Genomic DNA, 55,469 nt, shown 5'->3' on the forward strand with positions numbered 1-55,469 from the left:
CGCGCTCCTGGAGCCTGACGAAGGACTCGCGCCAGATGGGCAGCTCTGGGGAAAAATTTGCGCCAGTGATTGCGACAAGCCGCCCGCCCTCGGCGAGCCGGGCCAGCGCAGAGGCGACGTGACGATAGGCAGCGTCGGACACGCGGCCGCTGACGTTAGCAAGCACCGAGAACGGCGGGTTCATCAGCACGACGCTTGGTGCAATGCCGGGATCGAGATAATCATCGATCTGCGCTGCGTTGAAGCGAGTGACGGGGATGGCCGGAAAGAGCAATGAGAGAAGCCCGGCGCGGGCCTCGGCCAGTTCGTTGAGCAGCAACGTGCTGCCACTGATCTCGGCCAGAATAGCAAGTAACCCGGTGCCGGCGGAGGGCTCAAGCACGCGGTCGGCAGGGGTGATTGCCGCGGCAGTAACGGCCGCCAGACCGAGCGGAATGGGGGTGCTGAACTGCTGAAGCGCTTCGGTCTCTTCGGAGCGGCGCGTGTGAGTTGGGAACAGGCCGGCGATCTTGCCCAGCATCGGAAGTGCGGCGGCCGCAGAACCGGCTTTGCGGAAAAGCGACTTTCCGTATTTGCGCAGGAACAGCACCGTCGCGACTTCGCAAGCGTCATAGGCTGATTTCCAGTCCCATGCGCCGGACGCATCGGAGGCACCGAAGGCAGCTTCCATGGCCGAGCGAAGGCTCGAGACGTCGACGCGCTGACCGCGTTCGAGATGGGGCAGAAGAAACTGCGCCGCGCTGTGGATGGCGGCAGCTGGTTCGACAGCCGGGGATGAGACAAGCGGAAGCGGCACTGCCGGAGCGGCAGTCTTCGAAGAAACATCAAACATGGAGAAAACCTCGAGGAGAGCGGAACGGGAATGAACCGGGCGGCCCTCTCTCTCGACCAATCCGGCTCAAATCCGCCCTGGCCGGCCTCTCCCCTCTGGACTGCGGTCCTGCCGATAACGATCCTTCTTCGATCCAGGCGCTGCGCCGCTACCCGCCGTCAGCCCAACGACGACAGCGGCAACGCGGTTGGCAGCCCGGGGCGATATCTTGGCACGCAGTGGGGACGGCGGGGCAGCAGCCGCCGAGCGAGAAGGACGCGGCTGAAGCGGCCAATTAGCTTTGCCCGTGTCTGAGAAAGTGAGCGTCCGGCAGCGGTAGGAAAGGGCGCGGCGCGGGCCGCACCCGCTCCGCGCGAGGCGATCTATTCAGCGGCCATGTGCGGTTCGCTGTCTTCAATCTGCGCATCGTCGTCTGAGAGGAATTCGGGCAGCTCTTCCCCATAGCCGTCGGTGCCGGCGCCGTTATCAGCGCCAGCGCTGCCGTCGAGGTCGACCAGGCGCAGCGGCTCGGGCAGCCAGCCACTATCGGTCAGCAAGCGCTCGGCTTCCTTCGCCATATCTCCCTTTTTCAGATGCTCGATTAGCTGCGCGGCCTGTTCGCCCTTCGCCTCTCGCACCGCCTCGAGAATGCGGGACTTGGTGATGCGGCCGAGATAGTTTTCGACTGTCGGTGTCCAGCCGGCGTCAACCATATCGAGACCGACCGCGCGTGCCAGTCGATCAGCTTGCGCGATCCGCTGCCGAACGCCGTGTGCCGAGACAGCGCCGCCATAGCGGTCGCCTTTCTCGTGGAGCGCGTTCACGCCGTAGCTGACGCAATGGGCGAGCAACGCCGCGCGGCTGGTCTCATCAAGTGAGGCGATCCAGTCCCAAAGTGCATCGTCCTCGGTCGGCAGGTCCGATTTCCAGCCCTCATGGCGTTCGGCCACCGATTTCGCCGAGGGGCTGTCCTTCAGGTCACCTGCCTGCAGAGGGAAGAAGACGTGACGGATCGAGGCCTCCAGGCACCCGTTCGTGGTGCGGTGCTGGAACGTGTCAGTGACCAGCTTGTGCAAGAGCGCTGTCATGGCGACGTGAGGGTTGCCGGCAACCGCATCGCGCAACGCCAGTGTCCGGTGTGCGGTCAACTCTGTCATCAGTCGGTCCGGCAGGGGCTTGACCGCATCGTCCTCGTCTTCCTCGCACTCGACAGCCTGGCCGCCAATGGTGACAACGGCACGGTGCACCGACGAGCTGTCGGCAGCTCCGGACCTGCCGTCCCTTTTCGATTCATTCGCGCCGTCAAATGACATCAGCGGCACGTCCTCAGGCCGGAGAAAGCCGCGGTCGACCGAGAGTGAGCCGTCAGTGTCGATGCTGACGAACGCGCCGGCGACGGCGATGTCGGCCGGATCGAATTGCCTTGGGCGCTTGTCGAAATTGGCGAGCGCGGTCTCGATTTCACCGAGTCGCTGATCGACGTCTTCGGGCAGCTCGTCAGCACCCTCATATTCGGTTTCAAGCTTGGCATGCTCGGCGTTGAGGGCATCGATGGTAGCCTGCTCCTCGGCAGAGAGATCGAGCGGATCACTCTGCAGATGATACAGCCCACGCGTTGCGTCGTAGGGGAAGCTGATGGCGACCTCGACCCACTTCCAACCCTCGGCTGCAACTTCCTGGGCAACCGCCTTGAGCTTCTCTGTGACCAGGCGGTCCAGCAGCGCTGCATCCTGCAGCCAGCCGCCGTCATCCGACTGGAACAGGTCGTGCATGACGATACCACCCGCGGCCTCATAGGCGTCGGTCCCCACGAAGACGGCGCGCTTGTCGGAGGCGCGCACCGTCGTTTCGGTCAGCATGCGCCGGATTTGATAGGGCTCTTTCGACCAGGCATCCCTGATTGCCTCCCAGATCTGCTCCTGGCGAGCGCGGTCTTCAGAGACCGTGAAAGCCATGAGTTGCTCCAGCGTCATCCCGTCATCGGCATACACATCGAGCAGCACTGGGGAGACAGAAGCCAGCCTAAGCCGTTGCTTAACAACGTTGACCGGCACGAAGAAGGCTGCGGCAATCTCCTCCTCGCTCATGCCTTTTTGGCGCATGTCCTGGAAGGCGCGAAACTGATCGAGCGGGTGCAGCGGCGCTCGCTCAATGTTCTCGGCGAGCGACACCTCCTCGGCAACGATCGCGCTGTGACGGGCGCGCACGACACAGGGCACGAGGGCGGTCTTGGCGAGGCGCTTTTGCTTCACCAGCAGCTCAAGCGCGCGGAAGCGCCGGCCTCCGGCAGGCACCTCAAACATGCCAGTCTCGTTACCGTCGCTGTCGACGACGGGCAAGACGCTGAGGCTCTGGATCAAGCCGCGGCGGGCGATCGAGGCCGCAAGATCCTCGATCGAGATGCTGACCTTGACGCGCCGGACATTGGACTGGGAGAGCACCAGCTTGTTGAACGGAATGTCGCGCGAGGACGACAGGGTGATCTTCTGAACGGCAGTAGCCATCGGGATGTACTCCGCGACGGGCGGCCGAGAGCCTCTCTCTCGACCTCCAAACCCGTCATGAGAATTCCGTCACTCCTCGCCCTCTGATGTGCTCGGCAGCCACGCGACACTTGTCGCGGAGCAGCAGGTCGGTCCTGGCGCTCTGCAACGACTTCGCCGCAGCGGGGTCCGGCATCGAGGCAGACTTCGGTCATGAACGCATCCGCAGGAAGACGCCGAACTGGAAGCGGGCGGCCATTACGCTGCCTCCCGCCGATCGTCGTCAGCGGCCACTTTGTCCGGCAAAAAACCCAAGAGATAATCCGCAGCCCTGCTTGCCAGAGAGGCGGCGCGAACGATCGCACGGTTATCCTCGCGCAGCACCTCCAGCCACGAGCCGATATAGTCGGCGTGACGCACGGTCGGCGTGATGCCCAGCGAGGCGCAACAGAAAGCCGCACATATCTCGGCAACCAGCTCTTCGAAGGCATACTTCTTGGTGCCGAAGGAACCAGACAAATCCCGGTTGAGGCGTGAGGCATGACCGGTGGCGTGCCCGAGTTCATGCAGGGCGGTCCGGTGCCAATTGATCGGCTCGAAGTAGGCTTGGGGTGGCGGGACCCGCACATAATCGTGGGCCGGAGCGTAGAAGGCGCGGCTGCCACCAACCCGGAAATCGATCCCCGTCTGCTTGATCAGCCTCTCGACCTTCGGCTCGATCAGGCCGGGTAGGGGCGGGTGCGTGGCCATCGCAACATCGTCGGGCAGCCCGTCGCACTGCGCGGCGTTGAACACCGTGAAGCGTTTGAGGAATGGGATCGATCGGGCTTGCTCGCCGGTTTCGCGGGTACGCTTTTTCTCGTCGTCGGGCACGAACCGATGGGCGTAGACGACTGTCGTTCCATGCTCACCCTTGCGGACGCTACCGCCAAGCGCGAGCGCCTGGCGGAAGGTCAGCCAGCTCTGTCCTGAAAAGCCCTGCTCGATCACCGAACCCCAGAGGATCAGGACATTGATTCCAGAGTATTGCCGGTCGGTGGCGGCGTTCTTCGGCATGGCGAGCGGCGCCTTCGCAGCTGCCATTCCCCATGGCTGAACCCAGGGCAGCCGACCGGCCTCCAGCTCGCCGATGATCTTGCTGGTGATGTCCTCATATACGCTGGCCCGCGTCGGGGCAGCTTGGTGCCGATGCTTGGTCATTGCGAGTCTCCGCGCCGGGCGCCGGGAGCCTCTCTCCCAGCCTTCAACCCGTCAGTGCGCCAAGCGCGGCCCTCCAACTTTATGAACTCAAATGAAGATTTCGGTTGCCGACCAACTCCGAGGTGGAAGACACCATTCGAAACCGCAGCGTGAGGCGATCAGCAGAACCCACTAGCCGGGCGCACGGGAGTAGGCCCAAGCGACCCGGCAGTGAGTCCATGAAAACGGAAGCCGCACAGACAGCCGAAGCCAGTCAGGAGCGGTTCCACCGGCCACGGAAGTGGGGAGCCAGCCGAAAGGCTCGTGGAGTGCGCGTCAGCGCAACCGTTCCGATTAGCAGGTCAAAGGAGCATCTTTGCCGCAGGCGCTCCAGTCGGCGCTTTTCGCAGCCGTATATTCAGAGAAAAGATCGTGCGGCAGGGCATCCGGAATGGCGAGACAGAAAAGTGTGCTCAATGCGAACCGCGATCCGTCTGTTTCCGAGCGAAACTATCGGACCATAGAGATTGGCTGAGGGCTCCGTTTTGAAAATCCCCGACCAATTCGACGAGACCACGCCCCTGCGCGTCGCGATTGCAGCACGAATTGCCTTTCCCGATGGCTCGATGTGCGCAGCAGGCCTACGCAAGGAACGTGACGCCGGCCGACTTGAAACCGAGCTAATCGCAGGAAAGGAGTACGTCACCTTGCTGGCGATCACCAGAATGAGGGAACTATGCCGCGGGCGTCGAAAGGGCCACGCCTCGTCTGGCGCGGCGAAAGCTGGAAAAAGGACGGAACACTCCGAAACAAAGCTGGATGGTTTATCCGCGATCGAACAACGTTCATCAGCGCTGGCAGCGGCGAAAAGGGCCATCCAGGACCTGAAGCTGAAAAGGCGCTCGCGGTCTACATCGCCAGCAAGTACCACCGAGCGCGCGGTGCCGAAGATGTCTTGATAGCCGATGTCGTCAGCGTCTACCTGAGAGAGGTTGCACCGAAGCATGCCGCGCCGGAAGAGACGGCGGCTCGGCTAGACAACATCCTCGATTTCTTCGGTGAAAAGACCCTCGCCGCTATTAACGGCAAACTCTGCCGCGACTACGCCGCGTCCTGTCCCACAGAAGCCGTTGCGCGCCGCCAACTCGAGGATTTTCGTGCAGCCATCAACTACTATCGCAGGGAAGGTTACACGACTGCCGCACCGACGATTGTCCTGCCCGACAAGGCTGGTGCACGCGAGCGCTGGTTGACGCGCAGTGAAGCGGCCGCTCTCATCTGGGCAGCTTGGCGTATGAAGCAGAAATGGAAGGGCCAGGAGAGCGGCCGGCGTACCGGACGACACCTCGCCCGCTTCATGCTTGTCGCGCTTTATACAGGAACACGCTCTGCCGCAGTCTGCGGCGCCGCCGTCCGTCCAACCAAAGGGCGTGGTTATGTGGACCTTGACCGCGGCATCTTTTACCGCCGTGCCGATGGCGCAAAGAAGACCAAAAAACGCCAGCCGCCCGTGCGCCTGCCGGACCGGCTATTGGCTCACCTCCGCCGCTGGGCGTGCACGGATCTCGATATCAGAACCAAGGCGCGCGGCAAAAGCGCAAATATCGGCCGAAAAATATCGCAAGATTTTGTCGTGGAATGGAATGGAAAGCCGGTGGTGTCGGTAAAGAAGAGCTTCAGGAGAGCTCGCGAGGCAGCCGGCCTCGGTCCCGACGTCACTTCGCACACGCTTCGCCACACCGCTGCGACCTGGCTGATGCGGGCCGGCGCCGACATGTGGCAGGCGGCGGGCTTTCTGGGCATCACCGTGGATGTCCTGATCGATACTTATGGCCACCATCATCCCGACTTCCAGGCAGACGCCGCCGAGAAGATCGCCAAGAAGCAGGTCGCCGCCGAGGCGACGAAATCGGTCTCAGGACAGATGACAATGAAACATGAACTCGGCAGGGGGGGCCCTATGTTTCCCACCCAAAGCTCGAAAGGAAACGCGATCATTGCGAAGCAAGCGTGACGATCGGGCCCAAAAAGCTGCGGCTTTGCTGGTAGCGCACATCGTTCGGGACGATGGGGTCGCAGGTTCACGCTGCCACCCGCACCACTTTCTCTAATTTGGGTTGGGCGGTCACGCCGTTCGAATCCACTCCGACTCCCCGGACTGAACGAAACTGCGAACTACGAGCTGCCGATCCCCTCGAAACAAGAGGACCAGCTCTCCTCCTTCATGAATGATCGCTGCGACCGCGGCCGAATTGCTTCCACGAGGTCCGGTTCGAACCGCCGTGTTGTTGCGATTTTCGTCTAAGAGTTTGCGCCAGCGAGCAAGACGCTCAGGATCCAGCATACTAGCGGCCAAAGCTGCTTGTACCGCATAGCCGGGTTCATTCTGCTCCATTCCTCTGAAACGTGGCGAAGACAACCCGCTTGCTTTCGCGCACGCAGTCTTCAAGCGGCTTCGCCTTCGCCAGATGCGCCGCAATCGCGCTGGCCAGTATGCAACCTGTTCCGCGCATTGATGTGGCAAGGCGCGGTGTATCGACGTGGATGGGTTCATGATCGGAGCGTAATAAAATATCGGTCGATCGGAGTCCCGAGGCATGCCCACCCTTGATCAGCAGGGCCTGAGGGCCGGCGGCCAACAGTCTTTGTCCTTGTCGGAGCGCATCGTCCTCATCCACTGCCAGTTCGGAGCCAATAAGGTGCGCCAGTTCGGGAAGGTTGGGCGTGACAAGGCAGCAAAGCGGCATCAGATCGCGCTTCATGACAGCGATAGCGGCTGCCTGTAAGAGCGCCCGGCCTGAGGTGGAGGCCAGCACTGGATCGAGTACTGCCGGCACCTGTCGATTTTCGCGCAGTACGGCGGCAACCGCAGCGATGGTCTCGGCTGTTCCGAGCATGCCGATCTTGATTGCCGCCACTTCGTTGGCCTGCAGCGCGGCGCGCATCTGATCAGCCACCAGGCTTGGTGGCGAATGAAGGATTTCCAGTACGGCGTCGTGCGTTTGCACTGTGAGCGCGGTGACAGCGAGGCAGGTGCGCACGCCAATGGAAGAGATCGTCTCGATATCGCGTGCAATTCCAGCCCCACCGCTGGAGTCTGATCCGCCGACCACGAGCACATGCGGTTCTCGCCTCAGCGCCATGGCTTTGTCTTTTCGATCCATTCTCGCGTGCGCGCTTCGGGATCGGCATTCAAGGTGATGTCGGTGACCACCGCGGCGCTGTCCGCACCAGCCTCGAAGACACCGTCGAGCCGGTCGGGGTTGAGGCCGCCGATGGAGACCAATGGGATCGGCGCCACCCGATGCTTCCACTCGCTGATCCGCTCGAGCCCTTGCGGCGCCCATTTCATCTGCTTCAGGACGGTGGGATAGATGGGGCCGAGCGCGATATAGTCGGGCTCGGCAGCGATGGCCGTTTCCAGTTCGAGATGATCGTGCGTGCTGAGCCCAAGCTTCAATCCGGGGTACTTAATCGCCAGCAGGTCGGCCGCAGCCAAATCCTCTTGGCCGAGATGGACGAAGTCGCAGCCTTCCTCAATGGCGAGCCGCCAATGGTCGTTGACGATCAGTTGGCAACCATGGACCGCGCAGACGCCGTTCGCGCGGCGGATTTCCGTCCGCAACGTGGCCTCGTCCCTATCCTTGATGCGCAACTGAACCAGCTTGACGCCAAGCGGCACCAGCCGTTCGATCCAGGCGGCGCTGTCGACGATCAGGTAGAAGGGGTCGAGCTTCATGAAAAAACTGCCCTGCCAATTGTCGGCGTCGACGGCACGGCGACGTCCTGCGGTTCGAGCATTCCCGAGTTGAAAGCTTCACGACCGGCCTCGACCGCCTTGCCGAACGCACGCGCCATGCCGACCGGATCGGCCGCCTTGGCGACTGCGGTGTTCAGGAGTACGGCGTCAAAGCCGAGCTCCATGACGGTTGCCGCGTGCGACGGCCGTCCGAGCCCCGCATCCACGATCAGCGGAACGCCTGGGAAATGTGCGCGCATCGAGCGCAGCGCCGGAATGTTGATCGGCCCGAGGGCGGAACCGATCGGTGCACACCACGGCATCAGAACCTGGCAGCCCGCCTCCAGCAGTCGCTCGGCGACGACAAGATCGTCGGTGGTATAGGGGAATACATCAAAACCGTCCTCGCACAGGATGCGGGCGGCCTCGACCAGCCCGAACACGTCCGGCTGCAGCGTGTCGTGGTTGCCGATCACTTCGAGCTTGATCCAGTTGGTGCCGAAAACTTCGCGCGCCATCTTCGCGGTCGTGACCGCTTCCTTGACGGAGTGGCAGCCGGCAGTGTTGGGCAGGATTCTGACGCCGAGCGAGCGGATCAACGACCAGAATTGTTCGCCGGCCCTGCCGCCTGCCATCTCACGGCGTAACGAGACGGTTACCGCCGAAGCGCCCGACGCCTTGACGGCCTCGGCAAGGATGGCCGGCGATGGATATTGAGCGGTGCCGAGAAGCAGGCGGGAGGCAAGCGACGTTCCGAGAAGATCGAACATGGCCTAGCCTCCCTGCATCGGTGAGAGGATTTCGATCCGGTCGCCGTCGCTCAACCGGAATTCCGCCCGGTTGGCTTTGTGCACGAGTTCGCTGTTGACGGCCGTTGCCAGCCAATCGCCTTCATAGTCGAGCGCCGCAAGCAGCTCGGCCAGCGTGGTGGCTGCAACCTCATGCACTTTGCCGTTGACCGTCAGTTTCATGAGCAAGCTCCTTCGTTCCGTCTTGATGGAAGACCAGGTCGGCCGCCTGGCGCGCCATGGCAGGGGCGAGAAGAAAGCCATGGCGATAAAGCCCGTTGACTGCGACGGTGCTTCCATGTGCCTCGACACGCGGCAGATTGTCGGGAAAAGCAGGACGGACGCCGACACCGGTTTCAACGATCCCGGCCTCGCCGAATGCCGGATGGAGGGCATAGGCGGCACCCAGAAGCTCCATCATCGAACGCACCGTGGCCGGCTCGGCGGACCCGCTCTCGATCATGGTCGCACCGACCATGAAACACTGGCCGGTGCGCGGCACCACATAGAGCGGAAAGCGCGGATGAAGCAGCCGGACCGGGCGCGACAGCGAGATGTCGGGCGTGCGCAGGATCAGCATTTCGCCGCGAACGCCACGTAGCCGGTCATCGATGGCTGCCATTCCCGTGCAGTCGATCTGATGATCGAAACCAAAAACATGCCAGACCTCGGTGCCGAAGTGAAACTCGACACCCATGGCTGCGAGCTTGTCATGAAGCGCTGCCATCGCCTGACGCGGGTCGAGATGCGCCTCGTCGGAGAAGAGCAATCCGCGCCGGAAGCGGCCGGCGAGGTCGGGCTCCAGGAGCGCAATTTCGTCTTCATCGACACGCCGATGGCCCGAGGTGCGGCTGGCGAAGCGGTCGATCTCGCCCGTATCGCGCGGCGCGGCCACGACCAGCGTTCCGGCCCGCGTCACCTGGCCGGGGGTTGCGGCATCCCACCAGTCGGCGGCACCGCGCCCGAGATCCAGCACCGGCTGCTCGGCGCTTTCGCGCTCGCACCATGGCGCCAACATGCCGCCGGCGAACCACGACGCATTGCCCCCAAGGCCAGGCCTTGTCTCGGCAACGGAAACCGCCGCGCCGCGTGCGGCGAGCTCGAAGGCGGCGGTGAGGCCGGCAACGCCGGCCCCTTTGACCAGCACCTTCATGATGGCTCACGTGGCTGAGGTATGAGCGGTGCGCCGGTCTCGTCCGCCGGCAGGTAGAGATCGCCGCCCTCGCGGTATTTCGCCGCCATCGCCGCCATGCCCTCCTTCTGCGCTTCGGTGCGGATGTCGTGGGAAATTCGCATCGAGCAGAATTTCGGCCCGCACATCGAGCAGAAATGCGCCAGCTTGTGCGCCTCCTTGGGCAAGGTCTGATCGTGGAAGGACCGCGCGGTTTCGGGATCGAGCGACAGGTTGAACTGGTCCTCCCAGCGGAATTCGAAGCGCGCGCGGGAAAGGGCATCATCCCTGACTTTCGCCGCCGGATGACCTTTTGCCAGGTCGGCGGCATGGGCGGCTATCTTGTAGGTGATCACGCCGATCTTGACGTCGTTGCGATCGGGAAGGCCGAGATGCTCCTTGGGCGTGACGTAGCAGAGCATGGCGGTGCCGAACCAACCGATCATCGCCGCGCCGATGCCGGAGGTGATGTGGTCGTAGCCCGGCGCGATGTCGGTCGTCAGCGGCCCAAGCGTATAGAACGGCGCCTCGCCGCAGACGGCGAGCTGCTTGTCCATGTTCTCCTTGACCTTGTGCATCGGCACGTGGCCGGGGCCTTCGATCATTACCTGGCAATCCTTCGCCCAGGCGATCTGTGTCAGCTCGCCGAGCGTCTCCAGCTCGGCGAATTGTGCTGCGTCATTGGCGTCGGCGATCGAGCCAGGACGAAGGCCGTCGCCCAGCGAAAAGGACACGTCATAGGCGCGGCAAATGTCGCAGATCTCGGCGAAATGTTCGTAGAGGAAGCTTTCCCGGTGATGATGCAGGCACCATTTGGCCACGATCGAGCCACCGCGCGAGACGATGCCAGTGACCCGGTCAACGGTCAGCGGGATGTAGTGCAGCCGCACGCCCGCATGGATGGTGAAATAGTCGACGCCCTGTTCGGCCTGTTCGATCAGCATGTCGCGGTAGACCTCCCAGGTCAGGTCCTCGGCGATGCCGCCGACCTTTTCGAGCGCCTGATAGAGCGGCACCGTGCCGATCGGAACCGGCGCGTTGCGGACGATCCAGTCGCGGATGTTGTGGATGTTGCGGCCGGTCGACAGGTCCATCACCGTGTCTGCGCCCCAGCGGATCGCCCACACCATTTTTTCGACCTCTTCAGCCATCGACGATGTGACGGCGGAGTTGCCGATGTTGGCGTTGATCTTGACCAGGAAATTGCGACCGATGATCATCGGCTCGCTCTCGGGATGGTTGATGTTGGCGGGAATGATTGCGCGTCCGCGCGCCACCTCATCACGCACGAAATCCGGCGTGACGAAATCGGGCAGTGTCGCGCCGAAAGCCTCGCCGTCGCGCTCAAGCTTGCCGTGCAGGATCTCGCGACCAAGGTTCTCGCGGATGGCGGCGAACTCCATTTCGGGTGTGATGATGCCGGCGCGCGCATAGGCAAGCTGCGTCACCGCCTTGCCTGCTTTGGCTCTGAGCGGTTGATGGCGAATGGGAAATTCCGGCGTCAGGCGTTCGCCCGTCGCGAATCCGTTGTCCTCCGGCCGGACATGGCGGCCGTCATAGGCCTCGACATCGCCGCGCGCCGTAATCCATTCGTGGCGAAGCCGTGCAAGGCCATTTTCGATGCTGGTTTCGACAGTCGGGTCTGTATAGGGGCCGGACGGATCGTAGACGGTGACGGGCGGTTCGCCGGCCGTCGGATGGACGGAGATTTCGCGCATCGGCACCCTGATCTGCGGGTGGATGGCACCGGGCTTGTGGATTTTTCGTGAGGCGGGCAGCGGTCCCGTCGAGACGGCGGGGGTGAGGGCATTCATCTTGAGGCTCCTTTGCTCGTTGCATTGGAGACCCAGTTCTGTGCCGGGAGGATGAAAAGACGCTTCTGTCGACCTGCCGAAACAGGACCTCGGGCGTAAACTCCCGCAAGCGCTTGCACCGTCCCTACGCCAGTATGAACTGGATCAGGTTCAACGGGTCACTGCGCCGCGAATGCCAGCAGTATCTCAGCCCCTTGCCGGGACTCCCCTGGTGAATGCGTGAGGTTGGACGGGACGGCTCCGGTTTGTCAAGCGCGTTCTGGCCGCGGCTGATCGGCGGCCGGTCAGACCGTGCGGAAAAAATCGTGCATGTCTCGGCGACAAGTCAAGCCTCGGAGATGAAGGCAGGGACAAGGGAATTACAAACCGTCGGACTAAAAATCGATCCTGATGATCACACCTTCAATGGGCACCAAAGGTTTGCGCGTAGATCGCCTCGATTCTTCCTGCCTCGTCACTGGTCAGCGTGGCGAATTCCTTTTCGCGCGCGCGGTTCGATAGATGTCCATCATTCTGGTGAAGAAAACGGAAGAGCAGATCGGTCAACCGCTCGGGCATGTCAATAAAGGCGTCCACCTGCTGCCGGAACTGATCGTAGCGCTGCAGAAATGCGGTTTCCTCGGGAAGGTCCCGTTCGATCGTCCGCTGAACGCAGGCATAGAGGAATTCGGCGTGCGGGGTTGCATCGAAGAACCGGTAGAAATCACCGGTGTCATTCAGCACCCGGACGTTGAATTGCGGCGTCGGTTCCCATTCCACCAATGGCAGAAGGCGCTGCGAATAGCTCTCGAGCACGCCCCTGTACTCGTTGATCTGGTCCAGGATCGCGGCCGAGACGGGAAAGACCACTCCCGGCGGATTGAAGCCGCGCATGGCAAGGACGTGGTGGATTAGGTAGCGGTGAATGCGGCCGTTTCCGTCCTCGAACGGGTGAATGTAGACAAAGCCGAAGGCGAGGATTGCGGCGGCTACGACTGCATCAAGGTTTTGCGCGGGGCCCTGATCGAACGCCGCCATTCCATCGATTAGCCGCGGCAGGTCCTCGGGCCGAGCGCTGATGTGATCGGGCAAGGGCGTGCCGTTGTCTCGGTCATGCTCACCGACGAAACCTCCTTCTTTTCGGAAGCCAAGTCTTGCGAAACGGGCGTCGCCAAGTACAATTCTTTGCAGACGCAGCAGCTCATCGCGATCGATCGGCCAGCGGCCGGCTTCGCCGATGGCGCGGCCCCAGCGCTGGATGCGATCTTGCGGCGGGCGCTCGCCCTCGATCGCATAGCTTGATCGCGAGTCTTTGAGCAAAAGAAAGGCGGCGGTCCGAGCAAGAAGGTCGCGCGGCACGTCCGCTACGATTGCCTCCGCGCGCCGCGGTAGTTCAAGGCCGATGAATTTTTCGAGAATCTTGGTGCGGAACACCAGAGGGCAGAACTCACGCGTGCCGGGGAGATTGTCCCTTACGCGGTAGCGCGAAGCGGTCTTGTCGGGTCCGGGCCACTGCAGCTCGGGATCGACAACCGGAATGTATCGTCCGGCCGCCGCGTCCGGCAGATCGATACGGGCGCCCCTCAGCCATTCATATAAAAACCAGATGCGGCGGGCATAACTGCCGGTCGGGCTTTCACGGACCAGCGCCTCGATCGGCGTGGGACCGGTCACTTGGAACAGCCGCTTGAGGACGGCAAGGTCCAGTCCCTCGTACTTGAGCGCAAAGGTCAGGTGGCCTTCGAGGGTAGGATTTGGGGCGTGGCGGGGGGTCATGATCCGCCAGCCATCCCGTTCGGTAATGCGATGATGCTCGCCCGTGGCGAACAACCTACGGGGCAAGGGCACGGCGAGCCTGTAGGCTCCGACCAGGGCGCTGTACCCGGCCGGGGTCGCCGTTTCAGGAAGGCGGATTTCCTGAAAAACGGTAACAGGACCTGAAAATTGGTGCTCTTGCACCGGAGGCATGAAAAGCGAATCCTTTCATCGAATTTTGGTTCAGCTGGGCCAACACCTGTGAAAAATGATCCTATTCCATGAAAATTGATGCCACAAGACAAATTTTCCGAAAACCGATTCTAAACGGTGCTGGAGTCATCAAGCAAGAACTCCGCCACCGGCTCAAGGAAGCGACTTCATGACAAAAAGGTGAGTCCAGGAACCGCCATTCGCCCGTCTCTTAGTCACGAGGCCGGCACGGATGGCCCGCCTTACGTCGAGCCGGATTGCTCGAGGAGAACCGCGCCGTTCGGGGCTCACTCATAGAGCGCTCCGGCGCGCGATCCCGATTTGATAGCCGCGATCACGCTCGCGACTGATCTTGGTGACGTGGCGGCGTCGGAGTAGAAAACTGATGCAGGATCTCGGTGGCGTCGTGTGTGTGTGTGTGTGACCTGAAGTGAGTTCTCTGCGGTTATGGGGGACGGCACGCAGCGCGCGCGTCTTCTCGGCAAACAGATCGACGAAGCGGCACCGAAGGGAAGTTCCTGGCATTCATTCTCGCCATCGCTGCCCCAATTTGCCGACCGGACTGCCGATCGATCTCGCCCAATACTTTGCGCGCGCAAGGGCCGAAGTTGAACTGGGTGGCACCTGCTCATTCGGGAGCTAACTCATGCTTGGCGCGCTAGCCCGAGAGAGCTGTGCCTGATCGAATGCGTGAAATCGTAGCTCGGGTGGAGAGGCTGACACGGTCATCTGTCACCCGCCTTCGGGCTGTAACGGAAAGCGCGACATCGTCTCCAATGCTCGTTCCCCACGTCGAGGGCCCAGCGGCTTGGCTGCGGGGGGACTGTCAGCTAGTGGCCGCTGGGCCTTGACGACCAGCGAGCGTAAGAGGAGGCCCTGCGCTGGCTGACGAAAACTTGCGAGCAAAGCCACGGAAAAGCATCATTCGAACGAACTCTTTCGTCGAGACGAGGAGGGCAGTGAGGCGGTAGCCGCCGCTTTGAAGCTCTCCGGCAGCTGCTACGCTGGTCGTTCAGAGGGTCGCAGCTGCGCTTGCGCCGTCATATCAGATAAGTCTAATATAATCCGCGCCTAGCCATCGAACGCCGCGGCGCCCTCGGGTCGGCGCTATTCATCGGGTCGGCATGTCGGGTACGCAAGGGAGGACGAAATGAGACTGGTTCAGTCATTTGCATTTGCTGCTGTGCTGCTTCTTTCGTCTGCATTGTCTGCGGCCGCCCACTCGGCTCGTGAGGACATCGAAGCGGCGTTGGTAAAATTCATGGACGCCTTCAACAGCGGAAACGCAGCAGCGGTAGGTCAAATGTATACCGACGATGCCGCTCTGCTGCCACCCGACGGCAAACGCGTCGATGACCGCAAGGGCGTGGAAGAATTCTGGCAGGGCGCAATCAAGGCCGGGATGAAGAATCTCACCCTGAAGGCGCTGGAAGTGGAAGGGAGCGGGAATCTCGCCTACGAAGTTGGCGCATTTACGCTCAGTGTGCCGAGCAAAGGCGGTGCCCCTTCCACCGTTGCGGGCAAGTACATTGTCGTTTGGAAAAAAGGGGGCGACGGGACATGGCGCCTGCATCGGGACATCTGGAACTTAGGTGCGGCCCAATAGATTCCGCGATCCGTGAGGCCGGCGCGGCTTGCAACAGTTCCAACGAAAGTCCATGGCAATAGTTGATGTGACTGAATTGATTAACAAAATTGAACAGACTTGATGGGTCTGCTCATCGAGTCGGCTCTGGATCTATCGCGCTACCGATCAGGGAGGCGGTAAGATTCGAGCTCAGCAGAACGGCTGACCACCACTTGCCGGGACTAGAGTGTTCTCCGGCTCGGCGCGCCGCTGAGGACTCTTGTTCATTTGGTCATGCGCAATCCGTGGTTCTCCAAGAACCCGTCCATCTCGTCAAATGCCATCTGAGCCGAGACAACTAACTATCATTGGGCAAGTAGCGGCTCAACGGCTCCAGAAGAAAGCAGCCCCCCTATGCTCGTTCAACATTCGAGATCGCATCGGGCAAGTCTTTCCACGTGCGGGTACGCCATGCTGCTTCGACCGCCCCTTTTTTCTTGCGGATTTAGGAATTCGAGCTTTTCGGTTGTTCCGATCATCCATTTGGGAAACGACCGATGCCGGCAAGCAAGGTTTTATGGGGCCAGATACTCACCGCCTTTCTGATCGTCGTCGCGACAACATGGGGAGCAACACAGTGGACGGCAGGGCGGCTCGACTTTCAAAGCCAACTCGGTCCGCCGTGGTTCGAATTGGCTGGACACCCCGTTTATCCGCCGCCAGCCTTTTTCTGGTGGTGGTTTTTCTACGACGCCTACGCGCCGAACGTCTTCCTGGAGGGCGCGGCGATTGCGGCGAGCGGAAGCCTCATGGCTATCGTCGCAGCGATCGGGACGTCGCTGTGGCGGGCGCGCGAGGGAAAGGATACCACGACTTACGGCTCGGCGCGCTGGGCGACGCGAGACGAAATCAAGGCCGCTGGGATGATCGGTCAGGATGGGGTGATCCTGGGTATGTTGGGCCGACACTATCTACGCCACGACGGTCCGGAACACGTGCTATGTTTCGCACCGACCCGAAGCGGCAAAGGCGTCGGCCTGGTCGTGCCGTCACTACTGACCTGGCCGGGTTCGGCAATCGTCCACGACATCAAAGGCGAAAACTGGGAACTGACGGCCGGATGGCGGGCCCGTTTCGGCCAGGTGCTTCTGTTCGACCCGACCAATGCTGGATCCGCAGCCTACAATCCTCTGCTGGAGGTGCGACGGGGCGAGTGGGAAGTTCGAGATGTGCAGAACGTGGCGGATGTCCTGGTCGACCCAGAAGGCACATTGGAACGCCGCAACCACTGGGAGAAGACCAGCCATGCGTTGCTGGTCGGCGCAATACTGCACGTGCTCTATGCGGAGAAAGACAAGACCCTCGCAGGCGTGGCGAACTTCCTTTCTGATCCAGAGCGGCCAATCGAGGCAACGCTGCGCGCCATGATGCTGACGCGGCATTTGGGTGATGCAGGCCCGCATCCCGTCGTGGCGTCGGCTGCTCGGGAACTGCTTAACAAGTCCGAGAACGAGCGTTCCGGCGTGCTCTCGACGGCCATGAGTTTTCTGGGCCTCTACCGCGATCCAGTTGTGGCCAAGGTGACGTCATACTGTGACTGGCGGATCGCAGACCTTGTCGAGGAGGCACGGCCGACGACGCTCTATCTGGTCGTGCCGCCATCGGACATCAGTCGCACAAAGCCGCTGATGCGACTCGTGCTTAACCAGATCGGCCGCAGGCTCGCCGAAAATCTTCACGCGAAGGATCACCGGCAGCGTCTTTTGATGCTGCTGGACGAGTTTCCCGCGCTCGGCAGGCTCGATTTCTTCGAAAGCGCGCTGGCCTTCATGGCCGGGTATGGCATCAAGTCGTTCCTGATTGCACAATCGCTCAATCAGATCGAGAAGGCCTACGGACCGAACAATTCCATCCTCGACAATTGTCATGTGCGGGTGAGCTTCGCCACGAATGACGAGAGGACGGCCAAGCGCGTCTCAGACTCTCTGGGGACCGCGACCGAGTTGCGCGCCATGAAAAACTATGCGGGGCACAGATTGTCGCCCTGGCTCGGGCATCTGATGGTCTCGCGGCAGGAAACGGCGCGTGCACTGATGACGCCGGGCGAGATCATGCAGCTGCCCCCGACCGAGGCGATCATTATGATCTCGGGCCAGTTCCCAATCCGTGCGACGAAGGCACGCTACTTTGCCGACCCGCGTCTTGCCGAGCGTGTCTTGCCGCCGCCAAGGACCGGAGGGACAATGCAGAACGCTCGCTCTGAGGACTGGACCGACACGACACTTCTTGCTGAGCCGGAAGGCAAATCTCGCAAGCTGAGGCTTGCCAGGGATCAGCAGGACGAGGATCCGGCCAATGGCGGCATTCGCCGCCAGCCCGAGCTTCCCGAACACGAAGACATCGCGCCGGAACGAACGCCACGCTGCGACGATGAGTTCGACCTCGACAGGGACGAGCCCGATGATGACGCCGTTCGTCGCCGCAGTGTCGATCAAGCCATGAGACGCGCAGCTCGTCAGGCCGCCCTTGACCCCAATGATGGCATTGAGCTTTGAGCGCATGAAGAACGCCAAGAAAAGACGTCTGTCTGCCTATCTCGACCCTGACGTAATGAGGGCACTGGCAGATTACGCTGGGCGGCGCGAGGTCTCGCTGTCACTGGTCGCCGAGGCTGCGCTCGCGTCGTTCCTGTCGCCGGACGCCGAAGAACGAAAGCAAGCGGCGATCACTCGCCGCCTCGACCAGATCGATCGACGCGTGCAGCGGGTCGAGCGTGACGTCGGAATTGCTATTGAGACGCTAGCATTGTTCGTCCGGTTTTGGCTCAACTCGACTCCAGCCTTGCCGGAATCGGCGCAAGCGGAGGCGCGTGCCAAGGGCTTGCAGCGCTACGACAATTTCGTCGATGCGCTCGGTCGCCGGCTCAGCAAAGGACCAAGGCTCAGGCAGGAGATAGCCGACGATGTTCCGCCAGCGCCGCCGGCAACTGGATGAGCTGCCGGCAAGACAGGCGCTTCAAAAGCCCAACCCCGGTGCCCGATTGCGGAGCTATTTTGCGCAGCTGATACCCATCAGATCACCTTTCATCGGAGCGGCGGACCTCGGCATTCGTCTCCACAGTCGATCTCGGCTAGCAGTGTGCCTTGCCGGATTGGAGTTCTTTCGACCGCGCATGCTTGGTTGAATTCGAGCCTCGCCGCCCCGAGGAACAGGTTCTTGCCCGCGCCGTACCAAAGATTGATAATCACTTTGAAACTGCCCGGTGGCACGGTATCGCTGCCGAACCGGACATCAGGTCTTTCCTTGGCGCAATAACTTTGAAACAAATCCTGCTGGCAGGCGTTCCAGCATAGCGGGCGGGTTTCCGGAGGACCCAATGCCCGACGAATACAATGACATCGTCATCCCCCAAGACCACGACGCATTGCCACTTCGGGAGGAGGAGTATTTCGTCGTCTGCCCGGCGTGCGGCCAGGCATTCGACATCAGGTGTATGGCAGAGGCGCTTCATCACAACGAGCTGGGCCATCAGCCCTACGACCTCGACTCGTAGTCGCCGGCGTTGCCGTCGGGTCAGCTTACAACGAATCCCTGTCGCGAGGGCGTAGCTTTGCCGGCACGCTGTGTCGTGACAGACACCTTGCAGGCTTTCAGCGACGACTTGATTGCCGTTGCGGTTGTTGTCGATGTGGCCGTGGCTGTCACCGACCGGTTGTTAACCCAGGGGAGGGCGCTTACTCCACCGCAACCATGTCGTCCAGTTCCGTCGCGACGCACCGAAGCAGACTTTTTGCGGGCATCGGTGGCGGGACGAACATGTGATCTCCATAATGGATACGAGCCGGCGCCCATCGCGTCTGACCGGCGACCAAGCGCTCGCTGCAGAGAAAAGTTCCCGTCGAGCGGGATGCCGCGTTGCCTTCACACGGGATGTGCTGGTCGTCTCCTTCCACAGCGCACACGTGCCACGCGTCCTGGACGGGCGCGCCGCCTGTTGCCGAGAGCGACGATCGCGAATGCGAAGATCTGACTTGCTTCACCGGTAATCCGAAAGCGCCAGGAACGCGCTACGCTGGGCGCCTGCCCTAGCGTCGAGCTCCCATTTATCCGTTCGTCCGCTCCATATCCGACTGGACAGCGCGGCACCCTTGGGCTGTTCAAAGGCGCTTGCATCTTCCCCGCGCCGACACCGGCTGTTGTCTCGCCGGAGCGTTAACCCGTTGGAGCCCGGCGGGGCTTTCTCAGCCTAGTGATCGCCGACTTATCGACAGTAATCACCCCGCCGCAGTCAATGCGCACAGTGAGTTTGTTCCCTCCGCAATCGATGCGGGTGACGTCCCCAACAAGAACCACTCGGTCGCCGGCCCGGACTTTCGGTGGCGGATCAATCGTATAAGGATGGTCATACGAAGGAATGCTCACCCTGGCGCGCCCGCTGGGGAGAATCGCGATGACGATACCTGCTAGCGCAACCTCATCGCCGACCTCAAATTCACCAGGCATGTTAACGTGCAGCATGGTGTTCCTCCCGATGCTTTCCTAATTCACGCTTTGCTAAATTAATGCCCGGCCAACCAGGTTGGTTGCTTGCAATCGGCTTCGTACGGTTCCGCACAATTCCAAGCTGGGGTATGCACTCCCAGTTGGCCTCGGATCGGCCTTTGTGTGCGTCAAATTCTGCAGAAATGGTTTAACATTTCAGCGATGACCTTGGCGCGCTTGCCCAACCACGGTTAGCGGAGCGACGGACTTCCTCTCGGTCCGGCGATGGCCATAAAGGGTGCGTGGAGCGGAGGAACGCCGACGCCGGAAACAGGTATCGCGTGCTGTTCCCAAAGTGACGGCTCCCTCGGAGCGGAAGTTGAACACAGGCCCACCGTTAGGTCCGGCTTCCAAACGTCATAGAAGCCGCTTGACGGCTTTACCTGCCACGCTGGTTATTGGAGCCGAATAGTCAATGCGGGTGTCGTGCGCCTAAGCGCAAGTCAAATTCGTTTTCAGGCTCGGGATATTCAAGGCCAGCGGCGCTATCATCCGGTAATATTCAGCCAGGCCATATGTTGTTCGCTATCGTTGCACATGGGAGGCTCCGATCGGGGGACATTTCAATCACAATGGCAACCGGACAGACGCTGGAAGCGCCGGGCCTGAAAGGCTAGAACGATGACACAAGCTTTGCCCTTCTTCGCGCCAAGCTTCGAGCTTTTTGGCGAGCGATCCTGAGCTCGGGCAGCGTTGGCTGCCACCAGCCTCGTTGCCGTTCCGCTAACTCGGCAGCACGCCGAGCGGGCCATGTTCTAATCAATTCAGCCAACGTCGCCGGACGCCATCTGCCCCAGACATGGTCGACGTCCGCCTCGATCAAATGCGGATAGAACGCTGCTAATTCCGAGGCGTCTACGAGTTCACCCGAAATGTCTGTGAAGACGACGATGCCGTATTGCTCCGTCGCCACGGTAAGGCCAAGCCGGGGTAAATCGTCAGCAGGCAATGGATAGCGACGTCGCCTGCGTTCGGCATACCGCAATCTAGCGGCTTTATCTTCCTCGGAGTCTTTGGACGCTTCCCGTCGCCGTTTCCTCTCGTCCGGTTCTGCGCGGCCTGCGGCCCTTTCGATGCTTGGCCAATGGCGCCTCAACTCCTCGTATGAGCGGAAAGGCACCCTCCAGGCCCGCAGTTCGTCGTCCCAGCTCGCCCATGGAACGGCTCGCAGTTCCTCGAGGACCGTCCGCGAATATGGCGTGCGGATGCGCAGGTCGTCCGCGATTTCCAGATACCGGCTCGACAGGGGATCGAAGGCGAAGGCATCCCGTCCCTTGCTGTCATCATATGCTACTCGTAGATCCGCCTCTTGCGCCATCCAGCGCTGGACGCGCCGCGCGGCAGTCTTTCCCGGCACGAACCAGCTTCTGCGCTCGTCACTCCACCTGGCGCGCGGGAATGCCTGTCGAAACCGCTCAACCGCCGCGCGATCGTACGGAAAGCGCGCTTCGGCACCAGGAGCTGGCTGCGGTGCACCAGGGGCGTCGGATTTTTTCATCAGATTGCAAAGCACAGCACTGCTCTCAAACAACGCGGTGCAGCTCATTTGGGTCCAAGAACACCAGAACGTACGGTCAGAGCCGCAAGGGGAAGCCAATGAGGCGATCGGTGAAACTGCTCAACGCGCCCGGCGTGGCGAAACCTTCGCCGCGCCGGATCGTTATTCTGCTCCAGGAGAGGTCCACTCATGCCCAGACGAGATGCAGAAAACCCAACGGCCAGACGGCCAACTAGCCCTCGTTCGCGTCCCCTGAAAGGCGAGGAGACGGAAGTGAACCACATCGTCGAAACGCAAAGTGTGTCGCCAGCCCAAGCGCGAGAGCTTGTGCGGCGCCACGGAAACGATTGGCGTAAGATCGATGAAGCCGCCAAGTCTTATAAGGACGACAGCTAAGCACTTCAGGCCGGGCGGGGAAAGGGGGCATTGTCACGGCAATCCGCGGGTGCGATGGAGCGGATCGGCTTGAGGTGAGAATGACCACCGTCGCAACCTTCAACGTAAAGGGCGTCGTCAACTGCCCAATGACTGCATACGAATTGTTTGCCTCCATGAATTAAAGACGCCGGACGAGAAGTTCCTTTGGGTGCCCGCAACGATACCAGGTATCCTCGGCGGCGATCAACGAGGAGAACGGCATTCGGACGGATTGGTGATAAGGCATCGACGACTCTGAGCATTTGGGACACCGTAGGCCCTGACCAGGACGAATTGCTTCGCGCAGTCGGCGATGCTGACTACGAGACAGCGAAGATAGACAGGAAGAACCAAGAGAAATTGAGGCGCAACGACAGCAAAACAGCAATGAGAATGAGCCCAGCCAAGGGCAGCCACCATAGTCCCGGTCGGATGCCGCCATGTCCAGAACTCTGATCGTCGTTGGTTTGATCATAGTTGCCATAGGCCTATTGTGGCCTTGGGTGTCTCGGATCGGTCTGGGCAGATTGCCCGGTGACATCGTGATCCAACGTGAGAACTTCACGTTTTATGTTCCGATCGGCACCGGGATTCTGATCAGCATCGTGCTTTCGTTTGTTCTGTGGCTACTCAACCGATAGCGAGGACGGCGAGCCCGCGTCGCCGGAGGATAAGAACGACGCGGGCCGATCGAAGATATCCGATCTGGCAGCAAAAATATGAGGGAAAGAGTTGCTGCGTGGGCAGAACTTTCCCTGCGCGCCGGTGTTCCATCGCGTGAGTAAAAAAGCCCGCCGCACAGGTTGGTGCGGCGGGGGCGATCAAGCGCTGTTGCACCGGGCGGGGGCTCGGGGTCGGCATGCCCTGTGCGCGTGGATCACAGGGACTTTAGATGCATCAGCTGCAATGCGTCCACCAACCGACGGTTGGACAACACGAGGCTTGATTCCGAGAGCTTTCTCTCAGTGCCGAAGGGGCAAGATAGTTGCAGGAACTCAGTCTTCGCGCGGCACGTTGCTAAGTCGTTGACCTTCGCAAAGGATGCATGCAATGGCGAAAGACATATCTCGCGAGGAAGAGCAACGCGGCACCGAAAAAGTTCTCTTCTGGGGCGCTGCAATCGCCCTTGTCCTTTTTGTGTCTCTGCAGACCATCGCCATCATCGGGACGTCCTGATCTGTTTCGACAGCAGGATTGGACCAGCGGGCGCGAGGTCTTGGTGAGCTTAGGGCGGATGCCGGGCTGCTGCACCCTAAAAGCCGCTCCCATCCGCCGTCTGTCGTCTCGATCGCGAGTCGAGCGGCAATGCGCTGAATCAGAAAAATTAAATAGCACGGGTCACAACCTGCAGCAAAACTGTCCAAATTCGACCCGCTCGAGCTGTCCTTCGCTGGATACGAAAGCCCACGAGCGGACGCTACAGGCCCAACTTCTCCCGGAGTACATCAATGCGTTTAGAAGCTTCCGCCTTGCTGAGGCCGTCAGCATAGGCGTCAGGGTCGTCGGCCTGTTCGGCCAGAGTTTTCAAATAGGAGGCTTGTGCGGGAGTCATTGGGTCATCTCCGCTGACCCAATCTTCCGGGTCCTTTTCGACATTTGCCGATGTCTCGATTTTTGGGTTGTGCCGGTCGGCCATGATCAATCTCCCTTGATGATCACCACAATGAGAAATGATCATGATTTGTTCCGCCACTTTGGTAGCCTTTCTCACACCGTTTGCACCGGCCCGGTCTGCGGATCGAATGGAACCAGCGAAGGCCGTGTCCGAGCGGCGCTTTTGCTTCGACTGCGTTGCCGTAGAAAAGCTGCTCTGTCGTCATATTTTTTAATTAATACAGCTACTTCAACAGTCGCAATGGAATCACGTGAGAGCTGTTGCAACTGGCCGCTCCGCCGCCTATTGTGTATTGCAACAGCTCGGAGCTAAATGCAGGGTAACTGTTGAATTGGCTGATTTTGTTGAATTAAATAACGATCAGCGTCGGGAAAAAGTCAATTCCGACCAACGCTTCATTGCGCTCAAGGAGGCCCAAAGGAAGGCGAAGAGCTTTCGGGGATCCCTCGTCTGGCACACCGTGAACGGCATTGACCACTTGATGCGAAGCTACTACGACGCCGCTGGCGTACGACACCAAAAGGCAGAGGGTCGGCGCTCGCCGGCGAGCGAAGCTGTCAAGGCGGATTGGGAAACAGCTCGCGCGTCCGCCCAAGAAACGCTCTCTGCGCGACAGGAGCAGATGGAGCGCCAATCTGCTGTCAATCGCGCGCTCCGACTTGGACGTGTTCCCCTGATCGCCGCAAGAATTATCAGGGCAATAGATAACGCCGGTCTTCTCGGGGAAGGCATTCGTATTGCCGGCACGAATGCGATCTACGCCTATGAGGCGGCGGCCGGAGTGTTCGTGGATCCCGGAATCACATCGACCCAAGATATCGATCTCCTCATGGACTCGCGCCAGTCCCTCCGGATCATGTCTGGCGCCAACGTCGAACATGGAGCGCTCATCAACCTTTTGCGCAAGGTCGATCGGTCTTTCGAGCGTTCATCCGCCACGTTCCGCGCGGTGAACCGCGACGGATACCTCGTGGATCTGATCAAACCGCTTGCAAACCCGGCGTGGAAGCCGAGCCGGGAAACTGTCGGGAAGGCCGACGACGAATTGGTGCCCGCCGAGATCGCCGGCCTGGCATGGTTGGAAAATGCCCCTGCTTTCGAAGCAATCGCCATCGATGAAAAAGGCGGACCGTTGCGGCTCGTGGTTCCCGATCCGCGTATTTTTGCCGCTCACAAATTCTGGGTCTCAAAACGAGCTGATCGCGAGCCAATCAAGCGCCGTCGCGACCTGGCCCAAGCGCAAGTGGTTGCCTGGCTGACGACGCAATATCTCGAGCATCTCCCCTACAAAGCAAGCGAGCTTCGGGTCCTACCAAGGGCCGTTTTCGACGAAGCCCATCATTTATTCGCGCGACCAGCGTCGCGGCCGTGAATGTCTGAGCTACATGTTGGCCGGCTGGATTGGCCCTCAACTTCCAACCGATCGAAGACGCGGCCCAGCAGCGCCAGATCGAAGGGACGAAAGACGCCAGCTTGCTCTGCTTTGGGACCAATTGGCATGACGCCCCTTGATGCAGGCCCAGCCGACAGAATCGAAACTGATTGGGCGCTATTACAGGGTTCAAGCTGGAGACAGCCGATGATCTTAGAGTCTCGTGCTCATGCCGGTTCGATATCCGTTTGGGAGAAGTCTTTGCCGATGAAAAGCAGCGGTTCGTCTGCACGCTTTGCCAAAGCATAGGAGAGGCAATCGGCAAAATTCAGTGCCGCCGGGTGGTGGCCCTTGCCGTAGGTCAGCCAACCCTGGGTCGCCAGATCAACCAATTCGGAGTCGACAGGAATGATGTCGGCCTCGATTTTGCGCAGCCAAAGATCGATCTCGGCCAACGCGTGTTCGCCGCGCCTGCTGACCAGCACCATGCGTGCCTCGAGCACGCAGGTTGCCGGGACCAGACGGATTGGGTCGGAGACCAGCGCTCGTTCCAGCCTTGCTGCCTCAGGCTCGCTCCGAAGGATCGCTACAACAGCTGAGGTATCGATCACCATCAGTTAGGAATTCCATGCTCGTCATACCCGATGATCTCCTCGTCGCTGCGACTATCCAGTTCAGGCAATCGTGCCACTCTTTCTCGGATGGCGCGCAATTCTGCCAGCAGCCGCTCCTGAGCGGTCTCTCCAAAGCCCAAGCGGTGCAAGCGCTCGCTCAGGGCCTGATGAATGGCTGCTGTCTTACTGATACCCTGGCGGCGTGCGAGTTCATCGGCGAGAGCAACGGTGGCCGGATTTTTGATGTTCAGGGACACGAGAAGCTCCAAAAATCTACCTTTCTGACAATTTCTACCATAGTTCTCTAGGCTCTTCAACATACCTGCTAGCCTCGCCTACAGCCGCGCCGCGCCGGGGGCCGACCTCTGTGTGGACGTGGCTCGTCGCGCCAACCGGCTGCTCGCGGCGGCGCCGAACTTCGCGGCAGGGACGCCGACGAGATGGTGGCGCTGCTGATGGAAGACATCACCCCTTGAAGTGTCGGGCGGTCGATGACACTGGTCGGTGGGTCTCGATCGGCGAAAGCGATCCTTGTTGGTCGATGCCAGCAGCAGATATGCCTTCTCGTAGATATAGCCGCCTGTTCTTTTTGAGCGGCGATGGCCAGTCGGGCACCGGGTTGCTGAGCTATCGCGGTCGCGGCACCGCATTTCGCAAGTCTCTGCACGTCATCGCACGATCGCCGGCTTTGCTTGTTGCAAGGCCGACGCTCCTGCCTTTTCTAATGATCCCCGACCGCGGCACGAAACAGTTCGTGGCGAGAAACGGGGACCCCGCATGGCGACCAACCATCATGCCAGCAAGAGAGTGGTGTCGCGCGGCGCGCGCATGCTCCGCACCGCTCTCGGCCCGGCCATAGCAGCCTTCCTTGACGATCCAGCCATTGTCGAGGTGATGCTGAATCCCGACGGTCGCCTGTGGGTTGATCGTCTCAGCGAAGGACTCGTTGCAAGCAATGAAATCCTGATCGCGGCCGACGGCGAACGGATCGTCAGGCTGGTGGCGCACCATGTCGGTGCGGAGGTGCATTCGGGCTCGCCGCGCGTTTCGGCTGAACTGCCTGGAACCGGCGACCGGTTCGAGGGTCTGTTGCCGCCTGTTGTCGCGGCACCAACATTCGCCATCCGCAAGCCGGCAGTCGCGGTGTTCACGCTTCAAGACTATGTCGCCGCCGGCATCATGACCGAAGGCCAGGCTGACGTCCTGCAGCTTGCCGTGGAGACACGGAAGAACGTGCTGGTGGCCGGCGGCACATCGACGGGCAAGACCACGCTGGTCAACGCGCTTTTGGCGGAGCTGGCCAAATCCGCCGACCGCGTCGTGCTGATCGAGGATACGCGCGAGTTGCAGTGTGCTGCGCCCAATCTTGTGGCGCTGCGCACCAAGGATGGTGTCGCCTCGCTTTCCGATCTGGTGAAGTCGTCGTTGCGACTTCGGCCCGATCGCATTCCGATCGGCGAGGTACGCGGCGCGGAAGCGCTCGATCTGTTGAAGGCCTGGGGCACCGGCCATCCCGGCGGCATCGGCACCATTCACGCCAATTCTGCCATTGGCGCACTGCGCCGACTGGAGCAGCTCGTGCAGGAGGCCGTCGTTACGGTTCCGCGCGCACTGATTGGCGAAACCATAGATCTCATCGCGGTTCTCGCTGGCCGCGGCTCAGCGCGCCGGCTCGTCGAGATCGCCTTGGTCGACGGGCTCGATCCGGCCACCGGCGACTATCGCACCCTGGAAGCAAATCTCGAGACCACAACGACCTTGAATCACCACTCGCCCTATGGAGCTTCAGAATGACCCAGATCCGCTTCAATTCATCGGCTTTCCGCAAGCCTGTCGTGGAGCTGTCGTATGCGGCGACCGCTGCGATCATGATGATTGCACCCGCCCATGCTGCCGGTTCTTCCATGCCCTGGGAGGAGCCGCTTCAGCAAATCCTCGAATCGATCGAGGGACCAGTCGCCAAGATCGTGGCGGTGATCATCATCATCATCACCGGCCTTTCGCTCGCCTTCGGCGACACCTCAGGCGGATTTCGCCGGCTGATCCAGATCGTCTTCGGGCTGTCGATCGCTTTCGCGGCAAGTTCGTTCTTCCTGTCCTTTTTCTCCTTCGGCGGCGGAGCGCTGATCTGATGGATGAGGAGATCCGTGGGTTTTTCGCGCCGGTTCATCGCGCACTCACCGAACCGATCCTGCTCGGCGGCGCGCCGCGTGCAGTCGCGATTGCCAACGGCACGCTGGCCGGCGCGGTCGGATTGGGACTTCGTTTGTGGATCGCGGGGCTCATCATCTGGGCGGTCGGGCATGTTGTGGCCGTCTGGGCGGCAAAGCGCGATGCGCAATTCATCGATGTGGTTCGCCGGCACCTTCGCTATCCCACGCATTTCGGATGTTGAGGTTTTCGCCATGATGAACCTCGCGGAATACCGAAAGAAGAGTGCCAGCCTCGTCGATTATCTGCCTTGGGCCGCCCTGGTGGCGCCGGGCGTGGTGCTCAACAAGGACGGCAGTTTTCAAAGAACGGCGCGTTTTCGCGGGCCGGATCTGGACTCCGCCACGCCGGCCGAGCTGGTCGGCAAAACCGCGCGGCTCAACGGCGCGCTGCGCCGTCTCGGCTCCGGCTGGGCAATTTTTGTCGAAGCGCAGCGCAATCCCGCCAGCGGCTACCCCGACAGCCGGTTCCCGGATTGTGCATCCGCACTTCTCGACATCGAGCGTCGCGAACAGTTCGAAGACTCCGGTGTGCTGTTTGAAAGCAGCTACTTTCTCACCTTCGTGTGGCTGCCTCCGGCCGAGGAGGCGTCGCGAATGGAGAGCTGGCTCTACGAAGGCCGGGAAAAGACCGGTGTCGATCCGTGGGAGCTCCTGAAGAGTTTTGTCGATCGCACCGACCGCGTGCTCAACCTCATCGAAGGCTTCGTTCCGGAATCTGACTGGCTCGACGATGGGGAGACGCTGAGTTACCTGCACTCAACCATTTCGACCAAGCGGCATGGCGTTCGCGTACCAGAAACGCCGATGCATCTCGATGGCCTGCTTGTCGATCAGCCGCTGGCCGGCGGGTTAGAGCCGAGGCTTGGCGAGGCGCATCTGCGCACACTCACCATCACCGGGTTTCCGACGATGACCTTCCCGGGGATTCTCGACGACCTTAATCGCCTTGCCTTCCCCTACCGCTGGTCGACGCGGGCGATCATGCTCGACAAGACCGACGCGACCAAGCTGGTGACGAAGATACGCCGTCAGTGGTTCGCGAAACGGAAATCTGTCGCCGCGATCCTCAAGGAGGTGATGACCAACGAGGCGTCCGTTCTCGTCGACACGGATGCCGCCAACAAGGCGGCCGATGCGGACGCAGCGCTCCAGGATCTGGGCTCTGACCAGATCGGCGAAGCCTATGTCACCGCCACCGTGACTGTCTGGGATGCCGATCCCTCGATTTCCGACGAAAAGCTGCGTCGGGTCGAAAAGATCATTCAGGGCAGGGACTTCACCTGCATCGCCGAAAGCGTCAACGCTGTCGAGGCTTGGCTGGGCAGTATCCCTGGCCATGTCTATGCCAATATTCGCCAGCCGCCGCTTTCCACGCTCAACCTCGCGCACATGATTCCGCTCTCCGCGGTCTGGGCAGGGCCGATCGAGGATGAGCACTTTGGCGCTCCGCCGCTGTTCTTCGCCAGAACGGAAGACGCCACGCCGTTCCGGTTCAGCCTGCATGTTGGAGATGTCGGCCACACTCTCGTCATCGGCCCGACCGGCGCCGGCAAGTCGGTCCTGTTGGCGATGATCGCGCTTCAGTTCCGGCGGTACCAAAACAGCCAGGTCTTTGGCTTCGATTTCGGCGGCTCAATCTGCGCGGCCATGCTCGCCATGAATGGCGATTGGCACAGTCTCGGAAGCAATGCCCCAGGCGGGCAGGGGTCTGACGATCCGTTGTCCTTGCTCACCTTGGCCGATCTGTCGGACGACGTTCACACCGTGTCGCTGCAGCCGCTTGCCCGCATCCATCATACGCCAGAGCGGGCCTGGGCGGCCGACTGGCTTTTCGACATTCTACTGCGCGAAGGCGTGGCCATCACGCCGCAGGTCAAGGAACATCTGTGGTCGGCGCTGACGTCGCTCGCTTCTGCGCCAGTCCAGGAGAGGACGCTGACTGGCCTGTCCGTGCTGCTGCAGTCCTCGCTACTGAAACAGGCGCTTGGTCCCTATTGTATCGGCGGTGCTTATGGCCATCTGCTTGATGCCGAGCATGAGCGTCTCGGCGAAGCCTCCGTCCAGGCGTTCGAAACCGAGGGCCTGATCGGCACAGGTGCTGCTCCCGCGGTGCTTGCCTATCTGTTCCACCGCATCGAGCAGAGGATGGACGGCCGGCCAACACTGCTGCTCATCGACGAGGGCTGGCTGGCGCTCGACGATGGCGGTTTCGCCGACCAGCTGCGCGAATGGCTGAAGACGCTGAGAAAGAAGAACGCCAGCGTGGTCTTCGCCACGCAGTCGCTTTCCGACATCGACGGATCGCCAATCGCGCCGGCAATAGTTGAAAGCTGCCCGACGCGGTTGTTCTTGCCAAACGAGCGCGCCATCGAGCCACAGATCACCGAGATCTACCGACGCTTTGGTCTCAACGATCGCCAGATCGAGATCATCGCCCGGGCGATACCGAAGCGCGACTATTACTGTCAAAGCCGCCGCGGCAACCGCCTGTTCGAACTGGGGCTCGGTCCGATCGCGCTGGCGCTCTGCGCCACGTCGTCCAAATCGGACCAGGCCGCGATCGAACGGATTATCGCCGAGGCCGGCCGAGACCATTTTCTCGAGGCTTGGCTAGCGGAGCGCGGTCTCTCCTGGGCGGCCGACCTCATCCCAAATCTCACCAATGTGATCGACCAGTCCACAGAGGAGATTTCGTCATGAATTCCGTTCTTGCAGGCAGCCTTATCCGTCGCATGGCGGCAGCCGGCGCCATCGCGGTCGCCACGGCGCTTTCATCGGCACCAGCATCGGCGCTGATCGTGTTCGATCCCAGGAACTATGCCGAAAACCTGCTTTCGGCATCGCGCGCCCTGGAGCAGATCCATAACCAGATCACCTCGCTGCAAAACGAAGCGCAGATGCTGATCAACCAGGCGAAGAATCTCACTTCGCTGCCGACCTCGCTGCTTGGCCAGATCGAGGGCAATTTTTCCGAGATGAAGGCCCTGCTCGGCGAGGCCGAGAAGCTGGCCTATAGCGTCCAGGACATCGAGAGCCAGTTTGCCTCCACTTACAAGAATTTCGGTTCGGATCTCTCCAGCCAGCAGCTTGTTGAGGGTGCGCATCAACGCTGGCAGACCTCGGTGTCTGCCTTCGAGCATTCGCTGAAAACCGGCGCCGTCGCAGTCGACAACATCGCAGGGACACAAGAGCAGACGAGCGCGCTGGTGAGCGCCAGCCAGTCGGCTGTCGGCGTGCTGCAGGCGACGCAGGCCGGCAACCAGCTTCTTGCCGTGCAGGCCAAGCAAGTTGCCGATCTTACCGCGATGCTGGCGGCACAAGGAAGAGCCGAGGCCCTTGAGCAGGCAAGGAGGGCGGCAGCGCAGGAGCAGGCGCGGGAACAGTTCAGCCGTTTCATGACGGGCAGCAGCTACAGCCCGTCATCCGTAAAAATGTTCCACGACTGAGGCGAAGACGCATGGATCTCAAGATCGCCGCTCGGATGACAGCCGTTCTCGCCCTTGGCGCCGCCATGACCGCCGCCTTCATGGCGCTGCGCGGCGACGGCTCACAGGACGCGTCCTCCCCGCGCTCCGCACATCCGGGCGGCGAGCCGGCAAGCGTCGAACTTGCCCGATGCCGGGACATTGGCATGGCGGCGATTGATGACGACGCCTGCAGGAAAGCCTGGGCGGAAAACCGCCGACGCTTCCTGCGGCCATCTCGTCCCGTAGCGCCAAATGCGGCTCCGTCGATCGAAAAAGACCCGAGCCGAATGTTGCCGCTCCAACCGCCAACACCACCTCTCGCGGAAGACCGGCATCATCCGGAAACGGTGGCGCCATGAACGACACCGGCGTGATCGATCGCTTCCTCGAAACTTTCACCCGCTACATCGATTCCGGGTTTGGGCTGCTCGGCGGCGAGGTGGCATTCCTGACCTCCACGCTGATCGTCATCGACATCACGATTGCCGGCCTGTTCTGGGCCTGGGGCGCTGACGAGGACGTGCTGCACCGGCTGGTGAAGAAGACGCTCTATATCGGCTTCTTCGCCTTCATCATCGGCAACTTCAACCGTCTGGCCGGCATCGTCTTCGAGAGTTTTTCCGGGCTCGGCCTGAAGGCTGGAGGCTCGGCACTTTCAGGCTCGGCATTGCTGCAGCCGGGCCGCGTCGCGCAAGTCGGCATCGACGCCGGCAATCCGATCCTCGAGGCCGCCAGCCAGCTGATGGGCTACGTCTCTTTCTTCGAGAATTTCGTCCAGATCGTAGTGCTTATGATCGCCTGGGCCATCGTACTGATTGCGTTCTTTCTTCTGGCCGTCCAGATTTTCGTCACGCTGGTCGAATTCAAGCTGACAACGCTTGCCGGGTTTGTGCTGCTCCCCTTCGCGCTGTTCAACCGGACCGCCTTCCTCGCTGAAAAGGTGCTCGGCAACATCGTCGCCTCCGGCGTGAAGATCCTAGTGCTTGCCGTCATCGTCGGCATCGGCTCGGGTCTCTTCGGCGAGTTCACCCACGGCTTTGGCGCCGAACAACCCACGATCACAGATGCGCTGTCGCTTGTCCTGGGTGCTCTGTCGCTGATGGGGCTGTCGATCTTCGGTCCCGGCATTGCGACGGGGCTGGTCTCTGGTGCCCCGCAACTGGGCGCAGGTGCCGCTGTTGGCACGAGCCTCGCGGCTGGCGGCCTTGGCCTTGCCAGCGCTATGGGTGCCCGCGCCGCAATAGGCGGTGCTGCAGGCGCACTCAATGCCGGTGGACGCATATCGGCAGCAGCCGCACGCGGCGGCGCACACCTGGCCGGCAGCACTTCGGCCGCCTGGGAACTTGGCGCAGCCACATCCGGAAGAAGTGGTGCTGGCTCAATCGCCGCCGGCATGGCGGGTGTCGCCAAGGCTGGTGCCAGCGCTGCTGTTCAACCCGTCAAGCAGTCAATGTCGCGCGCCGCGTCAGCCCTGTCCGACAGCTACGAGGCCGGCCGTCTGGCAGCTTGGGCTGCGACGAATGGAGAACAGTCAGTGGGAAGAGCTTCCTCGGGTGACACCGCCGACTCCAGTGCGGACTCGCCGCCAACCTGGGCAAAACGCATGAAGCGCGGCCAGGCCATGAGCCACGGCGCCAGCATCGCCGCGCATTCAGTCCACTCCAGCGATCATGGCGGCGGTTCGATGAATGTTTCCCTCGATCAGGACGACCGCCGATGACCCCCTTTAAACGCCCTTCTGTTCGTTACGGAAAAACGCCTCATCCCGAGACGCCATATCAGCGTGCCGCCCAGATTTGGGACGAGCGCATCGGCTCGGCTCGCGTCCAGGCGAAAAACTGGCGGCTGATGGCCTTCGGCTCGCTCGTCCTGGCCGGCGGTTTTGCATCCGCATTGGTCTGGCAGTCGACGCGCGGCTCGGTGGTTCCCTGGGTGGTTCAGGTCGACAAGTTTGGCGAGGCGCAGGTTGTCGCCCCGGCCGTTGCCGACTATCGGCCGACCGATCCTCAGATCGCCTGGCATCTGGCCCGCCTCATCGAACAGGTCAGAAGCATTCCGGCCGACCCGGTCATCGTCCGCCAAAACTGGCTTCGCGCCTACGATTACACCACAGACCGCGGCGCCATTTCCCTCAATGATTACGCTCGCTTGAACGACCCTTTTGCCAAAGTGGGCAAACTCCAGGTCGCCATCGAGGTTTCCAGCGTCATCCGTGCTTCGCCGGATTCGTTCCGCGTCGCCTGGATCGAGCGCCGCTACGAGAATGGCAATCTGGCCGGCACCGAGCGCTGGACCGCAATCCTCACCATCGTGATTCAACAACCCCGCGACGCCGACCGGCTCAAAGCCAATCCGCTCGGCGTCTATGTCAACGCCATCAACTGGTCGAAGGAGCTTTCATGATGCGTGCGGCACGAACAAGAACATCGGCGAGACCGGCCACGCGCAATGCGCCCAACGCACATATGCTTGGCTTGGCGTTGCTGTCAGCGATGACGCTCGTCGGCTGTGCTTCCAAAAAATATATTCCGCCGGAAATCGCCTACGACGATGCGGTGGCTGCCGTGCGCAAGGTCGACCCGCCTGGCCCGGTGAAGGTGGTGGAAGTGCCAAAACCGCTTCCGCTACCAGGTCAGTTGAAACCGGTCGAGGCCACGAACGTGAAGCCGGAGCCGACCGATCCGAAGCAGCGGATCAGCCAGGCGAACGAGGCAGCGAGGATGCAGCCGGTTCGCGACGGGTTCGTCAATGCCATCCAGCTCTATCCGTGGAGCGAGGGCGCGCTCTACCAGATCTATGCCGCGCCCGGTCAGGTCACAGACATCGCCTTGCAGCCCGGCGAGCAGCTTGTCGGCTCCGGGCCTGTGGCCGCTGGCGACACGGTGCGCTGGATCATCGGCGATACACAAAGTGGGGCAGGGGAGCGCCAGCAGGTCCACATTCTCGTCAAGCCGACGCGGCCAGACCTCCAGACCAATCTCGTCATCAACAGTGACCGCCGCACCTATCATCTCGAGCTGCGCTCGACCGAAAAGACCTACATGGCCTCGGTCTCCTGGCAGTATCCACAGGACCAGCTGATTGCACTGCGGCGCCAGAACGCGCAGGCTTCCGCCGCACAGCCGGTCGCATCCGGCGTCGACCTCCAGAAGCTGAATTTCCGCTATCGCATCGAGGGCGACACAGCACCCTGGCGGCCGCTTCGCGCCTTCGACGACGGTGCAAAAGTCTATATCGAGTTCCCGTCAGGCATAGGGCAGGGCGAAATGCCGCCGCTCTTTGTCATCGGCCCATCGGGCGGCTCGGAACTGGTCAACTACCGTGCTCGCCAGAATTACTACGTCGTCGATCGGCTGTTTGCCGCCGCTGAATTGAGGCTCGGCGACAAGACGAGCGAGAAGCGCGTCCGCATCGTACGCACGGACGGGAAACGAACCTCGCCCAGCACCAGGCTGTTCCGATGAGCGACCCTGCAAATGTGCCCAACCAGGACATTCGAGCGGAACTGCGCCTGCGGCCCGAGCCGGCCAGGGTCACGCGATTGTCGCGCAAGACGCTGTTAGGCGTTGGTGGAATTGCCAGCGCTGCGATCCTCGGCACGTTGATTTGGGCGCTCGACACCAGACGGCGCGGGATCGAGCAACCGCCCGAGCTCTTCACCACCGAAAACCGCACGACAGCCGACGGGCTGCAGAACCTGCCTAAGGATTATGCTGGCGTTCCGCAACTCGGCCCCGCGCTGCCTGGCGACCTCGGCCGGCCGATCTTGCGTGCCCAGGAGCGCGGCCAGCCGGTTGTGCCGTCCAACATCAGTGCGCCGCGCGCCGATCCGGAAGAACAACGCCGACTGGCCGAGATCGAGGCCGCACGAGTGGCAAAACTTTTCACCGATACCAATGTGCGGCCAAGTCCGGTGACACAAGGTGCTGGTGCGGGAAATACCGTCGCAAACGCGTTGTCCGGCCCGATATTGCCGATAGAGGAGCCATCGCTCGAGCCTGGTGCCGCGCAAAACATGCAGGACCGCAAGCTCGCCTTCGTCAATGCCGAGCCAGAACGTCGCACCGTCAGTCCCAATCGGCTCGCCGAGAAAGCCTCGCCCTATGTGGTGCAAGCTGGTACCGTTATACCGGCTGCCCTTATCACCGGCATCCGCTCCGACCTGCCCGGCGAGATCACCGCTCAGGTCACGGAAAATGTCTACGACAGCCCGACAGGATCCAATCTTCTGATCCCCCAGGGTGCGAGGCTGATCGGCCAGTACGACAGCCACGTCGCCTTCGGCCAGTCGCGCGTGCTGCTGGTCTGGAACCGGCTGATCATGCCTGACGGCACCTCGATCGTGCTGGAGCGCCAGCAGGGCGCAGACGCTGAAGGATTTTCCGGGCTGGAGGACGAGGTCGACCGTCATTGGGGCCAGATGTTCCGGGCCGCAGCACTCTCGACATTGCTGGGCATTGGGACATCGCTTGGGTCCAGCGACGACGAAAGCGAAATCGCCAAGGCCATCCGCGAAAGCGCGCAGGATTCGGCCGCCAATATTGGCCAGCAGCTCGTACGCAATCAGCTCAATGTCCAGCCTACGCTCACCGTGCGGCCCGGTTTTCCGGTTCGCGTGATTGTCAATCGCGACCTTGTTCTTATACCTCACCGCACGCCGAAGGATCCATCATGACCAAGCTGAAACTTTCCGCCATTCCCGATGACCGTCCGGTCAAGATCACGGCCGAACTGCCTGCCGCCGTTCATCGCGACCTTGTCGCTTATGCCGATGTGCTTGGCCGTGAAAGCGGCCAGACAATCGCAGATCCGGCAAAGCTGATCGCACCGATGCTGGCACGGTTCATGGCAACGGACAGGGCATTCGGCCGAATGCGTTCCAACACGAAGTCAGGGTAATCAACGGCAGCGATCGGCCTGTTGTCTGCTCGGCCTGACGGTTGTCCGCACTGAGAGCCACCCCGCATCTGCTCAAGATCAGCATTGCGGTCCGCCAGCGATCAAGGTCGCACCCTATGAAACCGGCAGACGAACACGAAGGACAGCAGGGCTGACGGACCTGTAGGTGGCCTCATCTCAGACCAAACAAACGAACCGTCGACCTCACCATCGCCTCGAGCCTGGGACGAGTGGGGTCTTTTGAGCCTCCGCTCTGACGGGATGAATACCAAAGCCATTTTATTATGCTTCGCCAAGCAGCGCCTGGCCTAGGTCCTGCAGGGGCATCGCTTCGACGCCATGCCGGAGCGGAAAACGCTCCGATCCCGGGAAAGACGACGATGCGCCGTGCCAGAGCAAGATCCTCGCAGGCCTGATGAAAACCCTTTTCCACCTTCGGCGTCAGGCTGCGCTTGACATGGCCCAGAGGCGTTGGCCCGGCAACGTGAGTAGCAGGTCGATCTCCGCGCCTGCGGTTGTTCGATAGAAATTGCTCAGCGTGCCGGCGGGGGCGGCGGCGGTCAGGGTTTCGATCACAAAGCCTTCCCAGGAGGCGCCGGCCACTGGGTGCCCAAGCACGTCTTCCTGCGTGGCGAGACCAAGCAGTGCATGGGTGATTCCGCTGTCGCGGACATAGACGCGCGGGGATTTCACCAAGCGCTTGCCGACATTGACATGCCAAGGTTCCAGCCGGCGAACCAGCAGGAGATCAACGAGTAGGGCGAGATAGGACGCGGCTGTCTTGGCGTCGACGCCGAGTGCGCGGGCGAACTCGGCAGCGTTGAGCAGGCCGGCTTGGTGGTGCGCCAGCATAGTCCAGAAGCGGCGCAGCGTCTCGGCCGGAATGCGCGGACCGAGGAGGGGGATGTCGCGTTCCAGATAAGTGCGGATGAAATCCAGCCGCCATCGCTGGCTGGCGCGGTCACTCGCGGCCAGAAAGCTGTCGGGGAAGCCGCCGCGTACCCATAGCGGCCCAAGGTGGGCGACGCCGACCTCGAGGCCATCGATCGGATGCATTTCGAGATAGGCAATGCGGCCGGCAAGGGTCTCGCCTGACTGCCTCATAAGATCGATCGACGCCGAACCTAAGAGCAGGAACCGGCCGGCTTTGCGACCGCCATGCCGACCGCGGTCGATCAGCCCGCGTAGGCTCTGGAACAGGTTCGGTAGCCGGTGGACCTCGTCCAGGATAACCAGCTTGTCCTGATGCTCGGCCAGGTAAAGCTCCGGCTCGGCAAGCCGAGCGCGGTCAGCGTCCGATTCGAGGTCGAGATAGATCGAAGGACGCCGTTCGGCTATCTCCAGCGCCAGGGTTGTCTTGCCGACCTGACGCGGCCCGAGCAGCGCCACAGCCGGCATGCTATCCAGCATCTCGGTGAGTTCTGTGCTGATGCGGGGTTCAATCATCCTTGCAAGTATGGTTCCAGTTTTGCAAGGAAGAACCGCGGCCCGGCGGCGCGAGACGGGCGGAAGGGGAAGTGGCGTTAAAGCGCGGACGCCTTGGTTAGATTGGCCCCGAACCGCTCAAACCGATGCTGACACGGTTCATGACAACAGACAGAGCGTTGCTAGGCCCCAACGCACTCTGAAACCGGGTGACTGTTCGGGTCATGCCGGTCGGATGACTGTCAGGACGAATACCGATCGCGCAGGAATGAGATGAAGGTCGGCAGGGCAGGATTGGCGTTGTCGGGACGCCAACGGGCTAAACTGGAGATCTGGATTGGTTTGCCCCCGATCCGCAGCTTACGACAGACCGCATCCTGAGGAACTCTGTCGGCATCTTGATCGTGGATCAGGGCGACTCCAAGCCCGTTTCCGACAAGGCGCAAAAGGATGCCCGCACTGACGTGATGTTCGACGATTGGAGGAAGCTGAACGCCGCGTCCAACAACGTCGGCGAGCAGAAATGCTTCGCCCTGGCGCACCAGCAATGTCTCCTGGTGCAACTCGTGCCACTCGATCACGGAACGGGTTGCCAGAGGATGATTTGAGGCAAGAACGATAGCCAAAGTGTCTTTCCATAGCGTCAGTTCGAATGCGCCGCCGCTAAATCGGGACGAGGAGGTCACGACGACGTCGACCTGCGTGGCACCCAGTGTAGCCTCAGGCGAAGGGTAAGGACTCTCTGTCAAGCTGACGGTCACATTGGGATGAGATTGCCCGAACTCGATGATTGCATCCAACGCTCGCCCGGCAAGGATGATCCCGTTGGAGCCGATGGAAAGCTTTTGGTGTTCATCTTTGATGCCGGTCCTGGCCAGGGTGAGAGTATTGTCAAGCTCGAGCAGAACGGAGCGCAGACGCTCCAGGAAGCGCTCGCCTGCCGGGGTTGGGCCGACGCCGCGAGCATGGCGATGAAATATCCTCGTTCCCATCGCATATTCGAGATCGCGTATGCGCCGGCTGAGCGCGGAGTGATCGATCCCTGCGCGTTGCGAGGCGCGAAGAAAGCTGCCCTCCTCCGCGACCACAAGCGCATAATTGAGGGTCGCGAGTTGGATGGAGCTCCGCATCTCTGCTCAAAGTCAAGTTGGCGACAAAACGCGTTTGAGCGCTTTTGGCCGCTGCGGGCTATCGCCAAATCTCAGTATTGACACAGGTGAGCAGTCCAACCCTCCTTACAAGAACAATAATGAAGACACCGTGCATGGCGCACTCGTTTCGGAACGGTTGTCCGCATGGCCAACCGCGCTCGGCGAGTGCTGCTGTGTCTAGTCGAGTATTGGGCGCCCTAATTGGTGGGGCGATCTTGTCTGTATCTCTGCATGATGCGCCTGCCAATGGCACTACCAAGATTTGGCGAGTGACAGCATGGATCAGTCATACACATCATCTGTCAATTCCAGGTGAGGAGATGACGTGGTGACAAAGACGGGGATGCTGAGATCCGGCCACCGGACAAACTCGAGCAACATCAACAACGAGACGATCAGGCTGCCACTTGCGGTAGGAGTCGGACGAGCGCACGCCCATCATGGGGAATTCCTCCAAGGCGTCTTTGAAGGGGAAAACGGAAGGCTTTGTCGCGGACTCGTAACCCTGCCGCTCACGTCGCAAGAGTCGCTAGTGACTTTCTGGCCGCATGAACAAAATGGGATTCGACCGCGGCCTGCAAACCGGACCAAAGCGGCTCGCGCGGCAGCCCTTACGCTCGAGCATATCGGAATGGCCGATGGAGGTGGGGAGCTTACGATCGAAAGCCCTATTCTGATAGGGCATGGCTACGGCTCCTCGACCGCAGACGTCATTGCGGCGATTCGTGCGGTGGCAGCTGCAGCGGGCCTCACGCTGCGCCAATCAACGGTTGCCCGACTGGCGGTGGCCGCAGAAGGCGCAAGCGACGCCATTGCGTACGGCGACCAGCCTATCCTCTTCGCCCACCGGGAAGGCCGTACAATCGAACACTTCGGTGGCGAGTTCCCGCCCCTTCTCTTGATAGGTTTCAGGGACAGCAGTGCCCGGCCGATCAATACGCTAAGTATGCCACGGGCACGCTACAATGGTGAGGAAATCGGGCTGTTCCGTGTTCTGCGGGGACTGGCGAACCGCTCCATCCGGCAACAAGATCCCCGCTTGCTTGGACGTGTCGCAACCATCAGCGCCAGTATCAGTCAGAGGCACCTGCCGAAGGCATCCTTCAATACCGTTTTGGATATAGCGCGGGCGCATGACGCGTGCGGTGTGCAGGTGGCCCACAGTGGCACATTGATCGGCATCCTTCTGGATGCCACTGCACCCAGGGCGGCCATGCGCGCTGCTGAACTCGCAAGGCAGGTGAGTGGCGCAGGCCTCCAAGGTGTCCATACGTTTGCCCTCAATGCCGAAACGGGGCTAATCCAGTGAGCGCGGCGCAAGACTATTTACGCGCCTATGAGACGCCGCGATTTGCCCAACTCGCACCTAATCTCAACGCCGCCTGCTTTTCCCTCATGAAGCTGATGCCCGCCCGGTTCATGGTCGATCAGGCAGAAGCGTCAGGGCGCCTCAGGCAGGAAGGTCACATCATCGAAACGACGTCGGGCACATTCGGCCTCGCCATCGCCATGCTAGCTGCGGTGCGTGGCTATGCGCTTACACTTGTCACGGCCTCCAGCCTCATCGACCTGAAACTCAGGCGGCGACTGGAACAACTTGGTGCCAAAGTCATGGCCATCGACGATCCTCGAGGAGACGGCAATCAGAGCGGTCGGCTCCAGTATCTTCAACAGACCCTGCGGGACAGCCCGGGCACGTATTGGCCTCGACAATACGACAGTCCGGAAAACCGCCTTGCCTATGCGCGCCTGGCCGACCTCGTTGTTCGATCATTCGGCCGTATCGATTGCCTCGTCGGCTGCGTGGGCACTGGGGGATCGCTTTGTGGAACCGGAGGCTTCCTTCGTGAGCTTTTTCCTGATCTCAGGATGATTGCTGTCGATACCCACCGAAGCATGCTCTTTGGCCAGCCTGTCGGACGTCGCATGCTGCGCGGGCTCGGTAACAGTGTTTTGCCGGAAAATGTTCGTCATGGGATGATCGACGATATCCATTGGGTGGGTGCATTGCCGGCTTACGCCATGGCGCATGGGCTCTTTCGCGATCACGGGCTCTTCATGGGTCCGACCAGCGGCGCCGCAGCCTTGGTCGGCGCTTGGTTCGCCAGGCAAAATCCGGAAGCCTCCACCGTCGTGATAATGCCAGATGAAGGGCATCGTCATTCCGACACAGTCTACAACCCCGACTGGCTCGCCGGTTTGAAGGATTGGCCAATCTCAATTCCTCTTGAACCAACTGTTCTCACGCAAATTCGTCCGGCTGAAGAGACGGCATGGACGAGATTCCCTTGGAACCGCAGAACTTTAAACGCCGTCCTCGCAGGGCTGGACGACTTGTCCCCTACGCAGTAACAGGTCCGAATTCAGGCTAGGCGACAAACCAACATCGGCTCGGAGTCAGACAGGGTGCATGACCCGGTGAAGAAAATCCTTAGTGCGTTCGTGTTTCGGATGTCGAAGGAGCTCCTTGGCCGGGCCTTGCTCAACGATCCTGCCGCCGTCGAGAAAGAGGACGCTGTCGGAAACCTCGCGCGCGAACTGAATTTCGTGCGTAACGACGAGCATGGTCATGTTCTCGTTTGCGAGCGCGCGCATGACCTGCAGGACCTCACCGACCGTTTCGGGGTCAAGTGCGGAGGTAGGCTCGTCGAAAAGAATGGCCTGTGGGCGCATCGCCAGGGCGCGGGCGATGGCCACGCGCTGCTGCTGGCCGCCCGACAATGACGCGGGATAGGCATTCGTCTTGTCGGCCAAGCCAACGCGATTGAGCAATGCCACGGCCCGCTCGCGCACCTGGTTCCTATTTTCCTTCAGCACGTAGAGCGGGCCTTCCATGACGTTTTCCAGGGCTGTGCGGTGCGGAAACAGGTTGAAGCGTTGGAAAACCATGGAAACACGGGTGCAGATGGCGTGAACCTGAGGTGAGGCGGCATCCACCACGGTGCCGTCGATGCTGATGCGACCGCGCTGATAGGTCTCAAGCCCGTTCACACATCGTAGAAGCGTCGATTTGCCGGAACCCGAGGGCCCGATCAAACATACGACCTGTCCCTTGACGATCTCGGCGTTGATCCCCTTGAGGACTTCATGGGCGCCGAAGGACTTGTGCACATCGTCGAAGGTGATCATCCCGCCGCCCCAAGATAGCTCTCGACTCTACGCATAAACAGGTTCAGCGGAACGGTCAGGCACAGGTAAAGCAGTGCCACCAAGGTAAAAACTGTCATGTTGTCGAATGTGGACGACGCAAGCATCTTACCCTGCATGGTCAACTCCTGAACCGAAATCACCGACACAAGCGAGGAGTCCTTCAGCAGCATGATCATGTTGTTGGCGTAAGGCGGCAGGATAATCTTGACTGCCTGCGGCAGCACGACGCGGCGCATCATCAACGGACGCTTCATCCCGATCGATTTTGCCGCTTCGACCTGACCCTTATCGACCGCCTCGATGCCCGCCCGGAAGGTTTCCCCGAGATAGCAGGAGTGAGCCAGGCCCAGCCCGATCGTGCCAGCCTGGAGCGCAGTCAGGTTGATGCCGATCTCGGGCGCGACAAAGTAGATATAAAAGAGAACCACCAGCAGTGGTATGCCGCGCACGAAGTCGACAAGGAGCCGCGTCGGCACGGCGAGACAGCGTATCCCCGATGTCCTCAACAGCGCCCAGACAAGGCCGAGCGCCGTCGCCAGACACAGCGCAAGAAGGGTTATCACGATGGTCAGCCAAACGCCTTGAAGAAGAAGCGGTAGATATTCCGTTGCGTGCGCGATGAACTTGGTCATGGCCGGCTTCCTTTTGGCACGTACCCCGGCCGTCACAGCCGGTCATTCCGATGCAATCCTATGGCCCTGCCAGCCGGCGCTTGTTTCGAGGTCATTGCGGGATGGCTTCAGAGGCCATATTTGGCAAATATTCGGGTTAATTCGCCGCTTTCCTTCAGCTTGGCGATGGAGGCATTCACCTTTTCGAGAAGCAGTGGATTTTCCTTGGCAACCGCTAACGCGACTTCGCCTTTTTTCATCGGCCGATAGCCGTCGACGAGGCGAACACCCAGTTCGGGGTTCTTTGAAAGCTGATATGCGACGATCGGGGCGTCACCGAAGCCGGCCTTGATGCGGCCCAGAACCACATCACGCATCATGTCAGCGATTGAGTCGTAGAGCTTGACTTGACCGAAGACGCCGAGCGCTTCCAGAGCGTCAGCGTAGGTCGAGCCGATCTGCGCCCCGACGGTCGCACCTCTCAGCTCTTCGATCGTGTAGTTCTTGCTGTCGCCGGCAGCAACAAACATCGCCTCGCCATAGGCGTAAACCGGCGTGCTGAAATCGATCACCTGCTTTCGTTTGTCCGTTATGAACATGCTGGCGGAAATCAGATTGATCTTGTCGGTCGTCAATGCCGGGATCAGGGCTGGAAAAGCATTTACCTGGAAGTCGGCGGTCGTACCAAGGTTCGCCGCAATCGCACTTGCCAGATCGACCATCGCGCCAGTTGGCTTTCGGGTTGCCGTGTCCACAAACGTGAACGGCACCCCGGTCGGCGTGACGCCGACCCTGAGGGTTTCCTCAGCCATCGTCTGAGTTGCCATTGCGACACCGAGGGCTGCGAGCCAGCCGATGAGTGTTTTGCAAAGCATGAAAATTCCCCTTTCATGTTTGAATCGAGGTTCCGCTCGCTAAGCGAGTTGAATTTGCCTCTCGTGGATAGTTTTTGGAAGTCGCAATACCGCCCAGTAATGGACGAGATCAGTCGATCAGAAGTCGCATCTGTTCATGATCGTCTCTATCTTCTCTTCAGGACATCTTCGCCGCGCGTTGTTCATGAGAGGGCGTGAAATGGTCACAGTCCCCGGCCAGATGTTGCCACGCGTCGGCAACTGACCGAAACGATTGTGGTGCGTGGTCCGGGCCGGTCGAACGATCCAAATCCTTGAGGCCGCTCGCTGTCACGATGGCAACGACGCTGTCCGAGCGCGCGATCGTGCCCTCCCGTCTCAAGGATTCAATGGCCGCAAATGGCGTCACCGAGGCAAGCTCGGCAAACACTCCCTCGGTGGCCGCAAGCTGCTGCTGCATGTCTATCAGGCCGAAGTTGCCGACCGGCATTGCCATGCCGCCAGATTCACGCAGCGCATTGAGCGCCTGAAACGTGCTTCGTGTGGTGCCGATCGAGATGGCAAGCGTGTCGAAACCCGCGGGAACCTCGGCGACCAGATCGGCCTTGCCGGCAAGCGCTTTGGCCAAGGATCCGTGCACTTCCGCCGCCACGAGTCTCGGCAACCGATCGATCCTGCCTTGGCTAAGAAGATCCTTGAATCCCGCCCAGAGCCCGGCAAGCGCGTCGCCATAGCAAACAGGCAAGGCGCACCAGTCCGGCACGGCTCCGTGCATCTGTTCGACGATCTCGTAAGCCAAGGTCTTGTAGCCCTCGATCCCAACAGGATGACTGCCGACGACGGGGCTGTGAAACGGCGACGTCGCAAACCATCCGAGGCGCTCGGTACCAGCGGCCAGCAATGGCCAGCGATGGGACTTGTCGGCCAGGGATACGACGCTGGCGCCGTATTTGCGGATCTGCGCCAACATTGCGCCAGCAGTGCCTGAGAATGTGACAACGACGCATTTCAAGCCTGCCCGAGCAGCATAGGCGGCAAGTGAGGCCCCGGCGTTGCCCGACGAAGCCGTCGCCACGACGCGTGCGCCACTCAAACGTGCTATCGACACCGCCACGGTCGAGAAGCGGTCCTTGTGGGACCAGGTGGGGTTTGCGCCCTCGTCCTTGATAAGCAACTTGGGGACATCGAGCTGCTTCCCCAGCCTCTCGGCGCTCAGCAACGGCGTCAGACCCTCGCCCAGAGAGATTGCATCGCTGAGCGCACAAGGGAGCATGTCGGCGTAGCGCCAGAGCGAGGGCAGCGCGGCACCCGCTGCGGAAGCGGCCGATGTAGCTCCTGATGGATCGTAGACGACCCTAAGATTGGCTGGCGCTTCCGCACAGCATATCGGGCAGCCGCGAGAGTCGATTTTGGTATCGATCCGGAACAAGACGCCGCATCGAATACAGGAAAGACCTGCCGCGCGGTTCATGACGGCACCCGCGTGATTGCATCGCGCGTCTGCGTCAGCCGCTCCACTCCGCCCTGGCGAACAACAACCATGTCCTCCACCTGGAGGCCCCAGCGGCCGATTTCGTAGTAGGGCGTCTCCACGCACAGCACCATGCCTTCTTCAAGGACGTCTGTACTGCGCGCCGAGAGCGTCGGCGCATCATAACCATCAAGGCCGATGCCATGGCCGACGTGATCGCGCTCGTAGTGGGCAATTCCTTCGCGCTGAACCACACGCATCACCGCCTCGAAGAGCTGTGCTGCTGCCATGCCGGGCCGGATAATGTCGCAGGCGTGCTGAACGCCGCGCAGCAGAGCCTGCTGAAGCCGATGCGCCTGCGGCGGCGGCTCGCCCAGCGTGGCGATGCGGGCAATGTCGGCGCGGTAGTGCCGAAACCGGCCACCGACGTCGAAGCGGATGATTTCTCCAGCGCGCAACTTGCGGTCCGACGGCTGGACGTTCATGAGCGCGCTGCGCTCGCCAAAGCCGATGCATCCCAGTACGGGCAGGGCGCCTTCCTCAACCGTCTTGACATGAAAAGCACGCGCCAGGTCTGCTTCGGTGGCGCCTTCCCGAGCAACTGCGAGTGCTGCTTGAATGGAGCGTTCGGCAATCTGGGCAACTTGGCCGAGCCGTTCGATTTCATCTGCCGTCTTTACGGCACGAACCTCGCGAAGCAATGCGGTGGCTGGTAGGAACGACGCATTGGGAAAATGGGCTCTGAGGGTTTCCTGGTATCCTGGCGCGAGCCCCGCCTCGTCTATGCCGATCCGCCCACGGCCGAGCTTGGCTTCTTCCAATGCGGCGACCAAAGCCGCAATGGCATCGCCATGCCTCGGCAGGTCTCGAAGCTGGAGGTGTCGTTCATTGGCGAGGTCCACGGTGGTCGAGGAACCGACATTGGCGTAAAAGTCGCCATAGCGCCGAACCTTGCTTACCCACAGTTCCTGATCGGCAACGAGGTCGAGGGTGCTGGAGCTTGCGATGATTTCAGGCGTGCCCTTGTCAGGAGCCGGCCACACCACATAAGCCTGCGGGCCGCGACGGATCCATTGCGGCAGAGCCCAGAAGCCGCTCATATAGGTCACGTTTTCCGGGGCAGTCGCTATAATTGCGTCAAGCCCGACTGCCGACATGCATTGTTTCAGGCGCGCTTCGTTAAGCAGCATGATGGGAATCCCGAGCCTGTTTTGCTTCCAGAAAGCCGAGGCCGGTGGAAATGCGCGCCGCAGCCGCCATTACTGCCTCTCCAATCTCAGCGATCTCCACATGCGGTCCCACTGACCGGGGGTAGGCCGCACTTATAGCCGCGATGATTGTGCCTGATGCATCGCGAAGCGGTGCGCCGACCGCAATCAGCCCGGTAAAGTTCTCGTCCAGGGATGTTGTGTAACCAATGGGCTCGGACGCTCTGATTTGAGCAACGAGTTTGTGCGGATCGGTGACTGTGCGTACGGCAACCTGCTCCAGTGGACCTCGTCCAAGAATCCCAATGACCGCCTCGCCGCTCAGCTCCATCAGGAGCGCCTTACCCAACGCGGTGGAATGCAAGGGGAAGGTCTCGCCAGGTGAAGAACGAATGACGACCGGACTCTTGCTTTGCACTGTCAAGAGATAAATTCCGCAGCTGCCCCGCCTGATACCGAGGAATGCGTTGAAGCACCCTTCGGCGGCCAGCGCCTGCAGTTCGATTTCAGCCAAACCAACCAGGCGATCTCTGCCCAGGACCTTCCGCGCCAGCGCCAGCACGGAGTGACCCAGCCGGTAGCGCCGCGAGTCTGGCGACTGCTCGACATAGCCCTGCTCTGCCAGGGTATTCAGAATTCGCTGCACGGCGGGAGCACTCTGCTCAAGCCGGCGGCCGAGTTCGCGCACTCCGACAGCTTCGTCCGCTTCCTTGAGGACATTGAGAACCGCAAGCCCACGTTCCAACGAAAGATTTCCTGTCACTGACGTTCCTTATTTCGGAATGGCGTTCCTTAATATGATGAGAAAAGCAGCAAAGGCCGTGCCTGTCAATGACGAATGTTCATTATAGTGTGTCGTCCTAAAGTGTGCGCAGCGACGACCATGCCGTCATGGACCTACGGTTGGTTGTCGGCCTCAACGTACAGAGGATTCGGCGCGCACAGGCCCTCTCTCAAGAGGAACTGTCGTTCCGTTCAGGATTCACGCGCGCCTATCTGAGTGGTCTCGAGGCCGGCCGTCGCAATCCCACACTCCTGTCGCTCGCAAAGCTTGCCACTGCATTGAGCGTCGACATCGAGGAGCTGACGAAACGCCCCGGCAAAAACGCCCGGGCCCCAGCTGGCGATTGTGCTGTGGCGCCGCATGAGCGGCGCAAGGGAAAATCCTGATGCTCTCGGCGGCCTGCTGGCCAGTGCATCATGGCGAATTTCGACGGATGAGCTGCTCCACGTCAACTTGCAATGCCAACGCCAGTACCTCCAGCGTATCGACGGTCGGTGAGTTTTCCTCCCGCTCGAGCTTGCCGACATAGTTGCGATCGAGGCCGGCAAGGTCCGCGAGCTGCTCCTGCGACAAGCCCGTGCCTTGGCGCAGCAACCTCAGATTGCGAGCAAAAACAGACCTCAGCCTCATGCGGCGAGGCAGTCAGAACGCGCCCTTTAGTGCCACCTACTATAGTAGTCAAACGTCATGGCGCAGGTTGCGGTCGGACCTAAGTTTCTTATTGTTTCTTTGTCTCAGTACATTGAAAGGACGTGCAATGGCTGCGGTTCACGGGAGCGTTTTGCAAAATGAGCTAATACAAATTTTTGAAGCAACCGCGCAGATTGATCGTGCAACCAGCGCCACAGAAATCATTCGGCAACTGCGCAAGAGCATCGAACGTCACGGCTACGCAGCCTGTCTCGTCACCGAATTGCCACGCCAGGACACCGGGTCCCTGAATGAACACATCCTTGTGAACGGTTGGCCGCAGGAATGGTACGACCACTACATGGCTGCCGGACACTATCGTCATGACCCTTGCGCTGCTTTGTGCCGTGGTGCGATCGGGCCCTTCCTTTGGAGGGATGTCTATCACGACTTGACGAACAGCAATGCCAGGAGGGTGATGGATGAAGCGAAAGAGTTTGGTCTTTGCGACGGCATCTGCATCCCAATCCAGAGTGCGTTTGGCGATCCGGCCTGCGTAACGGTTGCTGGAAGCGAAATTGACTTGGCGCCGGCGGTGCGCCGTACCATTCATGCCCTTGCGCGCCATGCCTACTCGGCTGCCGAACGACTCGTTGGCAACTCGCGCAGGCGGCCGAGACAAAAGCTTTCCCAACGAGAACGTGAAATCCTGCAGTGGGTCGCGGGAGGAAAGACCGCATGGGAGGTTTCCCGAATACTTGGCATCTCGGAAAACACTGTGACGACCCACCTGCGCAACATCAAGCAGAAGCTCAGCACCGCCAACGTTGTGCACGCGATCGTCGAGGCTTTTCGCAGGCACGAAATCGAACTTTGATCCATCCCCATATCTGGGTATTTCCTGGGCAATCGTCGCGTGGTCGGATGGGGTTCCATCTCGAGGAACCGCAATGATTCAGGTCCATGTCGTCGACGCGTCAAACAGCTTTGCCTATCGAGGCGATCTCGACAGCTACTTTCGCCTGCGGCATGAAATCTATGTCGATGAACGTGGATGGCACGAGTTGAGACGCCCCGACGGTCGCGAGATAGACTCGTTCGATACTCCAGAAGCGATTTATCTGCTCGGCATCCAGCCAGGAAGAGGCGTTGTTGCCGGATCCCGTTTCGTGCCGAGCCTTCGGCCACATCTGATGAGCGAAACCTTTCCGCAACTCGCCGACGGTGGCGTTCCGCGCCGATCCAATATCTTTGAATGGACCAGGTTCTTCGTGGCGCGGAATCTTCGTGAGCCCGGCCGACCTTGCCAGGCAGCCGGCGTAATCTACTGCGGAATTTTGGAATTCTGTATTCAGCGACATATCAGCAATCTGACAATCGTGTGCGAGGAGTACTGGTTCGACCGCCTCGCATCGATTGGCTGGAGTCCGAAGCAGCTCGGGCCTTCGCTCGCACATGATGATATGACAATCATCGGTCTGATGGTTGATGTCAGCCCATCAGCCTTGAGCGCGACGCGACAATTCTACCGCATAACGGAGCCTGTGCTTTGGGCCGAAAGTGCAATCGGACAGCTCGCCTCACCGGACACCATCCGCGGGGGCGCAGCCATCTCTATCGGCCAAAACTTTGATCAAGGCTCCACAGCGCCACTCGCGACCGGCTGAAATCATGCTCTCCCAGAACTTGCGGCAACCATGGAATTGAGTGAATGACCTGCCAACGCGCAAAGGTCATGCCTCTACCGGCAGCCGGTTCGATCGCTTGATCTGGGCAAGCGCGAAGCTGGATTCGATGGAGGCGACGCCGTCGAGCCGGGTCAGCTTTTCGTTCAGGAAGCGCTCATAGGCGTGCAGGTCGCGCACCACGACACGCAGCAGATAGTCGCGCTGGCCGGTCATCAGATAGCAATCGACCACCTCCGGCCAGCGCGCGATCGCCGCATTGAACCGCTGCAGCTCGTTCTCGCGCTGGCGTTCCAGCTTGATTGAGGCGAACACCGAGATTGGCAGGCCGACCAAATCCTGGTCGATCAGCACGGCGTAACCGGTGATGACGCCCATATCCTCCATCAGGCGGACCCGGCGGGCGCAGGGCGAGGCCGAAAGGCCGACCTGGTCGGCAAGCTGCTGCGCCGTCATCCTGCCATCGACCTGCAGCGCGGCGATGATCTTCCGGTCGATATCGTCCAGTCGGCTTTTTGGCACGAAACGTCACTCCTGTCGTCGATGTTGGCGAAAACAGCTAACTCAGCTGCCAATCTCATGCAAGTTTAGCGACAATCGGTTTTTGGTCAGCCCTATGATTGCGGCGATCGCAACCGGGAGTCTTGCAGAATGGACAAGCAAAAACTGGAGGCACTTTCGGCGCTGGAGAAAAAGGTGCTCTGGCTGTCGGCATGGATGATCCACAACGCCAATCATCTGCGCGAAAGCACCGACGGCCTAAAGGTCGGCGGGCACCAGGCATCCTCGGCCTCGCTGGTGACGATCATGACCGCGCTCTATTTCTCGGTGCTGAGGCCACACGACCGCGTTGCGGTGAAGCCGCATGCCTCGCCGGTATTCCACGCTATCCAGTATCTCCTTGGGAACCAGACGAGGGAGAAGCTCGAACGGTTTCGCGCCCTCGGTGGCGCGCAAAGCTATCCGTCGCGGACCAAGGATGTCGACGACGTGGATTTCTCGACCGGCTCCGTTGGGCTCGGTGTCGCGCAGACGCTGTTTGCCTCTCTTGTGCAGGATTATCTCAGCGCCCGCGACGAAAGCATGCCCGAGGGCCGCATGGTGGCGCTGATCGGCGACGCCGAGATGGACGAAGGCAACATCTTCGAGGCGCTGTTGGAGGGGTGGAAACACGGCCTGCGCAACTGCTGGTGGATCGTCGACTACAACCGACAGAGCCTCGATGCCGTGGTTCGCGAAGGCCTTTGGGAACGCTTCGAGAACATTTTCCGCAATTTCGGCTGGGACGTCGTCATCCTGAAATACGGCTCGCTGCTCGAAGCCTGCTTCACCGAACCGGGCGGCGAGGCGCTAAAGGCCTGGATCGACGCCTGCCCGAACCAGCTCTATTCGGCGCTGACCTATCAGGGCGGCTCCGCCTGGCGCAAGCGCCTGATCGCCGACATCGGAGACAAGCCGGGCCTGGCATCGCTTCTCGAGCGGCGCTCCGATGCCGAGCTCGCCGCGCTGATGACCAATCTCGGCGGCCATGACCTGCCAGGCCTGATCGAGGCCTTCGGGACGGCACGCCGCAACGATCGACCGACTTGCTTCATTGCATACACGATCAAGGGCTTCGGCCTGCCGCTCGCCGGCCACAAGGACAACCACGCCGGCCTGATGACCAAGGATCAGATGGCGGTCCTTCGCGCCTCGATGTCGGTCGGCGACGGGCGGGAGTGGGACGCCTTCGAGGGATTGGCTGTTGGGGATTTGGAGCTGCAAGGGTTCCTCGATGCCGTTCCGTTCGCGGCAAAGGGCCAGCGGCGCCGGCACGCCCAGCGCATCGTGATCCCTGGTCGTCTCGTCGCGGAAGCCAAAGGCAGCGTCTCCACGCAGGTCGGCTTCGGCAGAATTCTGGACGAGATTGCGCGGGCTGGCGGGCCGCTCGCCGACGCGATCGTCACGGCATCACCCGATGTCACGGTTTCGACCAATCTCGGCCCCTGGGTCAACCGGCGCGGCCTGTTCGCGCGTCAGTCACTCGCGGACACTTTCCGCAGCGAACGCATCGCCTCGGCGCAGAAATGGGAATTCGGCACCTCCGGCCAGCACATCGAACTCGGCATCGCCGAGAATAATCTGTTCATCCTGCTGTCGGCACTTGGGCTGTCGCATTCGGTTTTCGGCAAACGGCTGCTGCCGATCGGCACACTCTACGATCCGTTCATCCAGCGCGGTCTCGATGCGCTCAACTATGCCTGCTACCAGGACGCGCGCTTCCTCCTTGTCGCGACGCCTTCGGGGGTCACATTGGCGCCGGAAGGCGGGGCGCATCAGTCGATCGCCACACCGTTGATCGGCATAGCGCAAGACGGGCTTGCCGCCTACGAGCCGGCCTTCGTCGACGAGTTGGGCGTGATCATGCGCTTTGCCCTGGATTATATGCAGCGCGACGGCGACGCCGTGCAGTCGGAGCGCACCTGGCTGCGCGACGAGACCGGCGGCTCGGTCTATCTGCGGCTCTCGACGCGCCCGGTCGAGCAGATCACGCGTAGCGTGACGCCCGTACTCGAGCAGGAGATCATCGACGGCGGCTACTGGCTGCGGCATCCGGGTCCTAATGCCGAAGTAATTGTTGCCTATACCGGCGCGGTTGCGCCGGAAGCCATCGAGGCTATCGGCATTATGGCGGAGGACCGTCGCGATGTCGGTCTCCTGGCGGTGACCTCGGCCGATCGGCTGAACGCAGGCTGGACTGCCGCGAGCCGGGCACGCGAACGCGGCGTTGTTCATGCCAGGAGCCATGTCGAAAGGTTATTTGCCGACCTTCCGGCGCATTGCGCCATCGTCGCCGTCACCGACGGCCATCCGGCCGCGCTCGGCTGGTTGGGCTCGGTCTACGGCCATCGCACGCGTAGTCTCGGCGTCGAGCATTTTGGCCAGTCGGGCACGATCGGCGACCTTTACGGGCATTTCGGCATCGACGCCAATTCCATAGCCACAGCGGCCGACCGGATTGCCGGCGGTCGCCCCATTCGCTACCTGCGTGCTCTAGATTGATGCTGGCAACATTCTCTGGCCGAGGCCTGATCGTGGATCTGAAGTGATGCCACTCACTGCTCGGGTAACGCAGTATCTGGAACGGCGCGCCTCTATCGACCAGGCTAGTGCTGAAGCCCGGTGATCATGGCGACGATCTCGTTCTTGTCGGTCTCGCTGGTCTTGCGCACGCCGATCTGTTTGCCACGTCGCAGAACACAGATCCGATCTGAGAGCCTGAACACCTGGTCGAGACTGTGGCTGATGATCAGCACGCCAATATTGCGCTGCTTCAGCGACAGAACGATCGTCTCGACCTTGGCGGTTTCGGCAACGCCGAGCGCGGCGGTTGGCTCGTCGAGCAGGATCAGCTTGCTTGCCCAGTGCGTGGCGCGCGCGATCGCCACGCCCTGGCGCTGGCCGCCCGAGAGATCGCGGATGGTGGCGTGAGCCGATGGGATGCGAACGTCGAGATCCTTCACCAGCTTTTCGGTGTCGTCAATCATCCGGCGTCGGTCGAGCAGGCCGAAGCGGTTCACCGGCTCGCGGCCAAGAAACATGTTCATGTAGACGGTCTGCTGATCGGCGAGCGCCAGGTCCTGATAGACCACCTCAATGCCGTGGGCGCGCGCCATGGTGGCGCTTGACATTGCCACCGCCTGCCCCTCGATGATGATCGTCCCGGATGTCGGAGCATGCACCCCCGTCACGATCTTGACCAGCGTCGACTTGCCGGCACCGTTATCGCCGACCAACGCCACTATTTCGCCGGGATAGAGCTCGAGCGAGAAATTTTCGATGGCGGTCAGGCCGCCGAAATTCTTGCGGATGTCGCGCAGCTGCAAAACAGGGGCCGTGCCGGTCATGGTCGCGTTCATCGCTTGCTCCTAGACGGGCCAGGCAGCGGTTTCGCCAAAACCGTTTTCGATCGTTTCGACTTGGGGGGCCCGCTTTGAGACACCGGAGATGCCGACCACGTAGGCGCGGGTCACGAACGCCTGGCCGCGAAAGCCGAACACCGCCGTGTCGCCGGGGCGTGGAGCATTGGCGCCGCTAGCGTCAATCATTGCGTAATAGTCGATTGCCGCAGGCGGCGGCACCTCGACGTTTCTGAGCGCGGCGGCGGCCGTGGTGGGATCTGCGGACACGATTGCCTTCACCTCATAGTCCGGAAAGATCGGATCGATATAGAAGCCGCCACCAAGGCAGTAGGCTTTGCCGCCAGACAAATGCGACACCTCGGTCAAATACAGAACGGCAGGGAGCTCCGGCAGATCCTCCATGACGTGCAGCGCGGTGGTGCCGGCCAAGCCATTGCCCGGTTCACATTGCGTGGCGCCGGCTTCGGCCAGCGCGCCAAGCAGGACACTCGACGTCGTGCCGGGCGCGTTCACCTCTATGTTGCTGCGGCCGGACTTGGCGAGCGCTTCGGCAGCTCCGCCCAGTGTCGCCAGATTGTGTGTCGGCAGGACCTTTCGCGTGGTCTGGTCGAACAGCAGCGCCGGGAAGGTGGTGATGCCAGCGAATCGTGCGCCGTCGAGACCATCCAGTTTTTCGGCGACCGCGGCGATATCGGCCGCCTCAAAACCACCTTCGTGGCCGCGGTAGAAAACGTCACCATCGGCGCGGATGCGGGCAAGCAGGTTTTGCGTGTACCCGGCGAGCCTTGCGCTGGCAGCGGCTTCTTCAGCCTTGGTGTCGTTGAAGACGGTCCAATAGTCCGGCCTGAACGTTTTGGCCGCCGCATTGGCCTCGTGCCTTGCGATCTGCTGCAGGTGGCCAAGATGACCGAGCCTCAGGCCGGCTCTGTGCGTAGCCCGCGCGCAGGCCATGTCGACGGCAACGGCCTGATCGATGCCGCCGCGCTTGAGCGCATGGCAGAACGAACTGGCGCGGCCGACCTGCTTGGTCATGGCGAAAATCTTCAGTCCAAACCGGTCGGCCTCGCGCTTCAGGACCCGGGCGTTGCTTTCGACGGCATCGAGGTCGAGCACATACGAATTAGCCGGCAGCTTTCCTTCCTGGTGCAGGCGCATGGCGCTTTCTATAAAGCTCGGATTGCGGCGCCGCAGAACAGCGAGGAACATGACAAAACTCCTTCAACGCGACTTTTCGCGCAGCGATACGGCGACCGCCGCAAGAATGATCAATCCGCGCACGATCATCTGATCGGAGACGGACAGGCCCATCAGGATGAGGCCGTTGTTCAGCATGCCCATCATCAGCGAGCCGACCAGCGCGCCGACAATCGATCCCTTGCCGCCGTTGAGCAGGGTTCCGCCGACAATGACGGCCGCTATCACCGTCATAAGGTCGGTTTCGCCGAGCGTATATTTCGCGGCCTGCAGCCGGCCGGCATAGAGCAGCCCGGCAAGGCCGGCGAGCCCGCCGCTTATGGTCAGAACGGCCAGCCTTATCTGCGCCACGCTGATGCCGGAAACACTGGCGGCACGGCTGTTGTCGCCGGTGGCCAGCACATGGGCGCCGAAGCGCGTCTCGCGAAAGACGAGATGCGCGATCGCAACGACAATGACCGTCCACCAGATCAAGGACGGAACACCCAGCAAAGAACCCGAGCCGAAGAAGCCGGTGAAGGCGTCGTTGGTGACCGGGATCGACCGCAAATCGGTCATCGAGCGAGATACGCCGGCAAACAGCCCGAGCGTCGCCAGCGTTACCAGGAATGAAGGCAACTTGACGTAAGCCACGAGGGCGCCGTTGAGCAGGCCGATCAGCAGGCCGGCGCCGAGGCCAGCCAGCACCCCGGCCACCAAGCCGCAGGCGTTTATCGCCACCGCGGCAGCAAGAGCTGCCACGGCAACGATCGAACCTATCGAAAGATCAATCTCGCCCGCCGACATGACAAAGACAAGGCCGATCGCCATGATCGTCACGGGTGCCGTCTGCAGCACGATGTTCGACAGGTTGCGAACCGTCAGAAAACCGCTGTCCTTCAGTACGATCGCGAAGAACAGAAAGATCGCCAGAAATCCGAGATAGACGACATATTGCTGCAGGTTGAAGCGGCTGACCAAGCTCGCTGCCCGGCCGGGGCTGGTGTTGATACTCGACATTCTCACTTCCTCCGGCGGGGCGCCATTGTCTGCCGCTACTTCATGGCGGCCGCGATGGTCGCGGGCACGTCCTTGTTGAGGGACCGCTTCCACCCGTCCTTGACAGTGTCCTTGGTGACGGCGAGGGAATCGACCACCATGAACGGCGCGGCCTTCTTGCCGATCAACGAGGCGGCCGTGGCGCGTGCGAGCGTCACGCCGATGTCATAGGCTTCGTCTGCGATGAGTGCCGCAACGTTGCCGCCTTTCACCATGTCCAGTGCCGCCGG

At 61.1% G+C, this 55,469-nt stretch carries 55 protein-coding genes, 1 pseudogene and 1 riboswitch (2 of these 57 cut by a window edge); of the genes and pseudogenes, 26 read left to right on the forward strand and 30 right to left on the reverse strand.

What is annotated here, in order from left to right:
* The 3 genes from NKJ93_RS11785 to NKJ93_RS11795 all read right to left on the reverse strand — a co-directional run.
* Positions 1-832, reverse strand: the beginning of a protein-coding gene (locus tag NKJ93_RS11785; protein WP_352589105.1) for a strawberry notch-like NTP hydrolase domain-containing protein. The gene continues 3,527 nt to the left of window position 1, outside the view; the window shows 832 of its 4,359 coding nt (coding positions 1-832); it begins with the start codon at positions 830-832; its stop codon lies beyond the left edge, outside the window.
* A gap of 362 nt (positions 833-1,194) precedes the next feature.
* Positions 1,195-3,315 carry a ParB/RepB/Spo0J family partition protein gene (locus NKJ93_RS11790; protein ID WP_352589107.1) on the reverse strand — a complete coding sequence of 707 codons (2,121 nt, stop codon included), beginning with the start codon at positions 3,313-3,315 and terminating at the stop codon, positions 1,195-1,197.
* Between the two features lie 237 nt (positions 3,316-3,552).
* Positions 3,553-4,494 (reverse strand): ArdC family protein, encoded by a 942-nt coding sequence (locus NKJ93_RS11795; protein WP_023717060.1) that lies wholly within the window; start codon positions 4,492-4,494, stop codon positions 3,553-3,555.
* Positions 4,495-5,000: 506 nt separating this feature from the next.
* Between NKJ93_RS11795 and NKJ93_RS11800 the strand changes: the two genes are divergently transcribed.
* Complete coding sequence (locus NKJ93_RS11800; RefSeq protein WP_245278500.1) at positions 5,001-5,432, forward strand: excisionase; 432 nt, start codon at positions 5,001-5,003, stop codon at positions 5,430-5,432.
* Positions 5,429-6,487 (forward strand): tyrosine-type recombinase/integrase, encoded by a 1,059-nt coding sequence (locus NKJ93_RS11805; protein ID WP_352494345.1) that lies wholly within the window; start codon positions 5,429-5,431, stop codon positions 6,485-6,487. The genes NKJ93_RS11800 and NKJ93_RS11805 overlap by 4 nt, the downstream gene beginning before the upstream one ends.
* Before the next feature lie 228 nt (positions 6,488-6,715).
* Here the strand turns inward: NKJ93_RS11805 and NKJ93_RS11810 are convergent.
* From NKJ93_RS11810 to NKJ93_RS11845, 8 genes and pseudogenes are all read right to left on the reverse strand, one after another.
* Positions 6,716-6,859 (reverse strand): annotated as a pseudogene (locus NKJ93_RS11810) (ribosome small subunit-dependent GTPase A); the annotation flags it as partial.
* Positions 6,855-7,616, reverse strand: a complete 762-nt coding sequence (locus tag NKJ93_RS11815) for a hydroxymethylpyrimidine/phosphomethylpyrimidine kinase (RefSeq protein WP_023717062.1) — start codon at positions 7,614-7,616, stop codon at positions 6,855-6,857. The pseudogene NKJ93_RS11810 and the gene NKJ93_RS11815, both read right to left, overlap by 5 nt.
* Positions 7,607-8,212 (reverse strand): thiamine phosphate synthase, encoded by a 606-nt coding sequence (locus tag NKJ93_RS11820; RefSeq protein ID WP_023717063.1) that lies wholly within the window; start codon positions 8,210-8,212, stop codon positions 7,607-7,609. Before NKJ93_RS11820 ends, NKJ93_RS11815 begins: the two co-directional genes overlap by 10 nt.
* Entirely contained in the window at positions 8,209-8,982 is a 774-nt protein-coding gene (locus tag NKJ93_RS11825; RefSeq protein WP_352494344.1) for a thiazole synthase, read from the reverse strand. Before NKJ93_RS11825 ends, NKJ93_RS11820 begins: the two co-directional genes overlap by 4 nt.
* Positions 8,983-8,985: 3 nt before the next feature.
* Entirely contained in the window at positions 8,986-9,183 is a 198-nt protein-coding gene (gene thiS / locus NKJ93_RS11830; protein ID WP_023717065.1) for a sulfur carrier protein ThiS, read from the reverse strand.
* Complete coding sequence (thiO, locus tag NKJ93_RS11835) at positions 9,152-10,153, reverse strand: glycine oxidase ThiO (RefSeq protein WP_352589110.1); 1,002 nt, start codon at positions 10,151-10,153, stop codon at positions 9,152-9,154. Before thiO ends, thiS begins: the two co-directional genes overlap by 32 nt.
* On the reverse strand, positions 10,150-11,985 hold the full coding sequence (thiC, locus tag NKJ93_RS11840) for a phosphomethylpyrimidine synthase ThiC (protein WP_352589113.1): 1,836 nt from the start codon (positions 11,983-11,985) through the stop codon (positions 10,150-10,152). The genes thiO and thiC overlap by 4 nt, the downstream gene beginning before the upstream one ends.
* Positions 11,986-12,088: 103 nt before the next feature.
* Positions 12,089-12,205, reverse strand: a riboswitch (TPP riboswitch).
* A 182-nt stretch (positions 12,206-12,387) separates the two neighbouring features.
* The gene (locus NKJ93_RS11845; RefSeq protein WP_352589116.1) at positions 12,388-13,932 is read right to left on the reverse strand and encodes a Fic family protein; all 1,545 of its coding nucleotides are present in this window, start codon (positions 13,930-13,932) and stop codon (positions 12,388-12,390) included.
* A gap of 1,150 nt (positions 13,933-15,082) precedes the next feature.
* Here NKJ93_RS11845 and NKJ93_RS11850 point away from each other — a divergent pair.
* The 4 genes from NKJ93_RS11850 (at position 15,083) to NKJ93_RS11865 (ending at position 19,052) form a co-directional block, all read left to right on the forward strand.
* A complete protein-coding gene (locus NKJ93_RS11850) occupies positions 15,083-15,538 on the forward strand; it encodes a YybH family protein (protein ID WP_051409569.1) in 456 nt (151 codons plus the stop codon).
* A gap of 518 nt (positions 15,539-16,056) precedes the next feature.
* Positions 16,057-18,054, forward strand: coding sequence for a conjugal transfer protein TraG (locus NKJ93_RS11855; RefSeq protein ID WP_352589119.1), 1,998 nt, complete (start codon positions 16,057-16,059; stop codon positions 18,052-18,054).
* Positions 18,055-18,058: 4 nt separating this feature from the next.
* Entirely contained in the window at positions 18,059-18,493 is a 435-nt protein-coding gene (locus NKJ93_RS11860) for a CopG family transcriptional regulator (protein WP_352494341.1), read from the forward strand.
* A 382-nt stretch (positions 18,494-18,875) separates the two neighbouring features.
* Positions 18,876-19,052, forward strand: coding sequence for a hypothetical protein (locus NKJ93_RS11865; RefSeq protein WP_352479403.1), 177 nt, complete (start codon positions 18,876-18,878; stop codon positions 19,050-19,052).
* Positions 19,053-19,711: 659 nt separating this feature from the next.
* On the opposite strand, the gene NKJ93_RS11870 is transcribed toward NKJ93_RS11865, so the two are convergent.
* Positions 19,712-20,017 (reverse strand): hypothetical protein, encoded by a 306-nt coding sequence (locus NKJ93_RS11870; protein ID WP_352589122.1) that lies wholly within the window; start codon positions 20,015-20,017, stop codon positions 19,712-19,714.
* Between the two features lie 637 nt (positions 20,018-20,654).
* Positions 20,655-21,539 carry a hypothetical protein gene (locus NKJ93_RS11875; RefSeq protein ID WP_352589260.1) on the reverse strand — a complete coding sequence of 295 codons (885 nt, stop codon included), beginning with the start codon at positions 21,537-21,539 and terminating at the stop codon, positions 20,655-20,657.
* An 857-nt stretch (positions 21,540-22,396) separates the two neighbouring features.
* Between NKJ93_RS11875 and NKJ93_RS11880 the strand changes: the two genes are divergently transcribed.
* Both NKJ93_RS11880 and NKJ93_RS11885 read left to right on the forward strand, forming a co-directional pair.
* On the forward strand, positions 22,397-22,597 hold the full coding sequence (locus tag NKJ93_RS11880; RefSeq protein ID WP_352589125.1) for a DUF2905 domain-containing protein: 201 nt from the start codon (positions 22,397-22,399) through the stop codon (positions 22,595-22,597).
* Positions 22,598-23,006: 409 nt separating this feature from the next.
* Positions 23,007-23,132 (forward strand): hypothetical protein, encoded by a 126-nt coding sequence (locus NKJ93_RS11885; RefSeq protein ID WP_352589128.1) that lies wholly within the window; start codon positions 23,007-23,009, stop codon positions 23,130-23,132.
* A gap of 241 nt (positions 23,133-23,373) precedes the next feature.
* On the opposite strand, the gene NKJ93_RS11890 is transcribed toward NKJ93_RS11885, so the two are convergent.
* Complete coding sequence (locus NKJ93_RS11890) at positions 23,374-23,634, reverse strand: DUF3072 domain-containing protein (RefSeq protein ID WP_352589131.1); 261 nt, start codon at positions 23,632-23,634, stop codon at positions 23,374-23,376.
* Positions 23,635-23,902: 268 nt separating this feature from the next.
* On the opposite strand from NKJ93_RS11890, the gene NKJ93_RS11895 reads away from it, so the two are divergent.
* Positions 23,903-24,943 (forward strand): GSU2403 family nucleotidyltransferase fold protein, encoded by a 1,041-nt coding sequence (locus tag NKJ93_RS11895; protein ID WP_352589134.1) that lies wholly within the window; start codon positions 23,903-23,905, stop codon positions 24,941-24,943.
* 227 nt (positions 24,944-25,170) lie between these two features.
* Here NKJ93_RS11895 and NKJ93_RS11900 read toward each other — a convergent pair whose 3' ends face one another.
* Together NKJ93_RS11900 and NKJ93_RS11905 are read right to left on the reverse strand one after the other, a co-directional pair.
* Positions 25,171-25,557, reverse strand: coding sequence for a type II toxin-antitoxin system VapC family toxin (locus NKJ93_RS11900; RefSeq protein ID WP_352589137.1), 387 nt, complete (start codon positions 25,555-25,557; stop codon positions 25,171-25,173).
* Positions 25,557-25,814: a type II toxin-antitoxin system VapB family antitoxin gene (locus tag NKJ93_RS11905; RefSeq protein WP_031195575.1), complete on the reverse strand. Its 258-nt coding sequence runs from the start codon at positions 25,812-25,814 to the stop codon at positions 25,557-25,559. The genes NKJ93_RS11900 and NKJ93_RS11905 overlap by 1 nt, the downstream gene beginning before the upstream one ends.
* 520 nt (positions 25,815-26,334) lie before the next feature.
* Here NKJ93_RS11905 and trbB point away from each other — a divergent pair.
* The 11 genes from trbB (at position 26,335) to NKJ93_RS11960 (ending at position 36,136) form a co-directional block, all read left to right on the forward strand.
* Positions 26,335-27,351 (forward strand): P-type conjugative transfer ATPase TrbB, encoded by a 1,017-nt coding sequence (gene trbB, locus NKJ93_RS11910; RefSeq protein ID WP_352589139.1) that lies wholly within the window; start codon positions 26,335-26,337, stop codon positions 27,349-27,351.
* A 74-nt stretch (positions 27,352-27,425) separates the two neighbouring features.
* Positions 27,426-27,689, forward strand: coding sequence for a TrbC/VirB2 family type IV secretion system protein (locus tag NKJ93_RS11915; RefSeq protein ID WP_254818676.1), 264 nt, complete (start codon positions 27,426-27,428; stop codon positions 27,687-27,689).
* Positions 27,689-27,952 (forward strand): VirB3 family type IV secretion system protein, encoded by a 264-nt coding sequence (locus NKJ93_RS11920; RefSeq protein ID WP_352589142.1) that lies wholly within the window; start codon positions 27,689-27,691, stop codon positions 27,950-27,952. Before NKJ93_RS11915 ends, NKJ93_RS11920 begins: the two co-directional genes overlap by 1 nt.
* Before the next feature lie 10 nt (positions 27,953-27,962).
* A complete protein-coding gene (gene trbE / locus NKJ93_RS11925) occupies positions 27,963-30,470 on the forward strand; it encodes a conjugal transfer protein TrbE (protein WP_352589145.1) in 2,508 nt (835 codons plus the stop codon).
* Positions 30,471-30,502: 32 nt separating this feature from the next.
* Complete coding sequence (trbJ, locus tag NKJ93_RS11930; RefSeq protein WP_352589264.1) at positions 30,503-31,216, forward strand: P-type conjugative transfer protein TrbJ; 714 nt, start codon at positions 30,503-30,505, stop codon at positions 31,214-31,216.
* Positions 31,217-31,227: 11 nt separating this feature from the next.
* A complete protein-coding gene (gene trbK-alt / locus NKJ93_RS11935) occupies positions 31,228-31,596 on the forward strand; it encodes a putative entry exclusion protein TrbK-alt (protein ID WP_352589147.1) in 369 nt (122 codons plus the stop codon).
* Positions 31,593-32,957, forward strand: coding sequence for a P-type conjugative transfer protein TrbL (trbL, locus tag NKJ93_RS11940; protein WP_352589150.1), 1,365 nt, complete (start codon positions 31,593-31,595; stop codon positions 32,955-32,957). Before trbK-alt ends, trbL begins: the two co-directional genes overlap by 4 nt.
* Positions 32,954-33,640, forward strand: a complete 687-nt coding sequence (gene trbF / locus NKJ93_RS11945; protein ID WP_352589153.1) for a conjugal transfer protein TrbF — start codon at positions 32,954-32,956, stop codon at positions 33,638-33,640. The genes trbL and trbF overlap by 4 nt, the downstream gene beginning before the upstream one ends.
* Positions 33,641-33,702: 62 nt before the next feature.
* Positions 33,703-34,701 (forward strand): P-type conjugative transfer protein TrbG, encoded by a 999-nt coding sequence (gene trbG / locus NKJ93_RS11950; RefSeq protein ID WP_352589267.1) that lies wholly within the window; start codon positions 33,703-33,705, stop codon positions 34,699-34,701.
* Positions 34,698-35,912, forward strand: a complete 1,215-nt coding sequence (locus NKJ93_RS11955) for a TraB/TrbI/VirB10 family type IV secretion system protein (protein ID WP_352589156.1) — start codon at positions 34,698-34,700, stop codon at positions 35,910-35,912. The genes trbG and NKJ93_RS11955 overlap by 4 nt, the downstream gene beginning before the upstream one ends.
* Entirely contained in the window at positions 35,909-36,136 is a 228-nt protein-coding gene (locus tag NKJ93_RS11960; protein WP_352589159.1) for a DUF2274 domain-containing protein, read from the forward strand. The genes NKJ93_RS11955 and NKJ93_RS11960 overlap by 4 nt, the downstream gene beginning before the upstream one ends.
* A gap of 441 nt (positions 36,137-36,577) precedes the next feature.
* Here NKJ93_RS11960 and NKJ93_RS11965 read toward each other — a convergent pair whose 3' ends face one another.
* Both NKJ93_RS11965 and NKJ93_RS11970 read right to left on the reverse strand, forming a co-directional pair.
* Positions 36,578-37,582, reverse strand: a complete 1,005-nt coding sequence (locus tag NKJ93_RS11965) for an ATP-binding protein (RefSeq protein WP_502896868.1) — start codon at positions 37,580-37,582, stop codon at positions 36,578-36,580.
* A gap of 221 nt (positions 37,583-37,803) precedes the next feature.
* A complete protein-coding gene (locus NKJ93_RS11970) occupies positions 37,804-38,691 on the reverse strand; it encodes a LysR family transcriptional regulator (protein WP_352589162.1) in 888 nt (295 codons plus the stop codon).
* 652 nt (positions 38,692-39,343) lie between these two features.
* On the opposite strand from NKJ93_RS11970, the gene NKJ93_RS11975 reads away from it, so the two are divergent.
* Positions 39,344-40,021 (forward strand): GHMP family kinase ATP-binding protein, encoded by a 678-nt coding sequence (locus NKJ93_RS11975; RefSeq protein WP_352515851.1) that lies wholly within the window; start codon positions 39,344-39,346, stop codon positions 40,019-40,021.
* Positions 40,018-41,064, forward strand: a complete 1,047-nt coding sequence (locus NKJ93_RS11980) for a cysteine synthase family protein (RefSeq protein WP_352589165.1) — start codon at positions 40,018-40,020, stop codon at positions 41,062-41,064. The genes NKJ93_RS11975 and NKJ93_RS11980 overlap by 4 nt, the downstream gene beginning before the upstream one ends.
* A gap of 45 nt (positions 41,065-41,109) precedes the next feature.
* Here NKJ93_RS11980 and NKJ93_RS11985 read toward each other — a convergent pair whose 3' ends face one another.
* From NKJ93_RS11985 to NKJ93_RS12010, 6 genes are all read right to left on the reverse strand, one after another.
* A complete protein-coding gene (locus tag NKJ93_RS11985) occupies positions 41,110-41,841 on the reverse strand; it encodes an amino acid ABC transporter ATP-binding protein (RefSeq protein ID WP_352589168.1) in 732 nt (243 codons plus the stop codon).
* Positions 41,838-42,494, reverse strand: a complete 657-nt coding sequence (locus NKJ93_RS11990; RefSeq protein ID WP_352589171.1) for an amino acid ABC transporter permease — start codon at positions 42,492-42,494, stop codon at positions 41,838-41,840. Before NKJ93_RS11990 ends, NKJ93_RS11985 begins: the two co-directional genes overlap by 4 nt.
* 107 nt (positions 42,495-42,601) lie before the next feature.
* Entirely contained in the window at positions 42,602-43,348 is a 747-nt protein-coding gene (locus tag NKJ93_RS11995; RefSeq protein ID WP_352589174.1) for a substrate-binding periplasmic protein, read from the reverse strand.
* A gap of 157 nt (positions 43,349-43,505) precedes the next feature.
* Entirely contained in the window at positions 43,506-44,798 is a 1,293-nt protein-coding gene (locus tag NKJ93_RS12000) for a threonine synthase (RefSeq protein WP_352589177.1), read from the reverse strand.
* Entirely contained in the window at positions 44,795-45,988 is a 1,194-nt protein-coding gene (locus NKJ93_RS12005; RefSeq protein ID WP_352515857.1) for a M24 family metallopeptidase, read from the reverse strand. Before NKJ93_RS12005 ends, NKJ93_RS12000 begins: the two co-directional genes overlap by 4 nt.
* Entirely contained in the window at positions 45,978-46,751 is a 774-nt protein-coding gene (locus tag NKJ93_RS12010) for an IclR family transcriptional regulator (protein WP_352589180.1), read from the reverse strand. The genes NKJ93_RS12005 and NKJ93_RS12010 overlap by 11 nt, the downstream gene beginning before the upstream one ends.
* A 146-nt stretch (positions 46,752-46,897) precedes the next feature.
* Between NKJ93_RS12010 and NKJ93_RS12015 the strand changes: the two genes are divergently transcribed.
* A complete protein-coding gene (locus NKJ93_RS12015; RefSeq protein WP_352589183.1) occupies positions 46,898-47,176 on the forward strand; it encodes a helix-turn-helix domain-containing protein in 279 nt (92 codons plus the stop codon).
* Between the two features lie 28 nt (positions 47,177-47,204).
* On the opposite strand, the gene NKJ93_RS12020 is transcribed toward NKJ93_RS12015, so the two are convergent.
* The gene (locus tag NKJ93_RS12020) at positions 47,205-47,420 is read right to left on the reverse strand and encodes a helix-turn-helix domain-containing protein (RefSeq protein WP_023679380.1); all 216 of its coding nucleotides are present in this window, start codon (positions 47,418-47,420) and stop codon (positions 47,205-47,207) included.
* 127 nt (positions 47,421-47,547) lie between these two features.
* On the opposite strand from NKJ93_RS12020, the gene NKJ93_RS12025 reads away from it, so the two are divergent.
* Both NKJ93_RS12025 and NKJ93_RS12030 read left to right on the forward strand, forming a co-directional pair.
* Positions 47,548-48,297: an autoinducer binding domain-containing protein gene (locus NKJ93_RS12025; protein ID WP_352515860.1), complete on the forward strand. Its 750-nt coding sequence runs from the start codon at positions 47,548-47,550 to the stop codon at positions 48,295-48,297.
* A gap of 73 nt (positions 48,298-48,370) precedes the next feature.
* Positions 48,371-49,087 (forward strand): acyl-homoserine-lactone synthase, encoded by a 717-nt coding sequence (locus tag NKJ93_RS12030; RefSeq protein WP_352589186.1) that lies wholly within the window; start codon positions 48,371-48,373, stop codon positions 49,085-49,087.
* 66 nt (positions 49,088-49,153) lie between these two features.
* Here NKJ93_RS12030 and NKJ93_RS12035 read toward each other — a convergent pair whose 3' ends face one another.
* Positions 49,154-49,627: an Lrp/AsnC family transcriptional regulator gene (locus tag NKJ93_RS12035; RefSeq protein ID WP_352515862.1), complete on the reverse strand. Its 474-nt coding sequence runs from the start codon at positions 49,625-49,627 to the stop codon at positions 49,154-49,156.
* A 129-nt stretch (positions 49,628-49,756) separates the two neighbouring features.
* On the opposite strand from NKJ93_RS12035, the gene NKJ93_RS12040 reads away from it, so the two are divergent.
* Positions 49,757-52,147, forward strand: coding sequence for a thiamine pyrophosphate-binding protein (locus tag NKJ93_RS12040; protein WP_352589189.1), 2,391 nt, complete (start codon positions 49,757-49,759; stop codon positions 52,145-52,147).
* A 104-nt stretch (positions 52,148-52,251) separates the two neighbouring features.
* On the opposite strand, the gene NKJ93_RS12045 is transcribed toward NKJ93_RS12040, so the two are convergent.
* The 4 genes in view from NKJ93_RS12045 to NKJ93_RS12060 are tightly spaced (at most 35 nt apart) and all read right to left on the reverse strand, a layout consistent with a single transcriptional unit that may run on beyond the window.
* Positions 52,252-53,004, reverse strand: a complete 753-nt coding sequence (locus NKJ93_RS12045; protein ID WP_036244138.1) for an ATP-binding cassette domain-containing protein — start codon at positions 53,002-53,004, stop codon at positions 52,252-52,254.
* Between the two features lie 9 nt (positions 53,005-53,013).
* Entirely contained in the window at positions 53,014-54,213 is a 1,200-nt protein-coding gene (locus tag NKJ93_RS12050; protein WP_023717073.1) for an alanine racemase, read from the reverse strand.
* A 12-nt stretch (positions 54,214-54,225) separates the two neighbouring features.
* Complete coding sequence (locus NKJ93_RS12055; protein WP_023717074.1) at positions 54,226-55,200, reverse strand: ABC transporter permease; 975 nt, start codon at positions 55,198-55,200, stop codon at positions 54,226-54,228.
* A gap of 35 nt (positions 55,201-55,235) precedes the next feature.
* Positions 55,236-55,469, reverse strand: the final stretch of a protein-coding gene (locus NKJ93_RS12060) for a substrate-binding domain-containing protein (RefSeq protein WP_031193416.1). It continues 828 nt past the right edge of the window; 234 of the gene's 1,062 nt are visible here — the last part of the coding sequence; the start codon falls outside the window, past its right edge; it ends in the stop codon at positions 55,236-55,238.

It is taken from the genome of Mesorhizobium sp. M0028, from assembly GCF_040323855.1.
In the GTDB taxonomy this organism is placed as follows: domain Bacteria; phylum Pseudomonadota; class Alphaproteobacteria; order Rhizobiales; family Rhizobiaceae; genus Mesorhizobium.

Bases quoted from the DNA above. Each gene is read 5' to 3' on its own strand.
- NKJ93_RS11790 (WP_352589107.1), bottom strand. From the start codon at position 3,315: ATGGCTACTGCCGTTCAGAAGATCACCCTGTCGTCCTCGCGCGACATT.
- NKJ93_RS11795 (WP_023717060.1), bottom strand. From the start codon at position 4,494: ATGACCAAGCATCGGCACCAAGCTGCCCCGACGCGGGCCAGCGTATAT.
- NKJ93_RS11815 (WP_023717062.1), bottom strand. From the start codon at position 7,616: ATGGCGCTGAGGCGAGAACCGCATGTGCTCGTGGTCGGCGGATCAGAC.
- NKJ93_RS11820 (WP_023717063.1), bottom strand. From the start codon at position 8,212: ATGAAGCTCGACCCCTTCTACCTGATCGTCGACAGCGCCGCCTGGATC.
- NKJ93_RS11825 (WP_352494344.1), bottom strand. From the start codon at position 8,982: ATGTTCGATCTTCTCGGAACGTCGCTTGCCTCCCGCCTGCTTCTCGGC.
- thiS (WP_023717065.1), bottom strand. From the start codon at position 9,183: ATGAAACTGACGGTCAACGGCAAAGTGCATGAGGTTGCAGCCACCACG.
- thiO (WP_352589110.1), bottom strand. From the start codon at position 10,153: ATGAAGGTGCTGGTCAAAGGGGCCGGCGTTGCCGGCCTCACCGCCGCC.
- thiC (WP_352589113.1), bottom strand. From the start codon at position 11,985: ATGAATGCCCTCACCCCCGCCGTCTCGACGGGACCGCTGCCCGCCTCA.
- NKJ93_RS11845 (WP_352589116.1), bottom strand. From the start codon at position 13,932: ATGCCTCCGGTGCAAGAGCACCAATTTTCAGGTCCTGTTACCGTTTTT.
- NKJ93_RS11850 (WP_051409569.1), top strand. From the start codon at position 15,083: ATGAGACTGGTTCAGTCATTTGCATTTGCTGCTGTGCTGCTTCTTTCG.
- NKJ93_RS11855 (WP_352589119.1), top strand. From the start codon at position 16,057: ATGCCGGCAAGCAAGGTTTTATGGGGCCAGATACTCACCGCCTTTCTG.
- NKJ93_RS11860 (WP_352494341.1), top strand. From the start codon at position 18,059: ATGAAGAACGCCAAGAAAAGACGTCTGTCTGCCTATCTCGACCCTGAC.
- NKJ93_RS11865 (WP_352479403.1), top strand. From the start codon at position 18,876: ATGCCCGACGAATACAATGACATCGTCATCCCCCAAGACCACGACGCA.
- NKJ93_RS11870 (WP_352589122.1), bottom strand. From the start codon at position 20,017: ATGCTGCACGTTAACATGCCTGGTGAATTTGAGGTCGGCGATGAGGTT.
- NKJ93_RS11875 (WP_352589260.1), bottom strand. From the start codon at position 21,539: ATGAAAAAATCCGACGCCCCTGGTGCACCGCAGCCAGCTCCTGGTGCC.
- NKJ93_RS11880 (WP_352589125.1), top strand. From the start codon at position 22,397: ATGTCCAGAACTCTGATCGTCGTTGGTTTGATCATAGTTGCCATAGGC.
- NKJ93_RS11885 (WP_352589128.1), top strand. From the start codon at position 23,007: ATGGCGAAAGACATATCTCGCGAGGAAGAGCAACGCGGCACCGAAAAA.
- NKJ93_RS11890 (WP_352589131.1), bottom strand. From the start codon at position 23,634: ATGATCATTTCTCATTGTGGTGATCATCAAGGGAGATTGATCATGGCC.
- NKJ93_RS11900 (WP_352589137.1), bottom strand. From the start codon at position 25,557: ATGGTGATCGATACCTCAGCTGTTGTAGCGATCCTTCGGAGCGAGCCT.
- trbB (WP_352589139.1), top strand. From the start codon at position 26,335: ATGGCGACCAACCATCATGCCAGCAAGAGAGTGGTGTCGCGCGGCGCG.
- NKJ93_RS11915 (WP_254818676.1), top strand. From the start codon at position 27,426: ATGATGATTGCACCCGCCCATGCTGCCGGTTCTTCCATGCCCTGGGAG.
- NKJ93_RS11920 (WP_352589142.1), top strand. From the start codon at position 27,689: ATGGATGAGGAGATCCGTGGGTTTTTCGCGCCGGTTCATCGCGCACTC.
- trbE (WP_352589145.1), top strand. From the start codon at position 27,963: ATGATGAACCTCGCGGAATACCGAAAGAAGAGTGCCAGCCTCGTCGAT.
- trbJ (WP_352589264.1), top strand. From the start codon at position 30,503: ATGGCGGCAGCCGGCGCCATCGCGGTCGCCACGGCGCTTTCATCGGCA.
- trbK-alt (WP_352589147.1), top strand. From the start codon at position 31,228: ATGGATCTCAAGATCGCCGCTCGGATGACAGCCGTTCTCGCCCTTGGC.
- trbL (WP_352589150.1), top strand. From the start codon at position 31,593: ATGAACGACACCGGCGTGATCGATCGCTTCCTCGAAACTTTCACCCGC.
- trbF (WP_352589153.1), top strand. From the start codon at position 32,954: ATGACCCCCTTTAAACGCCCTTCTGTTCGTTACGGAAAAACGCCTCAT.
- trbG (WP_352589267.1), top strand. From the start codon at position 33,703: ATGCTTGGCTTGGCGTTGCTGTCAGCGATGACGCTCGTCGGCTGTGCT.
- NKJ93_RS11955 (WP_352589156.1), top strand. From the start codon at position 34,698: ATGAGCGACCCTGCAAATGTGCCCAACCAGGACATTCGAGCGGAACTG.
- NKJ93_RS11960 (WP_352589159.1), top strand. From the start codon at position 35,909: ATGACCAAGCTGAAACTTTCCGCCATTCCCGATGACCGTCCGGTCAAG.
- NKJ93_RS11965 (WP_502896868.1), bottom strand. From the start codon at position 37,582: ATGATTGAACCCCGCATCAGCACAGAACTCACCGAGATGCTGGATAGC.
- NKJ93_RS11970 (WP_352589162.1), bottom strand. From the start codon at position 38,691: ATGCGGAGCTCCATCCAACTCGCGACCCTCAATTATGCGCTTGTGGTC.
- NKJ93_RS11975 (WP_352515851.1), top strand. From the start codon at position 39,344: ATGGCCGATGGAGGTGGGGAGCTTACGATCGAAAGCCCTATTCTGATA.
- NKJ93_RS11985 (WP_352589168.1), bottom strand. From the start codon at position 41,841: ATGATCACCTTCGACGATGTGCACAAGTCCTTCGGCGCCCATGAAGTC.
- NKJ93_RS11990 (WP_352589171.1), bottom strand. From the start codon at position 42,494: ATGACCAAGTTCATCGCGCACGCAACGGAATATCTACCGCTTCTTCTT.
- NKJ93_RS11995 (WP_352589174.1), bottom strand. From the start codon at position 43,348: ATGCTTTGCAAAACACTCATCGGCTGGCTCGCAGCCCTCGGTGTCGCA.
- NKJ93_RS12000 (WP_352589177.1), bottom strand. From the start codon at position 44,798: ATGAACCGCGCGGCAGGTCTTTCCTGTATTCGATGCGGCGTCTTGTTC.
- NKJ93_RS12005 (WP_352515857.1), bottom strand. From the start codon at position 45,988: ATGCTGCTTAACGAAGCGCGCCTGAAACAATGCATGTCGGCAGTCGGG.
- NKJ93_RS12015 (WP_352589183.1), top strand. From the start codon at position 46,898: ATGGACCTACGGTTGGTTGTCGGCCTCAACGTACAGAGGATTCGGCGC.
- NKJ93_RS12020 (WP_023679380.1), bottom strand. From the start codon at position 47,420: ATGAGGCTGAGGTCTGTTTTTGCTCGCAATCTGAGGTTGCTGCGCCAA.
- NKJ93_RS12025 (WP_352515860.1), top strand. From the start codon at position 47,548: ATGGCTGCGGTTCACGGGAGCGTTTTGCAAAATGAGCTAATACAAATT.
- NKJ93_RS12030 (WP_352589186.1), top strand. From the start codon at position 48,371: ATGATTCAGGTCCATGTCGTCGACGCGTCAAACAGCTTTGCCTATCGA.
- NKJ93_RS12040 (WP_352589189.1), top strand. From the start codon at position 49,757: ATGGACAAGCAAAAACTGGAGGCACTTTCGGCGCTGGAGAAAAAGGTG.
- NKJ93_RS12045 (WP_036244138.1), bottom strand. From the start codon at position 53,004: ATGAACGCGACCATGACCGGCACGGCCCCTGTTTTGCAGCTGCGCGAC.
- NKJ93_RS12050 (WP_023717073.1), bottom strand. From the start codon at position 54,213: ATGTTCCTCGCTGTTCTGCGGCGCCGCAATCCGAGCTTTATAGAAAGC.
- NKJ93_RS12055 (WP_023717074.1), bottom strand. From the start codon at position 55,200: ATGTCGAGTATCAACACCAGCCCCGGCCGGGCAGCGAGCTTGGTCAGC.